The organism is Paenibacillus sp. Soil787 (genome assembly GCF_001429545.1).
Classification (GTDB): Bacteria; Bacillota; Bacilli; order Paenibacillales; family NBRC-103111; genus Paenibacillus_E.
The window spans coordinates 1-56,365 of the sequence record NZ_LMSP01000001.1 but is presented as its reverse complement, the minus strand read 5'-3'; the positions used below and the strand labels follow the sequence as shown (position 1 = coordinate 56,365).

The window sequence follows — 56,365 nt, the reverse complement described above, 5'->3', positions numbered from 1 at the left end:
CATAAAGTTCTGTATTAAAAGGACGCTTTGTTTTGACAACTAAATCAATATCGGTAGCTACTAGTTCCCCTTTAATCACACCGCATGCTTTGGAAGAATCGCCTTCCATGAGCTTACGTACTGCGAAATCACCGAGACGGCTTGCCAAGATTCGGTCATTATGCGTAGGAGCTCCGCCGCGTTGAATATGGCCAAGAACAGTTACACGAGGCTCAATACCAACAGACTCGTTAATCTGCTTAGCAATCCCATCACCTGTTCCCGCTCCTTCAGCAACGAGAATAATACTGTGACGTTTGCCATGGGAGAAGTTATCCTTCATACGGTTAGCCACTTCATTAATGTCGACTTCAACCTCAGGAACGATAATCGTTTCCGCACCACTAGCTAATCCAGCGTAGAGCGCGATCTCACCGCAATGACGTCCCATGACTTCTACGACAGATGAACGTTCATGCGATGTCATCGTATCACGAAGCTTATTGATCGCATCCACAACAATGCTTACTGCCGTATCAAAACCGATCGTAAAATCAGTGAATGGGATGTCATTATCAATTGTACCAGGCAGACCCATCGTTTTGATGCCCAACTTGCTTAGCTTATTGGCACCTTGATAAGATCCATCTCCACCAATAACGACTAATCCATCGATACCGCGTTTACGTAAGTTTTCGGCTGCAATTTGTTGGCCTTCTAGCGTTAAAAACTCTTTGCAGCGAGCCGTTTGTAGAATGGTCCCCCCACGTTGAATGATATCTCCAACACTGCGCAAATCCATTTGGCGAATATCATCGTTAATTAAACCATGGTATCCACGTTGTACGGCATAGACTTCGAGACCATGGAATAACGCGCTTCTTACTACCGCACGGACGGCAGCATTCATTCCCTGAGAGTCTCCGCCGCTTGTTAGAACGGCAATTGATTTTACTGCTGACATTTTTTCATATCCTCCTTCAAATTCTTCTGAATGTCATTCATGATGACGTACGGATGTACATGCTATTTAGCCAGAAAAATAACCGGGTTAATGGACTATTTTTCATAAGACGCTTCGATATTTTCTTCACTTGGTATTGGCCGTTGACCTTGGGATCCGACAAATAGAGCGCAAGCAAACCTTCGATTATCATACGATGAAATCGCGGATGTTCCAAGAACAAAATTTTGCTGCGAGCTTCTTGCACGATAAAGGCAATTCTCTCAACGGTTGCTTCCATAGATTCATAATAACTGCAAAAGTTCAGGTCACCACCCAAAATATCTTCTTCCTGGTCGATTAAATAATCAAGTAAAATATGCAGCGCGCACACATAGGGGAAATAAGCCTCCCGTATCGAATCGACCTGCTTTTCACTCAAATGAGGATCACAAGCTGCAAGGAAAAGCATAAACATGCCTAACGTTGAACCAGTGGCTGCCGCAAATTCATTCCAAGAAATTTGGCTGTACCTATGATGATGTTGATCCCACCACTGATGAAGCTCAGGCTCCCGCATATCCTTGCGAATATGCTTGTACACTTGTAAATCACAGTATAAGGCCACGAAATCTCGCACCTGATCGGTTACTTGTGTATATGACGGAAGCAGACTAATACAAGACTGACACTTTTGGACGAGTTCTGTTAAATAGTTTCCGTCCTCTTTCTCTTGTCTGTATGCATAGTAATCGTTCAAAGGCTTAGAAGGATCAACAGCATCCAACATGGATTGGTGCAATTGACGGAAATCCTGCGGGTCCAAGGATGTGCTGCGATCACAGAGATTATCTAAATAATCGCTAATCGTTTGGAAAGCAACAATAAGCGGGATGAGTACATGACGCATCGACAAATTAGCAGCCGCATAAACAGCGCCACCTTGACAATGAAATTGTTTCGTTGCGATGCTGGCTAGTGCTTGAGTGCGCAGCTCGTTATCTGGTATATTTCCCGCCTTTGATTTCCATATGGAAAGCTGATCGCTTACGTCCGGTAAAATATATCGGTACACCCTGACCATTAATCGTATTGGGCCTTGTGGAACCTTTGTGCTACTTCTGTCCAATTGCTTCAAGCAAACTTCCTCCACAACTTTGTTCATAGCAATACTGCAACAATAACTGCATTTCATATCGTTGAATATGCCGCAACCATTGATCAACAATAGGATTTTGAACCAAGGATACTTGTAACTCTACGATATCGATGAATACACAAGGAATCCATTCCGGAGAAGTAATAAGCACTTCAAGCTTCTGACGAAGGGCTTCATTGTCCAAATCCGCCAAGTCCTTTACTGTCAAATATTCACTTACACATTGTAGTAAGTTAGAGAAAATAGGATGATGACCGACATCGTTGAACCAATACTTCGCATTGCTGTAGTCCCCCTCCATCCGATGCATCAGTGCATGCCAGTAGCTGCCTGTTGCATTCGTGATTTCCTGGGCAATATCATGGGATTTATCTAAACTCTCATTCAGTAAAAAAAGACCCGCTTTAATCGCCATTCCATAAGACTCTTGCCCCGGACTGCCTTGGGTCATCATTGCTGGGACAAGCGCTTCAATGCGTGCATCCATGCTTCCATCCCATTCTTCAATCGGATATAAAGCAGGCAGATGCTCCAAGAGCGGCTTTGCAATAGCTTCCAGCCAGTTATCCCCATCCTTATTGCTATGCATGCAGTCATTCTCCCTTCATTGACAACCATTATTGGTGGGTTTTCGATTCCAATTCCTGATTTGCCCGGAACCAAAGATGAAGATCATTTATGATAGAAGCTAAGTCCGCAATTTCGGAATTCAAACGGCATGATGTGGGAAAATCGTCTTCCTTGTCCAGCAGATTCTGTTTGTAAATAATCGTCGTCTCTAGCTTCATAATACGGTCAGGTATTGCACCGCGAATTTGTTCCCAATGTAATAAAATATCAACTCGCACACTGGACGGATAGGAATCCCACTCTACTTCTAACACGGGAATCTCAATTCCGAGTCTAGCATCATACTGGAAATAGCAGCTCATTCTTTCTGTTAAACCTCCTTGCAGTAAAAACCGGCTGCGACTTATTCAAGAAACATTCTACCTTTAAATGTATCACTTCAAACCTTGGGTTTCCAGTTAAAATTGTATGTCAACCTGATTTCATTTTCTGGTATACTTAAATAACGTTTTTAAAAGGGGATTTTTAGTAAAAGTTAATCTTACGAAGCTTGTTTTGCTAAAGCAAAACTCGAAGGAGTGCGATTTGGATGACCGCTAAGACAGTAAAAGAAAACATCACATGGAAGCAGCTCATCTCCTTTTTCCTCCCCCTAGGCCTTTCTGCAACACTAGTTACCCTCTCGCATGTTATTATTAACAGCACCTTGGCCAGGGCCGATAATCCGGAAGTGGTCATTGCCAGCTATGCGCTGCCTTTAAGCTTACTTGGCCTAACCGAAAAACCTGTTGTTTTGCTGCGGCAAGCTTGCTCCGCTCTTGTAAGAGACCGCATCTCATTTCGAGCCATGGCAGCAGTCAGTACATATGTTTTCGCGTGTATCATCCTAATTGGTCTCATTTTATGTTATACGCCTGTTGGTGAATGGGTATTTCTTTATTTTTTTGGAGTTGAACGTGAGCTATTAGACACAACACTTAGTGTATATCGCATCTTGATGTACGTAAGCATTTTCTCAGGACTGCGGTGCTTATTTCACGGTATCATTATTTTTAATATGCGGACCAAATGGTTGACGATTGGTATGTGTGTGCGAATCATCGCTATGTATTTGTTATCGTTATATTTTATTACGACAAATAATGTTTCTAGCGGCCGTGTTGGGGCCATTATTTTCTTAGTGGGAATGATGATTGAAGCTATGGTTGCTGTATGGGAAGGAACTAGCTTACTTCGAACCGTCATTCCAGAGAAAGCGCCTAATCATCCGATTGAAACCAGACAACAAATTTTCAGCTTCTATAAGCCCCTTCTGTATTCTTCGATCATTGCCGTCGTTATTGGACCCTCTATAAATGCCATACTTGGAAAAACAACGCATATTCATTTAGCGATCTCCTCTTATGCGATTGCCGGTTCTTTGACTCAATTGGTGTTGAGCTTCTTTTCTTACATTCATCAAATTGTTTTGAATTTCTATCGCAAAGATGCCAGAACCGTCGTCCGTTTCGTAATCGTTCTTAGCTTTATTCCAGGAGCACTCATCGCCATTCTTGCCTATACAGCTCTGGGGCCTTGGTTTATGACACATGTCATGGGTGTTAATTCTGAACTGATGCATGCAAGCTTACTTGCCATGCGTGTATTTATGATTATGACGATTGTATTCCCGTGGTTGGATTACACGAACGGTATTATTATGCTAAGAGGCCAAACGAAAATCATGGTTTTCTCTCAAACAGCGAATGCTATCGTAACCGTGTTAACCTTATTCATCGCGATTTCCAATGTACCCGGTTGGAATGGCTTGATCGGTGCTCTCGCGCAATCTGTTGGTATGCTGGCTGAGCTTCTCGTCGTACTCTTTGTACTCAAACGAACATCCGAAAATGGACCAACGAATTTTTCTACAGAAAATTTGTAAAGAAATCGAGTGATAACTACTGATGAAAACGTCTATACCTACAAAGCCACAAGACCATCTACTCAAATTGTTCACGTTCTCCTTTTTTATGACGATGGGGATTGTCGTTACTTTTTTCCCGCTTTACTTTGATTACAAAGGATATTCCAAGCTTCAAATCGGTTTGTTGTATGCCATTGGACCCCTGATTGGGATAGCGACCAACTTGCTGTGGGGATTCCTTAGTGATCGCTTCCAAACGGTTAAGAAAATCATGATCATTCTGATTATTGGGCAGCTGATCACTGCCATCTTGGTATTTACTGCGGGTTGGTTCTCCCTGCTGTACATATGCTTAGCGATGTTTTTCTTTTTCCAGCAGCCCGTAAATTCATTGAATGACAGCCAGTTAATGCTAAGTATTCGAGAAAGCGGTAAGAGCTATGCCTCCTTCCGCGTCTGGGGGTCCATCGGTTTCGCCGTATCTGCCGGAGGTTTTGGGTTAATTCTTAGATATTACGGTACAGGGCTCACACCGATACTATGCCTACTTACGATTAGCTGCACGTTAGTCATTATCTTTTTGCTAAAAGATGCCCGTCAAGGTGGCAAAAAGATGGCATTCGGGGGCATGCTCGATATCATTCGCTCCAAGAAGTTCATTTGGTTTTTAGTGTTAGTTATCATTATGTCCGTTTCTCATCGTTTCAACGATGGATTCCTAGCCCTGTACATGCGCCAGCTTGGGGCATCTGATTCCCTGATTGGCTATGCTTGGATGACCTCAGCGCTTAGTGAAATACCCGTGTTTTTCTTTCTGAGCAAGCATGGACATAGATTCAAAGAATTACCCCTGCTTGCCTTTGCCGGAATCATATATGCCGTACGTTTCTTCATTATGGGTTCAATTCAAGATCCTACTTGGGTAATTGGGGTTCAATTGTTGCACAGTTTAACATTCGGCATCTTCTTATTCACGGCTAATCGCTATATTAGCCAAATTATTCCTGATGAATATCGCTCCTCTGGGCAAGCCATCTTCGCTGTGGCATGGTCAAGTATTGCAGGACTAATTAGCGGCACGCTGGGCGGTTGGATTTTTGATTTAGCTGGTGGAAGCACAGTCTATGTCATTGCAGCTTGCCTATCGATCGTCGCGGCTATTGGTTTTCTGGGCACGCATATTTTTCAAAACGATGAAAGTGAAAGCATGCCAAGTGGTCGATAAGTTTTAAAATGAAAGGGATGATCACGTGTTAGCCATTGAACGGTTATCTCACAGCTTCCGCACAGGCCAAGAAGAAACGCCCGTTCTTCATGAGCTTAATTTCCGAGTAGAGCAAGGAGAAATGGTTGCTCTGCTCGGAAGTTCAGGCTCAGGGAAATCAACACTGCTAAATTTGATGGCAGGCCTAATGAAGCCCACCCGTGGAAGTATTTTAATCGCAGGACAGGCTATTGAGAAAATGAGCGAAAACCGCTTGGCGGAATTTCGGCGGACTCACATCGGATTCATCTTCCAATCTTATGAATTAATACCACATTTAACCGTTCACGAGAATGTAGAACTGCCACTCGTATTCCAAAGTGTCGCAAGTCAAGATCGTAAACAAAGAGCGATGGCTCTCTTAAATCAAGTAGGCATAGGCGACAAGTCAGATATGTTTCCGTCACAGTTATCTGGGGGACAACAACAACGTGTCAGTATTGCCCGCTCCTTGATAACGAATCCCGCTATCGTCTTTGCCGACGAACCAACAGGTAATCTGGATACGAAGACAGAGAAAGAGATCATCGATCTACTCATTGACTTGAACAAGAATGGCATTACGTTCGTTATTGTTACCCATGAGCATGAAGTTGCACGCAGAACGCAGCGCATTTTGCAGCTTCGCGATGGTTATTTGCTGGAAGGAAATGAGCAGGAAGGTGAAGCCGGATGAAACTTAAGGATTACCTTCGTCTTGGCTGGGACCAACTGCAGCGACGCAAGGTTGTGACAGCGCTTTGTACCGTCGGAATTGCCATTGGCTCGGCTTCCATCATGGTTGCTCTTGGCTTTGGCGAATCAATTCAACACTACAGTCAGAAGCAAATGAGCTTCTATCTCAAAACCGATGAAATCACAATCGTTGACCAAAACAGCGATCCTAACAGTCCTTCTAAAGTTACGTCAAGTAAGCTCGATCTCATTCGTACCTTTCCTCATGTTAAATCGGTTGCGAGTTTTCAAGATTTAGGACAGTTCAGCTTCACTGTCGATGATGGCAAACAAAGCTACCTTAATCTCAAGGCAACAGAGTTGAGTACTTTAGAAGACTTCGACTCCAAGTTCCAACAGGGCGGGGCAAGTGATCAGGTCAATAATATCGTTCTCAATTATGGGGCTACACTTGGTGTCTTGGATGTAAAGACGCAGGAAGTACGTAATAAACTTATGCAGCAAAATCCTAGCAAGGAACAGTCCGAAACCTACCGTCAAATGGGTGCTATTCCTTACCCCCTATATCAAAAGCAAATCTTACTAAAAACGAATAATAACCAAGAGCAGCCAGGTAACCAATCAGGGACGAACACCATCCAACCAAATGAGTTGACAGTTCGCGTCATTGGCGTACTGAAGAAGCCTGATGGATTGCCAGAATCCATGCTGCAAGGGAACAAGACCGCTTATGTATCCCCTGAAACAGGTCTCATAATCCTACAAGCCCAAAACAAGTCCTCAACGAATAGACATGTTCAATATTCAGAAGTTAGGGTCAAAGTAGATAGTAGTATGAATGTGAAACAAGTAGATGAAATGATTAAAAAGCTACAACTCACAACGCAGACTAATTTGTATCAAGAAGATCGCATGAAAGGCGAGTTCGCCATTGTTAGATTACTGCTCACCGGTGTTGGCCTTTTTGTTCTCTTCGTAGCTTCCATTTCCATCGTGGTCGCGATGACAATGTCCACTCATCAGCGCAGGCGACAGATCGGAATCATGAAAGTACTTGGCGCAAATTTGAAACAAATCCGCAATATGTTTATCGTTGAATCTTCACTTCTAGGCATGCTGGGTGGCTTTGTAGGTATTTTGCTTTCTTATTGGGTCATTTGGGGAATTAATTTGATCATTATCCGATTTGGTTCCAATAGAGGGGATCCCGTGGAAATCTTATTTATAAGCTTATGGATTCTTCCTGTCGGTATGTTTTTTGCGATTATGACAGGCGTTCTTTCGGGTTTATACCCGGCAGTTAAAGCTTCTAGAACCGATGCACTAACAGCAATTAAACGAGAATAGGAGATTGTTTAGCATGAGGAAAAAGAAAACATGGATGCTCATTCTAACGGCAATCATTGTCTGCGGCATTAGCAGCTTTCTATACATATCAAGCCATCCTAATCAAAAGAACACAAAAAATGCCGATGCAAGTGCTGCGTTCAATGCCCTGCAATTCAAAGTTACCAAAGAAGATTTGGTAAATAGCATTGAAGTAAAAGGGAAGTCTTCCTATGAGAAGGAGACGCGCGTTTACGCACCCTTCAGCAGCGAAATAAAAGCTTGGCACATAACAGACGGGGCTCAAGTAAAAAAGGGACAGCCGTTGTTTGAGCTTGATGCCACACCGCTAAGAAGTGAAATTGCTGCCCTGCAATCTAACTTGAAGAAACAAAAGTTGGAAGCCGACCTTGCCAATTTCAAAGCTTCTGGACCTGGGGGGGATACTGGTAGTGTAGCAGGTGCTATTAGTGAAGATGATGCCCGCCAGCGCTTTGCCGCGTCAGAAGGACGTAAAATTCAAGAGCAGTTGAATGCGGTTAATGATCAATCCATTCAATTGCAATTGGCTAAGAAACAAGAGAAAGTCGAACAAGCTTCCTTCGTTGCGCCTGAGAATGGCATCTTCTTATTCGAAGACTCCTCCAAAATTCCAAAATCTGTCGAGGAAAGCGTACGTATCGGTAAAATCGTAGATTTGACGAAATTACAGTTGGTTTGCACGGTTGGTGAATTTGATGTATTTCGAATTAAGCCAGATATGCTCGTACAAGTAAAAGTAGATGCACTCAAACAGAAAAAGCTTCAAGGCAAGGTTGAAAAAGTATCCAAATTTGCCAAGTCTGGCACGGAGCAAGGCACTAGTTCAGCCCAATTCGAAGTTACCATTTCTTTAGAACCAAATGAGCAGCTAATAGCCGGTCTCAGCCTCTCAGGAACAATAGAAACAGATAAAAAGCAACAAACCATTGTCGTACCTACGCTAGCAGTACTGCATGAGAAAGAAGTCTATTACGTGATGCTGCAGACTCCTCAAGGTGTAGAACGCCGTGAAATTGAGATTGGGTTGGAAACACCAGAGAAAACCGAGGTGCTAAAAGGGTTGAATGAAGGCGACACGGTTGTGCTGCAATAGCAACTCCTTTATAATAAGATAAAGATTTAGTACCAAGTAATAAAATATGCACATTTTAAGCAGCAAAGGCAGGTAGTTGTTTTTTATGAATTATGAAGATTTTAAGACGATTGTACTCGAACGCCGCAGTGTTCGAAACTTTACAGAGCAAGAAGTTGCTACGGAAGATATTCGTGAAATTATCGACTGCGCCAGATATGCACCCAGCGATACGAATTCCCAAACCTGGAAGTTTATTGCGATAAGAAATACAGAGAAAATCAAACATATCGAACAATTGACCTGGGACCAACTCCATCTCCGTGCGGCGGCTGCCGAGGAAAAGGGTCTTTCACGTGAAGCCCGCTTATTGGTGAAGTCATTCGGTCCCTATGCTACAGCATTCTCCGATGCTCCCGTTCTTATCATTTGCTTAGCAACCCCTTATGAATCAAAGTTCCGTGATCGCATTTTTGATCCGATTCAGCTCGTCGAAGACAACGTATGGGCCGAAGAAGGCATTAAAAGCTCCTGCTTAGCCTCTCAGAACCTGATGCTCGCAGCGCACGCTAGAGGCTTGGCAACCTGCCCGATGACGGGCCCGGTGCTGCTTGCCCAAGATGAGATTCGAGCTTATCTGGACATTCCGGAAGAATGTCAGATTAATATGGTTATCGCCCTAGGTTATCCGAAGGATCGCCCAGGCAAACTCGCACGCAAAGAAATTGATGATATTCTTCAAATTATCGACTAATAGGATCAAGGAAAAACGACTCCGTCGTCTCTCACGTCAATGACGCCGGTTTCTGGATGGTCAAAGAATATCTCGGTTAAAAAGCCTGTACATCTCCTCTTGGGAAGTGTACAGGCTTTTTTCACTTGTAAAGCGGTCAAAACGCAAAAAAGACAGCCCCGAGTGGATACGGGCACTGCCTTTTGTTGTTTGTGCTATGACACTCTATTTATAAGTGGGAAGTCCCAGTTTCTTATAATTTGGTGACGTTAGCTGCTTGAGGACCACGGTTGCCTTGAGTAATATCAAACTCAACGGATTGGCCTTCTTCTAATGTTTTGAATCCTTCGCCCTGAATTGCGGAGAAGTGAACGAATACATCGTCGCCTCCATCAACAGAAATGAAACCGTAGCCTTTTTCTGCGTTAAACCATTTAACTGTACCCTTCAAATGAACAACCTCCTAAAAATATCGCCATCTATGACGAATAAGGAAATTATACCATTATCAAGGGGATAAATCAACGAAAAAAACAGTGTGGATAAGCTAATATTTGTTGATGTACCAACGTTTTCCACTATGCAGAAGGGCCTTTAATTATGCTTAAATATTCATGAGAATTTGGCAAAAAAGGCAGCCCCGCTTCCCGCTTTTGGACCAAGTAACCTTCATTTGTGAGCTCATTTATTAATTCTGACAGCTTGCTATATTCGACTTGCCGAAAATTCAATAACGGATATATACGCACTTCGCCACCGAGCTTACAGACACGAAGCAGTTCCTGGGCTGCAGCTTGATGAAAAGCATAGTCGAATTGTTCCTCATACAGAAAGAGAAAATGACTGCATAAAACGAGATCAAAACTGGCTTCTTCAAAAGGAAGTGAAGGAAGACAAGCAGCATGATACCTGGAAGCAGCATCTTTACTCGAGAAATCATTTACAAACTGCTTTAGGCCCTTGACGCGTCCAGCTTTGTGTTTGGCAACAGAACCATAATACGTCCAATCATACACATCAACCAACTTAGCCATCTTGGCTGCAACAAGCTCGATCTCTTGCAATCCATGCTCAGCAATCGCCTCAGCAGATTTCTCATACAAAGGATCAGCCGCTTCTGAGAATATACCTAACTGCCGCGCTTCTGCCGTGAACGAAGATGCACCGCCGGCAACGTCTAAGACACGTTTACCCATTAAATGATCCGTCTGCAAAATAAACATTTTCTCATACTCTGCGTACGATCTTGAGGTCATTGCAACCCCAACCTGTTCATAAATACGCCTTTGTTCCATGCTCATCTCTCCTCTGCTCGACTCTTTGGTCTTACCTAACTGCCTCATAGCCCATTCCCTATGGAAAGGATTAGGAGGATTTTATCATAGGACCCTGATGGCAGGCAACAAGAAATTGACAGCTGCTTGTTTGGAAATCGCCACTTTTTGTGGTACGATTGCTTATATCTTTGAGCTCAGTGCAGAAACGAGGAAAACAAGTGTCAAATCAACCTTTTAAGAAACACGTTATTTACAAAAAAGATAAATGGAATATGCTGAATGTCGAGGTACAAGGAAGCAAAATCGTTCTGACCGAAATAACCGATCAATGGGGCGAAGAGTGCCACACCTTCATCGGCCGGCCAGCTATGTTACACTGGGCTAACGAGCGGTTTGCCAAAGACAAATTTGAAGGTACAGATGAAGAATGGCAAGCCATCATGGATGCTTTCAAACAAGTTTAATTCTTTGGTCCAAATGCCTTGACTTTCACATCCACCCTTCTTATAATTAAGTTATAAGTTCATACGTATCACTCCAAAGGGGAGTAGCTGATACAGTAAAGTCGTCAATTCGGATCCTCATCAGGTCCCGGCTTTATTGGCAACGACAACGTTGTTAGCAAGACCTTTGCCATGTTTATTGGTGAAGGTCTTTTTTGATGAATTAGAGCCTTCACCGGTCACCGGTGCTAGGCTCTATTTTTTTCAAAAAATACGCTAAAGGGAGTGTTCGCTCATGGATTGGTTATCAACAGGTTTCTTCGTCTCACTGCTCAGCATTATTCTTATTGATTTGGTGCTTGCGGGAGATAACGCTATCGTTATCGGTATGGCTGCTCGTAATTTGAAAAAAGAAACACAAAAACAAGTCATCCTCTTGGGTACGATAGGCGCCATCTTCATTCGTGCTCTTGCAACAATGGCTGTCGTTACCCTTCTGAAAATTCCTGGTCTTCTACTGGCCGGCGGTATTCTTCTCCTCTGGATTTCGTATAAACTGCTAAGTGAAAAGAAGAATCACGGAGATATTAAAGCCAAAGACGGCATCTGGGCTGCCATTCGAACGATTATTGTGGCTGATGCCGTGATGGGTCTCGATAATGTCATCGCTGTAGCAGGTGCTGCTCACGGTAACTTCATACTTGTCATTATCGGGCTTCTGGTAAGTGTGCCAATTGTAGTTTGGGGCAGTACACTGTTCATCCGATGGATTGAGAAATATCCGTCAATCCTATATATCGGTGCAGGTGTGCTCGTATTAACCGCTGGAAAGATGATTACTGGCGAGAAGTTCCTTGCCCCTATTTTCAGCTCAAATCCACTTGGCAAATGGTTATTCATTGGCTTACTCACTGTGGTTGTGCTTGCAGCCGGTAAATGGTCGAAAATGATTGGCTACCAGGTCGAAGTTGGAGACAGCGGTCAGCTTACACTTCCTAAAGAATTAAGTGAGGAAGCACAGATTGCTGCTGAAGATCGGTTTACTGTCAAAATGGATTCTCGCGGCAAGTTCATCCTGGTCAAAGCGGAGGATGATGAAAATCCGGATGAAACGATGCAGCATGCCGGCTGAAAAAGGAGTTTTGATTTGCACAGCGAAAGTTACTAACATGCGTTAGTTAGCAAGTGTCATACTCTATAGGGATAAGGATGATTCAAACAATGGCCGATTCCGGATCTATCATCACATTTGTACTCGTATCCTTCTGCCTAGCCATCATTTTGATTATGAAAAAAGACAGCCTTCCGGCACAAATGAAACGATACCTAGCCTTGCTGGCGATTGTCATGGTCTCGTTATCGTTTGTACTAATCTTAATTAGTTTCTTTGGAGCCGGAAAGTAAATTTACTTCCTTCCAGCTTTTTCATATAATCATAAATGAATAGGTTAACGGTCATACTAGGTGAAAACCATGTTATGGGATTTTATCAAGATCATCCCTTGTGGGAATACGCCGGGAGCGTGACCGTAATGCGCTGGATCTATGTGACTGCGGCTATGGGACTACTTCTAAGCTCGATCCCAGCAGCTGAATTACATGCCAAGGATAACCGATTACCCCAATCTCAAAACAAGGACAGGAGGGCTCCGATGACTCAAATATTGGATCGCAAGCAAGTACCGGCCGAGCACCGATGGAATCTGGAGGATTTATTCGCCGATCAGAAGGCTTGGGAACAGGAATTTCAGAATGTGAAAAACTCGCTTGGCAAAATCAGCGCCTTCCAAGGAAAACTCAGCGATTCCGCTACGGTAAAGCAGTGTTTCCAGTTGGAAGATGAAGTCTCTGTGAAAACAGAAAGACTGTATGTGTATGCCAACATGAAACATCATGAAGATACAGCAGAACCAACCTACCAGGCCTTATCGGATAAAGCAAAAAAAATTAGTGTCGAAGTAGGAGAAGCGCTCTCCTTTATTTCACCGGAAATTCTCAGTTTATCGGATGAAAAGCTTCAGCAGCTGGTGAACGATCCTTCATTATCTTTCTATAAGGACACTCTCGAAGAAATGATTCGCCAGAAGCCGCATACGCTATCCAAGGATCAGGAAGCCCTGCTTGCTCAAGCGGGTAACATGGCCGGAGCGCCAAGCACCATTTTCGGTATGCTGAACAATGCCGATTTGAAATTCCCGAAAATTAAGAACGAAAAAGGCGAAGAAGTCGAACTTACTCATGGAAGTTACATTCAATTCCTAGAGAACCGCAATGCCGAAGTTCGAAAAAACGCCTTCCATGCTGTCTACGAAACTTATCGCAACAATAAGAATACAATTGGCGCAACGCTTAGCGCGAATATTAATAAAAATATCTTTTATGCCAAAGCTCGTAAGTACCCTTCCGTTCTTGAATCCACCCTGTTTGGGGACAATATTAAGAAAGAAGTGTATACGAACTTAATTTCCACGATTCACGATTCTTTGCCGCAGCTGCAGCGTTATCTGAAGCTCCGCAAGAAGCTGCTTAAAGTCGATGAATTACATATGTACGACCTTTTTGCCCCGCTGGTTGAAGAGTTCAAGATGGACATCACCTACCAGCAAGCCAAGGAAGAAATTAAGAAAAGCTTAGCGCCACTCGGCGAAAACTACTTAAAAATTCTTCAAGACGGCTTTGATAACCACTGGATCGATGTATATGAAAACAAAAATAAGCGAAACGGCGCTTACAGCTGGGGTGCCTATGGCACACATCCTTACGTGCTTCTGAATCATAAGGAAAACCTGAACAGCATGTTCACATTGACACACGAAATGGGTCACGCCATTCATTCGTATTTGTCTGATGAGAACCAAGAGTACCGCTACGCGCAGTATACGATTTTCCTTGCGGAAGTCGCTTCTACGCTTAATGAGGCACTGCTCATGGACTACTTATTGAAACGTGTAACCGATCCGAAAGAAAAGCTTTACTTGCTTACTTACTACGCGGATCAGTTCAGAACAACGGTATTCCGTCAGACGATGTTTGCTGAATTCGAAATGATTACGCATGAGAGATCAGAAAATGGGGATTCTCTGACACCACAGGAATTTAGCGAAATCTACTATGGCTTGAATAAGCTGTACCATGGGAATGCCATGGTCGTGGATCAGGATATCGAGATGGAATGGGCTCGAATTCCTCACTTCTACAACAGCTTCTATGTGTACAAATACGCAACTGGCTTCTCGGCAGCAACCAGCTTCGCGAAACAGATTCTCGATGAAGGCCAGCCGGCCGTAGACCGTTACTTGGGCTTCTTAAAAAGCGGCGGCAGCGACTACTCACTGAACATCTTGAAAAAAGCCGGTGTAGACATGTCCACACCGGAACCAATCAAGCAAGCGATGAGTGTCTTCAGCTCCCTGCTTGATCAAATGGAAGAGTTAACGAAGTAATTGTTCTGAAAGAGGTTGAGGGCGTGCGCCTTCAACCTTTTCTCAACATATAAGAATTTATAAGTTTCACATGATAAGTCGGCTATATTTCTAAGGACGGCGTAGCCGTTTATTTGGGGTGAAAGGATGAATGATGGATGAAGATGCAGTGGATTCTCATATCTGCTTTAGTATTCGCTCTCATAACGGCTGTTTTTGCCGTCATTAATGTCGAACCGGTTCAAGTCAATTTCATGTTTGCTCAAACATCCACACCCTTGATCCTTGTCATTTTAACATCAACCTTGTTAGGCGGGCTGATTGTTGGCCTCTTCGGAATGGTACGCCAGTACAAGCTGCAGCGCAAAGTTCGCCAGTTGGAAAAGCAGCTTCAGGATGCCTTGTTTCCCTCAACTCCCCCGCAACCGGCGCATGATAAAGATCAAACGGAACCCAGTGGTTCAACGGTTCATTAAGCATACAAAAACAACCCTGCTGCACAGATTGCAGTAGGGTTGCTTTGTAGTTATTTTAAAATATCAAAATACTTATTACTAAACACATAATGCCTCCGACTAACGAGGATACTGCATTGACCCTATCATTTGTCATCCAACTCATACCGCGAATTTGTGCGGCTTTCTGGTTGCAATGAAACTGTTTCTCGATGGTTTTCCCGCAAACGTTACACCGATACATCACTTGAAACGTCGCCCCAAGCCAAGAATCAGCCAAAGAACCAATCAAACCTGATAATGCACCCAGTATGATTAGTGCTGCAAGTATCCCTGTCTCATATCCGGACTCGCCTATTTGACTGAACCATCCACTAACCAAACCAATGAATGCTCCTCCCAGCAATGAAGCCAGCAGTCCCAATCCCGTTATACCGCCCGATGTGCCAGCTGGGACATGCTTGCCGCTAATGATTGAACGCGGTGTAGACTTACTCATTCCGCCTATTTCCGTAGCCCAAGTGTCCGCATTGACTGTTGCCATAACCCCAACAAATACAATCCACCAAGTTGGATCGGGCCAAACTGCATTCCCTAGACATAGCAATAAACCAAGACCGCCATTCGCAGCAACTTGTCCGGCATCGCGTCTTCCACCTTTGGCATAACCGCTTTCTGCTGCGGATTTACGTTGATGCTTGAGTTTTGACAATAAGGTAGAAGATACGAAGAAGGCGATAAGTGTCCCAAACCAAGCTAAGCTTCCCAGTGCATACATCGATGTACCGAGCAGCACAGCAGCTGCCAAGCCCGATAAGGATAAGGATCTCTTCCAATAAGCCGCACCTGCGATAATCAAGCTTCCTGCTAAACCCCAAATCCACTCCACAAGCAGCACTCCCATTCTCTTCCATTCCTTTATAGACCGTTTAAAAATTACTCTAATTGTATCATAGTCGTATTCGAGGCATCATGTTTACGATCCTTTCCATATCTATCGACAAATTCATCTAAAATTTCGGTTAACTCGAGTTGATATAACCAATTTCTATGAAATTTATGATAAACTAAATTCGGTGAATGTTAGGAGGCTGATATGGAGAACGATCAATTCAATACAACACCCCAGTTAAAAAGAGACCTGGATCCTCAGGAAATGCTGCGTGTCATTTTTAACTATGCAGCCAAAATTGCGAACGAACGAATCCTAGACAATGTACTTATGCTGATGGCCGATATGGGACGAGAGATGATTGTCTCTGATCGTTGTACAGTTTGGTTGCTTGATTCGAACAAAAATGAGTTATGCTCCAAAGTAGCTCACGGTCTCGACGAAATTCGAATTCCTAGTACGGCTGGCCTTGTCGGCTATGCTGTAACGAATGATAAAGCCGTTTTTATACATGATGCATATACGAATGAAGAGTATAAGTCCTATCTCCTGAATGGAGCTCTTCGAACAGACCAAATAACAGGTTACCGTACCAAAGCTCTCATGGTTATTCCGTTCCGGAACAGCCAAGGTGAAATTATGGGGGCTTACCAAGCCATTAATAAGCTGACGGCAAGCGAACAATTTTCAGATAAAGACATGGAATATTTAACGTTAGCTTCCTCCTACGCGGGTAAGTCATTAGAATCTGCTTTGCTTACGAACGAGATCGAGGAAACGCAGAAAGAAATTATTTTCCGAATGGGGGCAATTGGTGAGAACAGGTCCAAAGAGACAGGAAATCACGTGAAGCGTGTAGCGGAATATTCTTATCTCCTAGCCTTAGGATTAGGTATGAGTCAAGAAGAAGCTGAATTGTTGAAAATGGCTTCGCCTATGCATGATATCGGTAAGGTGGCTATCCCTGATAGTGTCTTAAACAAACCTGGGAAATTAACGGATGATGAATTCAAATTGATGCAGAACCATACATGTATTGGTTATAACTTGCTCAAGAACTCCAATCGCCATATTCTGAAGACGGCTGCTATTGTTGCTTATGAGCATCATGAGAAATGGAACGGGCGCGGATACCCACGCGGAATCAAAGGCGAAGAGATTCACATCTATGGCCGAATTACAGCGATTGCTGACGTATTCGATGCACTCGGCAGTGAGCGTGTTTACAAAAAAGCTTGGGAGCTCGATCGGATCTTGAATTTGTTTAAAGAGGAGCAAGGCGAACATTTTGACCCCAAAGTGGTTGATGTATTTTTCCAACAATTGCAGGCCATCCTTCGAGTTCGTGATGAATATTCAGACGCTGCTTTAGAGGATTCAACCGAAGTTTGATCAAAGAAAAATAAAGGGCAGTTCTCTCAGGTCATTAATGACCTTAAGAGACTGCCCTTAAATTTGTTACATGTTAATCGTAACTGCTCCAAATACTTCTTCTCCCCATAACAGCTCCATGCGATCACCTTGATGCACAGGACCTACCCCTTCAGGAGTACCCGTATAGATGATATCGCCAGCACCTAAACCATAATGCTTGGCAATGTAATCAATGATGGTTTGAAGATTGAAGATCATATTGCTAATGTTGCCGTTCTGAACAACCTGTCCATTCTGGCGAAGCTGGAAGTTCGTTTCCGACAGCTTCGAAGCTCCTGGGAATGGTCGGAATGTACTGATTGGCGCTGAATTCAGAAATCCTTTGGCAGGCAGCCACGGCTGACCCTTCTTCTTAATGACGTTTTGAACATCCCGAAGTGTAAAGTCAATACCGAGTGCATACTTATCGACAATCTCATCCACTTGGATGCCTTCTGTATAAGGCTTAGCGATATGTAGAACAAGCTCGGCTTCATAGTGAATCTCACCTTGATCACCGGGAAGCGCCAATTCTCCCCCATTCATTGGGGCGAGTGCATGTGTCGGCTTGGTAAAAATCATGGGTTGATCGGGAACATCATTCCCCAGTTCAGCGGCATGTGCCCGGTAGTTGCGACCTACACAGTAAATATTGCGAACAGCTTCTGTCATGTTGATTGCTCCTCATCTTATTTCTTACTAACATTTCCTTGCGCGTCCACTTGAGCGCCTATCGAGATTTTACTCAAACGCTGAAAGAGCTTTGCGCCATCATCCGTACTCATCGGAGTCGGCAGTGCTGCTTTGGTCAAAATTGGCACAAGGTGGATATCGCATTGTTTGTCTTTGGAACATGCGGCCTCTAAAATAACTGTTTCCCAAGTCTTCGGGGTATCATTGGTTGTAAAAATGAAATTACCTAGACTATAAGCAATCCATTTGCCTTTATATTGCTCAAAGCCTTGTAAGACATGCGGATGGCCGCCCACGATAAGATCAGCGCCAGCATCGATGTAACGATGAGCCAGGTCTTTCTGATTCTTATCTGGATTATCGCTTCTTTCCACTCCCCAATGGGTAACGACTACAACAAGATCAGCGCTTTCTTTTGCTTTCTCAATGGCTTCTACCGGGAGCTTGTAATTATAGGTTTCAGCTACGCCGGCATGGCCAGGACCTGCTTTCCATGAAGCCTCTGGAACGACACGGCTGAAGCCGAAGAAGGCAATCTTCACACCATCTTTTTCCACAATGACAGGTCGGTAAGCTTCTTCCAAATCCTTACCTGCTCCAACTCGCTTAACGCCCTCTTGATCAAGGGCATCCATTGTATCCAGTAAACCTTCTGTACCATAATCCATTACATGGTTATTTGCTAGATTAACGAGATCAATTCCGGAAGCTTTTAGGGCAGGCAACGCCATCGGCGAAGAACGATAGACGTAATCCTTATTTTGAACTGTACCTCTTGTCGTTATGGGTGTTTCTAGATTAGCAATCGTAAAATCGGGCTTGCTCAGAAAGTCTTTTACATTCGTATAAGGGTAATCATAGCCTTTTTGTTTTAAAATATCTTCCACTTTGGAGGCCATCAATACATCACCCACAAAAGTTAACTTCACTTGCCCGCCACTGCTCGTGGGCTCACTCGATGCGGCAGGAGCAGGAGTCGGGATAACGGCTTTTGCCGTAGACTCTGGGCTAGACTTTGCGTTTGGCTCCGCACTCGGTGTATTCGCTGTGTTCGTTGGTTTGGTTGGCACAGGTGTAACGCTTGCACCAGGTGATGATGCTGAATCTTGCTGAACTGCGGATTTACTGTTCGATGTCCAATAGGAAGCGCCTATGCCAATAACAAAACAAGCTGCTGCGGCAAGCGTAAGTCCCCCAATTACTTTGAGCGGGGTCTTCTTGTTCGTAGAGCGTTCTTTTTTCGGTTTACGGTGACGATCTTGTCTGGATTCCAATCAAAACATTCCCCTTTCCCCCTACAAATTATAGCAGAAGAATCCCACCTTGGGTAATAGTAAGAGACTCTCATTTTCAGATTCATAAGCCTTGTGGTATAACAGAAGCATAGCTAAGCACATTCGAGTTTATCATAGAAAGGGAACGAATACGTTGGAGAAAATCGCAATCATATCGGATATTCATGGTAATTTACCCGCACTGGAAGCTGTGCTTTTAGATATTGAACGCCGAGGAATTAAACGAATTATTTGTTTGGGCGACCTTGTGGGTAAAGGGCCCGATTCCGCTGCTGTCGTTGACCGTATCAATGAGGTATGTGAATCCGTTGTACAAGGAAACTGGGATCTGGGGATTACCCTTCCGCAGGAGCAGCCTTCCGGTTTGTGGCATCAGCAGCAGCTTGGTGAGGATAGGCTTGCTTATCTGAAACAGCTGCCTTTTTCCGTTGATTTAGATGTAAGCGGCAAATTGTTCCGACTCTTCCACGCTTCTGCGCAAAGTGTTTATCATAGAGTGAAACGTAAAGCCTCCAAGGAAGAACGCCTCGCCATGTTTCAAAATACCGAGATGACAGGTGTGCCGACAGATGGAAAACAGCCCGATATTGTCGGCTATGGAGACATTCATATTCCCTATCTTATAACGATCAAAAACCCATCAGAGAAACGCTCTGTGAAGCACGCGAGCAGCGGTCTGATGCTCTTCAATGTTGGAAGTGTGGGAACGCCGTATGACGGCATTCCGCAAGCTTGCTACTGCGTTTTGGAGGGGGAAACCGAAAGTAATGTGCAAGCTGGGTTTGCGATTCAATTCGTACGTGTTCCTTATGATATTGAACATGCTGTTCGTTTAGCTTACACCGCGCAAATGCCGGAAAGTCATAGGTACGAGCTAGAGATTACTACAGGTCTGGTTCACAAATGAAGGATTAGGAAAAAACAGGCAAATTTAATCATGGGAATTTCTTCCACTATATGGTAATATAGGCGTATCATTGAAAGTGAGGATGCCATCCATGAGCCTGAACTGGCGTAAAATTGTTTTGATCGTCGTATGTGCAGAATTATTATTTATTTATTGGAACGGCATCAGTGCTATTTCTTTCAAGAAGCAAGAAGTCACTCACCCTACTGCCACATCACAACCGGTGCCGCCGTTAACGCAAATCAAACCAATTACTCCTGGCAAATTAAGCGAGTCTGACTTCCATATATCTGATCAAAAAGCATCTTGAGCAATGAAAAAACGCTCTAAGCTATTGATAGCTTAGAGCGTTTTTTCGTGCAAAGAGGAAGTTGTAGTGACTATATGCCGTGCGTCCACTTTATTGAGATACAACCAAGTTGAACTTTTTCAACTGATGTTGCTGGGTGCATGAATCCATATTCGCGGTTGATGATGTTGTAAAAACAATCATGACGTCTACGATGCCACCACAAGAATGAAAATAATGTGCTCACGTTTGTTATTTTCGTATAAAAGTTGAGTGCGAGGGCAGGTAGATAATCAAGGATAGGTTCACTTGTGGGTGAACCTTAATTGTTTGACCCGCCTAAACCATGTGACGTGCTCTGTTATTGGAGCTTATAGTGAAAAGTTTGGTGCGAGGGCAGGTAAAATAGTATTCTGTTTAAATACTGATAAACAGCTGGTCGAATTCAACTCTGCGGAGTGACTTCGGACATTTAAGCTGCTAATCTGCGGATCATAGGGAACGAGGAGCCGCTATTTCGGTGATTATGCCGATTCCAGACCGGTACGCGGAAATTTTGACGTTTTTCCGTTTTTTACACCTCGAAAGCGGGAAATAGAGGCTCCTCGTTCTGCGAAAACGTGAAATACGCGTTTTTGCACAAAATAAGGCTCCTATGTTCCGCTAAAAAACTTGTCACGTGAATTGTTGTAAAAATATTAAAAGATACAATATTGGTAAACCGCGATAGCCCTTCTACCTCACGAAGCTGCTGAAAGAAACGAAAATCGAATTTATGCCTACCATTTTTCTTCTGATGGAGTGGCTAATGAATGAATCGACAGTCTCAGCACTACTTCACTCGTGCTAAAGCCAAGCCATCATAAGCTGGCAGGATGGTGCTTTCCAAACGCGGATCAGTAGCGACCAGCTGGTTGAAAGTACGCATCGCTTGGACCGCGGCTTTGGTTTGGTTCGTGTCGACGACTTTTCCTCGCATCAGCGTGTTGTCCCCCGCAATAATGGCGCCAGGATTCGCCAACTTGATTGCGAGCTCCAAATAATTCGGATAATTCACTTTATCCGCATCGATAAAAAAGAAATCAAATCGTTCTCCCTGCTCAAGAAGCTCATTCAGGTGATTGAGTGCTTCGCCAATCCGGTACTCAACGAGCTTGCCAAGGCCCGCATCGGTCAGATTTTGCTTGGCTACATCAGCAAATTCTTGTTTTAACTCGAGCGAAATAAGCTTGCCGCCCTCTTTCAAGCCTCTCGCCAAACAAATACCGCTATAACCACCCAAAGCTCCTATTTCCAACACCTTCGTCGCGCCAATCATCTTGACCAGCATTGTTAGCAATCTGCCGTATCCAGGTGCAATCGATATTTCGGGCATATTCTGGGTGCGTATGACTTCCTTCACTCGCTCTAGAACTGTATCTTCTTCGTATAAACCCTCCATATAGCTCTCGGCTGTTATGGTTTCCATGTTTTTTCCTCCTTAGAAAAGCATCAAAGCATTCACTTTGCGTGTTCCGTTTGTAAGTGTAACCTATTTGTCCTATACTTGTTAATTGTATGAGTTTTATGAGCGATGCACAACCCGGATGGAAGGAATCTAAACATGCCACAACAAATTGAATTAATCGCAACTTGCCCAATGGGACTTGAGGCCATCGTTGCTCGCGAAATCCGTGATCTTGGCTACAACGAAGCCACCGTCGAGAATGGGCGTGTCCGTTTTCTTGGCGATGAGTTGGCCATCTGCCGCGCCAATCTTTGGCTAAGAACCGCCGATCGCATCTTGGTAAACATGGGCCAATTTAAGGCACTTACTTTCGATGAGCTTTTCGAAGGCACCAAAGCGCTTGCTTGGCCGGACTGGATTCCGAACGATGCCGAATTCCCTGTGGAAGGGCGTTCCCATAAGTCACAATTATCTAGCGTTCCCGCTTGCCAAGGAATCGTGAAGAAAGCCGTCGTAGAGAAGCTAAAGCTCCGTTACGGAACGGAGTGGTTCCCCGAGAACGGGGCTCGCTACGTGATCGAAGTCGCGCTCCTGAACGACATCGCGACGCTGACGATCGACACAACCGGCGCCAGCCTGCACAAGCGCGGCTACCGTAAGCTCGTGACCGAAGCGCCGCTTAAGGAAACCATGGCGGCAGCGATGATCCTCCTCAGCCGCTGGAAGGTCGATAGACCGCTCTACGACCCGTTCTGCGGGTCTGGGACGATCCCGATCGAGGCTGCTATGATCGGATGGAACATCGCGCCAGGACTGCGGCGCAGCTTCCCTAGCGAGGCGTGGGGCAATATCCCGCGCAAGCTGTGGGACAAGGCTCGCGACGAGGCCTTCGATGCAGTTAAAGATGATGTTCCGCTGAACATCATCGGCAGTGACATCGATCCCTCTGCCATCGAAGTGGCAGAGGCTGCTGCGAAGGCTGCCGGCTTGACGAAGCAGTTCAAGCTGCTTGTAGAACCAGTAGCCAAAGCCCGCCCGCGCGGTGACTACGGCTGCTTGATCACCAACCCTCCCTATGGAGAGCGGCTTGGTGAAGCGCAAGATGTCGAGGTGGCGCTGCGCCAGCTCGGAGCACTCACAGCTCCAATGCCGTCATGGAGCATGTTCATCTTAAGCCCGAGCACACAGCTCGAGCACTATATGAACCGCCGTGCGGATAAGAAGCGCAAGCTATTTAATGGACGGATCGAGTGTAATTTGTTCCAGTATCTTGGACCATTACCACCTCGCAGACACACGGATAAGTAAAATAATAAAAATCCCTCAACGGCTCATCCGACCTAACTGCATGCAGGCAGCGGTCAGATCAAGCAAGTGAGGGATTTTATTTTATAAACAAAAACCAAATCAATAATGCCCATAAGGGAATGGACACAAGAATACTCCATAAGCAGCCTTTGGCAAACCGCAGCTTTGGCTCTTCTGTCCTTTCTTGGCGATCATTTCGCATGTTCCACCAACTCCAAGGGCAGCCCATCCGGATCTGCAAAAAATGTATATTGGTCACCGGTAATAGGATCAATCCGCACCGGTTCTACCGCAATTCCCTTGCTCTCAAGTTCTTTAACACTTTGATCCATATTCGGCACGACAAAAGCTAAATGCCTAAGGCCCCTTGCCTCAGGCTGGTTAACTCGCAGCGGAGGGTTCGGAAATGAAAATAACTCGATCTGCTGTTCGGTCTTCCCGATGCGTAAATCCAATTTATAGGAGTCACGTTCTGCACGATACGTTTCGTGTATGATCGTTAATCCAAGTAAATTGACATAGAAGTGTTTCGATCGCTCATAATTTGAGCTAATGATTGCCACATGATGAATTTGTGCTAACTCCACTCCATTCCCTCCTGTCCCCATTTCATGAAAAACCGCATTCCGGGAACTCCCCATCCTGCGGTCCGTTTCATTCATTTTATCCATCTGTTCTCATCGTTTCAACAATTTTCTTCAAAACTTCCTCAGCGTTCACATAGTCAACTTGGCAAGTACTAGCTGCATGATGACCAAACCGTCCTGCATATCTTTGGGATGGACGAATTCATTTCATCCACCATGTTTAACTTTTTGAAAAGCATAGCGCATACTAAACCACCAAAATCCGAACGTGTAATTAATCTCATGCTATGTATCCCTCTAATAATAGTTCCAAAGAACTAATTAAATCTCTGACATTCATATCAGCTAGTTTCAATTTGTGACAATGATTTTGTCTTTACAATTCCCTTACTGCTGAAAATAAAAAAACGGTACGCCTAGATAGGCTGTACCGTTCTTAATTTGGATGATAAACATTGATAAAGCCTTGTCAAAAATGCTTCAATTTGCGACATCGGCGGCATTTTAACAGAAAGCTTAACTTCGCCTTTCCAGTAGAAAATCAAGATGCTGTTGTTTCTCCCGTGAAACATTTCAACATCCCAACAAGCTTCATTTAACGCGTACTCTTCCCGATTAATCATGAGCTTCGGTCCATCCGTGGAAGGCACCAAACGGGCAACATGATTACCACATAACGAAGTCACTTTTTGTTCTTCTTGTAGTATTCCTTCAGATTGCATGCTGCTGGATCCTCCTTTTATTTTTACGCAAATTTGTTATGACAGAGAGAAAAACCCCACCATAATGAACCGATCGGAGGGGTTCTGATGTTGATTCCCAATCGTTCGGCGGCTGGCTGGCTGCGAGTCCGGTTTCAGGACAAGGAAGCCCCTTTAGCTTTGCGTCACTGGCTTTCGCCAACTTTGCCTTTGTCGTGATGTCTTATTAAATGTCTGAGCAGCTAAGATTAATAAATATCTACACTTTCAAGGATACGGGAACTTGTTTTGAAATCGAATAGTTCCTAAGAACTAATTTTGCAATATTTTTCAAAAATTTTCTTTTTTCGACGTATTTTTCACCATTATTTGACGAATTGTGCCTCTCCAGTAGAAAATGGATCCACTAATCGTAAGAACAGCCATAAGAACATATAACGTATTACCACCATAAGAAACGAGCAAGAACCCACCTAACCAAGGTCCAATAAAGTGTCCTATGTTCGTTAAGGTTTGAGCGCCAAAATACGTGCCACGCATATGCCCGGGAGCTAATTTGTCAATCAACATATTAGCAGCAGGGTAATTTAAGATCTCGCCAAAGGTGAAAATACCCATCGAAATAATAAGCCATACCAGCGAGTGGGAAAATGCAAAACCAACATCCCCTAACGCAAACATTAGGTTTCCAACTATTATTGCAGCAAGAGGCGTGTACTTCTCTGCCCAACGAGTAAGCGGAATCTGCATGGCAATAACTACGATTGCATTCACACTCATTAAGATCGCAAACATTTTCACACCGTCTGCAAAGTTATGCTCCAAATATTGCGAAAGTGTCACCATCACCTGTGAGTAACCGATAGCTCCAATAATACCGCCAAGGATATACAAGCGAAAAGTCACATCACTGCGAATCACTCGCAAGGCAGAACTAAAGGTAATTGAAGATTTCTTCTCGCCTTCGATTTTCTTGATGCCAAAAGCGATGAGCAGTGCGTAAAGGGAGACCGCATAAATTAAATAAATCGTTCCTGTAATGAGAAAAGGCAGCGCACCGTTCATCGTAGCGAAAAAGGCACCCAAAAGTGGTCCGACAGCAACACCAACATTGATTGCCATATATCGCATCGAAAACACTTTAAGTCTCTTCGCAGGTTCTGTAAGGTCGGCCATCAACGCCTGCGACACAGGCTCATAAAAGGATCGGCACACGCCGTTCAGCATATTTAGCAGCATAAACAGGATTGGTAATTTAACCATGCCGAAGCCTAAGAACACGAATGCCCAGCCAAAAAGAGCAGCCAGCATAATAATTCGCCTTCCGAATCGGTCCGATAAGGTGCCCCCTATAAAACCGCCTACAGTCCCTGCCAAGGAACCCATTCCGATGATAATTCCAATCATCACCGCACTCATCGACGTATGTCTGGATAAATAAATCGCGAGAAAAGGCAAACTCATGGAGGACGCAGCCCTAGCCATAACGGTTCCAAGAATTAACGTATGTACAATGGGATGATAAGAACTTAGAAAACCACGTAACCGATTCATTTGAAAGGACTCCTATCGCTGCTTAATTTACCGTAGGTCAAAGAAATCGACACCGAATTCCAATTATACACGAAAAATGACGATATGTGTCTCCAATTTGTTCTAATTTCGAATCTGTGCGCATGGGGTTACGGATTCTTGGCAGGATGGCTGGGGTTGGGGTTGGTTCTCGCTCAGAAGCAAAGATGTAAAAAGTACATCAAAATTTGTTAAAAGTGACACATTAGGCAAGTAATCATGCATTTTGTACATCAAATTCAGACCGAATCTGGCTTTTGAGCCTGAAACTGTAGATTTTGATGTAGTTTTTGCAGCTTCTGCCTAGCGAAGGCTAGTTTGAGCAGAAATTACCTGCACTTTTTGCATCAAGTAACAGGCTGTGTAAGGCGAGATTGCTGCTTTGGTAAGATGGGGGCTTGAAACCCATAATTATCATTGTGGGTTGGATAATGTGGATATATATAGCAGGATTGTGCATTATATGGGGATAGGTCCAGATTGCCTGTATAGACCATGGGACGCGCTCTGTTATTGCAGGTGTAGTAAATGTAGTTTCAAAATTTCGGTACTAAGCTGCTGATCTGAGGCTCGTGGGGAACGAGGAGCCTCTATTTCGGTTATTTTGTCAATATTGGGCCCATATGCGGAACGTGGGGACACTATTTTGGCGTTTTGATGTTTTTATACCTCTGAGGCGAGAATAGCGGCTCCTCATTCCGCGAAACCACGAAATACGCGGTTTTGAGTAAAATAAGGTAGCTCCGTTCCGTCAAACTGGGAGGAGCAATGCTGCACTTTTCATATGTGAAGCTAATTTTAAGAGTAGGCTCCGCCACCTCCCATACTCAAACAAAAACACTCTCCGACGGAGAGTGCAAAAGAGCGTGTCTATTGTGTGCTCAATGTTCAATGTAGCTATTGTTCTCTCAGTGTTCTCAGTGTGCTCAATGTTCATTGTGGCTGTTGTGCTCTCAGTGCTCTCAGTGTGCTCAATGTTCATTGTGGCTATGTGCTCTCAGTGTTCTCAGTGTKCTCAATGTTYATTGTGGCTGTTGTGCTCTCAGTGCTCTTTCGCGGCTTCCCCCGCATGAGGCCTCTTCGGGGACTGCGATTCCACGGATGAAATACTGCTTCCAAGGCCTTACCTTAACTGCTGCCGCAACTAGACCCGCAGCTCGATCCTGACGAGCAAGAAGAGCCCGAGCCGGAGCTGCAGCTGCTCCCGCTGCTGCAGCTACTGCCGCCGCCTGAATTTCCAGAGCTATCACCACTGCCACCAGAACCTCCACAACCCGATGAAGAACAGTTGCTATGCTTGTTATTATAGTTATTCGGTTCATTCACAGGCCACTGAGAGTTCATCCCGCTTGTAAAGTTATCACTATCCTGAATGGAGAAGAACATCATGGCTCCTGCCATGTACACCATGTTGTTCGGATTTGTTAGTGAATCCTTCCAACCTGTATCCTCAAACCTGCGGCTACTCACTGATTGTCTAGCTTCATGAATCGCCTGCTTAATGAGGATTCGAATCGTCTCTGCAACTTCGGGATATCGCTTCGCCTGCTCCATATCGAACCATTGCTCGGCGATTTCATCTTCATTCGCTTTGCGAAGCAAATCAGTTCGCTCCTCATCCAACGGATTGCGGAAAAATCCGTTCCAACACCGCGAACTCGTTGGAGTGAACTCGAACAGGTGCGCATATACCCAATCGAACCAAGCACGTTCACCTGGCATTTCCTTCGGTTCACGTTCAGGTGAATGATGAATAGCGTCACCAGCGAATTGATCCCCAAACCGTTGATATTCTCTCGTAAACATCAGCATCTCATGCCAAATCTCATCGATTTCGCTGCTAAACATCGGTGTTCTTTTTAATATGAGATTCATCAGGAAAAATCGTTTTAATTCAAACCATTTACAAGCAAACTCGTCATCGGACATGGAAGGATTCCCAGTTTTTACGCGATATTGGAGTCTTTCTACATAATCAAGTGGAAGTGCGCTATTCAGCTTAGCAGCGATACGTTCTAATGGAATACCTTCTAGCAAACCAAGCCCTTGGGGTAGATCTGAAGCTCGAAAGCTCGGTTTGGATTTCCCTACACGGCTTCTTGGTTTGGGTGATTTCCGGAATAAAAAACGAAACATTTGGCATCCCTCCCTATTTCCAATATAACACAGTAATGTTAAGAGAAGAATAACGTCAGTTGGAAAACATTGCATAATGGGCCTATAATAAAAGAAAGGAGGTGCTTCAGGATGAAAATAGCAGTAACCGGTGGCAGCGGGTTTATTGGCACACGATTGATATCTCATTTGCAGCAGCAAGGTCATGAAGTCATCAATATTTCACGTTCACCCAGAGCTGTTGTAGATCATGTACGTACTGTCACTTGGGATCAACTAAACACGGATTCGAGCGTATTCGCAGGACTGGATGCCATTGTCAATTTGGCTGGCGAGTCGATTAATCAGCGTTGGACACCTGCGGCCAAAGAACGAATCGTTGGGTCTAGACTAAAGGCGGCTAAGCAAGTGGCTCAGCTTGTTGAACACATGGAAGTGAAACCCAAGGTCGTCGTCAATGCTTCAGGAATGTCCATTTACGGTACCTCAGAAACCGAATCCTTTGACGAACGAAGTCCGCACCGCCCTGTTGATTTCTTATCAAGGGTAGTCGAGCAGTGGGAAGGCGCGGCTGATCAGATACAGGGAACACGAATTGTAAAAGTCCGTGTTGGCCTTGTCCTAGACGGCAAGGAAGGCGCATTCCCAAAAATGGCCTTGCCTTATAAACTGGGTATTGGCGGTCCGATTGGCAGCGGCAAGCAATGGCTCTCTTGGATTCACATCGTTGATATGGTGAGACTTATCGAATTCTGCATTCAGAACGAAGCAATTCAAGGTCCTGTTAATGCGACAGCGCCGAATCCGGTTACGAATAAAGAGTTTGGACGGGCATTAGCGAAAGCGATGCGAAGACCTAATCTATTCCCGCTTCCCGCTTTTATTTTAAAAGTGATGTTCGGTGAGTTATCTACTCTACTTCTCGAAGGTCAGAAGGTTCTCCCTCGCGTTTTGTTAGAGCATGGCTTTACGTTTAAATATTCTTTCGTAGACAAAGCCCTCGCTGATATTGTTTAAATAATAAAACCCAGACTACCGAGTGCGCCTCGATGAGCTGGGTTTTCGTTTTCGTTTACTTTTATTTCGTAGATAAATCGTCTGAAACTTGAATAAGCTGTAATTGAGTTGGTGCGTTTGTTAGTGTCAATACGCCTTTATCATCATAGCTAATACCGAAGTCATTGTCGTTTACAATCGCAATTGTATTTTTGTCAACAACCGTCAAGCCTTCAATCTTCTCATATGGGTATCCTAGTTTGGCAATATCCACAATTAATTCTTTGCTCACTGGTTGAATACCTTGGTCTTTGAGCTGCTGAATGGATAGGCTTTCCAGGTTTTTGCTTGTATCTGTTCCTAAAATATTCGTAGCCTTAGAGAAATCAGATCTGTAAATTCGTTTCAGCTGTGCATCAGCACCCGCATTCTTATCACGCTCATCAACTAGCAGCACATCACTGGATAGTGCGGAGAGATCACTGATCACGATATCTTTTTGGTTCACTTTGACGAACATCCCAGCTTGTTCAGCCACATAAACGTACTCGCCCACGATTTGTTTCGTGGCTAGGTCCATTTTGAGGATACGCAGATTTCTGGAAGACTCCCCTGTTTTCTTATCTGGATTTGCCATTGGACTTTGAATGGACGTGTACAAAAATTTGCCGTCTGGGGAAATCGTCACCCCTTCGAATCCACGGTTGGAAATACGCGTATTGTATACTTCAGGCAGTGTATCCATAATTGGCGTTTGAGCACCGGCTTGAACGAGCTTGTCCTTAGCGCCTTTAGGGACGTAACGCCCTAGAATCGTGCCATCACGTTTCACTTGTAGAATAGATGGGCGGTACTCATCTGAAATCCAAAATGTATCATCAGCAGGGCTGTACGCGATACCTTCCAGATCAAGACCGTCCGGATCATACGCCAGCTTCGTAACACCTTTCTCATCGTACGGCAATTCATCGATTCCAGCCAAGTTCGGCAGTCCTGTTATGTATTTGCTATTGCTTACTTTATCTAATTTGGCATCCGGAAGCGATAGTTTGATCGTTTCCAAGATTTCAATGTTTCCGTTCGTAATTTTGAATTTATAAATACGTGGAATATAGTTATCAATCGGGAATGTGCGAAGTTTATCTTTACCTACTTCACCGTTCGGTCCACGATCCGCCAACGTATAGAACGTATCAGCAGCATCTTTAGGTAAGTGAATAAGACCTGAAAAACCGCCTTCTTGAATACCTTTATCAAGTATAGGAGCATTTTTCCACTCAAATTTACCCGTCACTTTAGGAATATCTTTGAGTGAGATGGATTGATTCCATTCATTCCATTCGATTTGTTTGCCAAGCGCTTCACCAATGGTACGAAGAGGAATATATGTGCTTCCGTTAATGACAACGGGATCTTTATCAAGCGTAAGCGTTTTCCCACCAGAGGTTAGCTGAAACTTCACAGCAATAGCCTCCAACGTAGCTTGTCCTGCGGATACGACAGTTGTTGTAGAAACGGCACAAATGGCCGCAAGTACAATAAGCAGTCGTCTTCTTCTGAGTAATCTCCTCATAGTAACCCTCCATCATCTAATAAACTTTCACTGTGATAAGCATAATGCTTATATATTCGTGGAGTGTCAGAGGGATATAAAAAAAATGTAAATGATGAGAAAACCTTTATCTACTAAAAAAAAGCTTTTCAAACCCTTTAAAGTTGTGTACGATTAAATCTTGTAAAATAAAATGAAGAAGGTGATCCTTTTGAACGTTCATCAATTTACAGTTCGCACGATCCGCGGTGAAGAAAAGTCTCTAGCCGATTATCAAGGTCAAGTGCTGCTTATTGTGAATACCGCTACGCAGTGCGGATTTGCTCCTCAATTCAAAGGACTTCAAGAGCTCCATGACACATATAAGCAAAAAGGTTTTAGCGTGTTAGGATTTCCATGCAATCAGTTTAAGGACCAGGAACCCGGCGACGACGCTCAAGTCGAGCAAGCTTGCCAAATCAATTTCGGTGTTAACTTTCCGTTGTTCTCCAAAATCAATGTGAACGGCGCAGACGCCCATCCCCTTTATCAATACCTGAAAAAGCAGGCCTCAGGTCTACTCGGCTCAAGCATTAAGTGGAATTTCACAAAGTTTCTAGTTGATCAGCAAGGCAACGTGATTAAACGCTTCTCCCCTACTACTTCACCAAGCAAAATAGACAGCCAAATTCGCAAGCTGTTAGAGAAATCAGCTGTTCATGCTTAATCCTATTGAAAAGAAGAAAAGCATCCAATCCCAAAGTGGGCGGATGCTTTTTCTTATTTTACATACTTTTTGGCCTTTTCAATCACTTCGTCTTCAGTTGTTGCTGTCACATAGCGTCCATTAATAAAAATAAATGCAAATCGGGAACAAGGACCGCAATATGATTTGCAGGCAACTTTGACTTCAGCATCAGGTGCAATGACTCTTATTTTAGAAAGGGCAGTCTTCACCTTCATATGTTTGCATTTATCACAAATGCGAATATCATTGCGCATTAGTGATCTCCGTGATTCCCCTTGCTTGGGTTCGTAATCATGAAGCCTTCTTCTGGTGTGTAGAAGTAATCAATACGGATGCCATCCAGCAAAGGTTCATTTTTTTCAAGAATAACATCAATACCTTTATCCGTACTTACAAGGACGTCATTTTCTGATTTATCGTCAAGACCCAAACCATAGTGAGCATGGTCACCGTGTGAATGAGTCACTTGTACGCGAACCAATAATCCTTTGTTTTCTTCTTTATCAAGCTCCAACTGAAGTACTTTAGCTGCATTGCGTGAAATTTTGACGTTCATATGTACACATCTCCTGAAACTTTAATTTTTATTTCTTATTGTAAAGAATCTAAGGCACGAAATCAACCTTTGTCCCAAGTCACCCTTACTTCTTGCTAATTCACTAAACGAACTTTAAAATACATAGTAGTGAGCACAAAGAGCACTAATTACATTGAAGAAACTAACTTACATAAAAGTTAGTTCCATACATTCAATTTGAAAGGAAGCGGTCTTATGTCAACCCTAGAGAATGAAAAAGTCGCTCCACTCAGCAACTATGTTCCTAAAGTACCCAAAGAAATCGAATGTTCGGTTGAAAGAACACTTGAAGTTATTGGCGGAAAATGGGCTTTTCTCGTACTTCGCGAATTATTTTGCGGAACGAAGCGTTTCGGCGAGCTGCAGCGCCAGATAACTGGAGTCAGCCCTAAATCATTAACGGATATCCTTCGTCACCTCGAGGAACATGGGGTTTTGGAACGAATGGCTTACCCTACTGTTCCTGTTACGGTCGAGTATACCTTGACACCGAAAGGCCAGGATTTGCATCAAATAATAAAAGAAATGAAGTTATGGTCAGCAAAATGGACATAATGACTAATTAGGGACTATCACCAGAGGAGTGGAGCTTGATGATTACAATCAAAACCAAAGAACAAATTGAAAAAATGGGCAGAGCAGGTCGTATCCTGGCTGATTGCCATAAAGAAATTGCCAAAATGATCCGACCTGGTATTACTTCCTGGGAAATCGACCAATTCGTTGAAGGCTTTCTAACTAAGCACGGAGCCACTCCTGAGCAAAAAGGGTATCACGGTTATCCATATGCTACTTGTGCATCGGTCAATGATGTGATCTGTCACGGTTTTCCCAAGAAGGAACCCCTGAATGACGGCGATATTGTAACCATTGACATGGTTGTACGTATAGATGGTTGGTTGGCTGATTCCGCGTGGTCTTACGCTGTAGGTAACGTTTCTCCGGTTGCCGAGAAATTGCTGCAAGTAACGAAAGAATCTCTATACAAAGGAATTGAGCAAGCCGTTCCCGGCAACCGTATCGGCGATGTAGCTCATGCCATTCAGGTCTACGCGGAATCGCATGGTTTTTCCGTAGTAAGAGATTTTGTCGGACACGGCATTGGCTCCGAGATGCATGAAGAGCCGCAAGTGCCTCATTATGGGCCTGCAGGCAAAGGGCCGCGGATCAAAGAAGGCATGGTCTTCACGATTGAACCGATGCTAAATATCGGTAAATATCATTCCAAAGTAGATCAAGATGGATGGACAGCAAGGACTTATGATGGCAGCTTGTCCGCTCAATATGAACATACAATTGCCATTACAAGTCAAGGACCGATCATTTTAACCGAACAATAAAGATTCCGGAGGAACATGCATGATTTCTTTTTACAAGAAATATTGGAGAACAGCCTTTGACATTGCTCTCATTGTTCTAACCGTCTATTTATTCATGCTGTTATTTAGTTACCTGTATCGCATCGCTACCCCTATCTTTCTGGCTCTGATCATTTTCATGATGATCGAGCCTTTTGCTAGGTTTTTGCATCGCAAAGGGATACGCAAGTCAATCGCTTCGGCGATTTCGACCTTAGTATTCGTCCTTATTATCCTTGGCGCACTGACCGGTGCCGCTGTCATTTTCACCAGCCAGATCATGAGCCTTGTCGATAAGGTGGATGAATATCAAGCGATTTTTAACGATCAAATTGTACATAAAATTAGCGAATTGAATGACCGATTCCAAACTCTGCCACCTGACGTTATTGCGAAAGCCAAAGATTATGCTGGGCAATTCGCCGGCAATGCTTCTAAGTTTATCATTGCTTTCTTATCTGGATTGGCAGCCTCGTTGACATCCTTCTCAACCTTCATGTTCAACTTCATCGTCGGGATTATCTTAGCCTACTTCCTCAGCATTGAAATTGATTCTTGGAAACGCCTTGCAGGTGAAAAAACACCAAAAACCTTCAAATCCGTCTTCTTTTTTCTCAAAGAAAATGTCGTGAAGGGGATCGTCTCCTACATAAAAGCGCAATCCAAACTGATCTCTTTGACGTTCGTTGTTATATTTTTCGCCTTGCTCCTGCTCGGAGTTAACAACGCTTTCTCCATCGCGCTATTGTCAGGCATCTTCGATGTACTGCCGCTGCTCGGCGTATCCACCTTGTTCATTCCATGGATCATCTACCTGTTTATTGTTGGGCAAACGACCCTAGCGATCTGGCTAAGTAGCTTACTCTTGGTCGTCATCCTCGTCAGACAAATTATGGAGCCAAAGATTACTGGGGAATCACTCGGAGTATCGGCCTTTACGACCTTAGCCTTCATGATTATATCCCTTTCCCTCTTTGGATTTGCAGGGGTCATCCTTTCGCCTGTACTGATCATTCTAATCAAAGCTCTGTATACGCAAGGCTACCTGCAACGCTGGATTCGTAAGCCAGAGGATGAGTATGTTCAAGGTAAATTACCTTATAGCGGACCTTAATTATTGAAAATACGGCTTGCGCAGACTTTAGGCGAGAGTGCTTGTAAAGGTTGATACAAAGCATATGACGCCCTGAGCGCATGTGGCGCTTCTCGTGCCGGCATATCCGTTCTTTGACGGCATTGAGCTGCTGCTGATGCTTCGGAAGCTACGGAGCTGACAGTCGAGCTCTGGAGCGCTGGGAAGCCGCAGAACTATGTCCCCCATACACAGATGACGTCAACAAAAGTGGCTGTGGCTAAGGGTTCTCAGCAGTGGGTAAAGGCTGCTCTTTCTTGGCATCCTGAAACCGCTCAGAATGCTTTTATCATTCTCAGAAGCAACCCAAAACTTCAAGCCTTCATCGGCGGTGACTGGACCACATATAGTTGATCGAGGGCTATCAACAAAATCAATTTAAGAGTTGCTTATTCCATAACCTGCCATTATGATTAGATCAATTAAAAGTTGATGTGTGACTGGCGAAGCATGGATACCCATGAGGAAGCACATTGATGTTACAGCCGTACGCCTGGGCAGAGGTAAGGGGGATTCATCCCTCTTACCTCTTTGTGTTTTTACAAACAAATGAAGGGTTGAGGGTAAAATGAATGCTGATAAATTAATTTTGGACGGTACATGTGTCGCGAAAACAATCAAAGAAACATTGGTCGAAAGAATCAACCACCTAACTGCAAGAGGTATCCTACCATGTTTAGCTACGATACTTGTTGGCGATGACCCTTCTTCGGAAACCTATGTACGTATGAAAAGCAGCGCTTGCAAGCGGCTAGGCATTGATTCCAGACGAATTCACCTAAATAAAGCAACTACAACAGAGGAGCTTATTGCTGTTATTCTACAATTAAACGCGGATCCTCAGGTCCATGGAATTTTATTGCAGCATCCGGTCCCGCATCATATTGATGAAAGAGCCGTGTTCGAAGCCATTCAGATAGAAAAAGATGTGGATGGTGTTACCATGCAGGGCTTTGCTCAAAATGCTTTTGGAATGGCCAGTTTTCCATCCTGTACCCCAGCCGCCATTCTAGCCATTCTCGATTATTATCAGATTCCAATTGAAGGCAAACACGCGGTAATCGTTGGTCGGAGTCCTATTCTAGGAAAACCCGTATCACTTATGCTGCTGAATCGAAACGCAACCGTCACCATTTGCCATTCTAAAACAAAGAATCTCCCCCTTCTCATCGGATTAGCTGATATTGTCGTTGCAGCCGTTGGTAAACCTGCATTTATTCAAGGAGCATGGATTAAGGAAGGCGCAATCATAATGGATGCCGGATACAATGCTGGGAATGTTGGCGATGTTGATTATAAGGCTTGCCATATGAAGGCTAGCGCAATTACTCCTGTGCCCGCTGGAATAGGCCCGGTGACCATCGCGATGCTGCTCAAACATACGGTCATTGCTGCCGAAAAAAGCAAAATGTTAACCTGAGGTTCCGACATTCTTTTTTCTAAAATAGGTCTTAATAACCCTTGTTTAACCTAACATGGTGTGTTATATTAAAAGTGCGTCAAATCAAGGTTTCCACTTCAAAAAGTTGACATAGGAGTGATACAAATGCCCAACAATTCCGTGCAAATCCCGCAAGGTGATGAATTGATTCGTGTAGAAATGACTGTTAAGGAAGCGCTTGCATTGACAGGTACTAAATTTAACCAAAACCACAAATTAGAGACAGATGCTATCAAGAAGGTCAAACAATCCTTAGAAGATAAATTGCTGCCACCTAACCATTAATCCATACTCACGAACATAGCCCTGACGAACGATTTTAAATCGCTCGCGGGGCTTTTTTCTATTTTCAGAAAGAATTGTTTCGGAATATCTCATTTTTATCGTATCAAATTCAGCCGAATGCTTATAATAATCTCGCACCGCCCAAAATCCTACATCTGAAGGAGTGAACAACCAAATGTCAGAAAGTCATAAGCAGCAAGGGCATTCCAGACAAAATACAACGACACGAACAAATGATCAAAAAAGCAACAAGCACGGTAATAAGAAATAACGATATTCCATATCAGGAGGCCGATATATGCTCGATCAGCTAGAAAGCAACTATGACTGTGCGAATGCGGGCTCTGACCTGCATAGTTTAAAACAAGAACTTGAACAATTCCAAGGGCAAGCAGACTCGTCAGACAAAGAACAAGAAGAGCATCGGAATCGACTTGAGAATCAAATTCGTTTTATAGAAAATAAGTGTTCCATCCCAAGCGAACATATCCCGCAATGAAGAAAGTCCACGCCTTAGATAACGAGGCGTGGACTTTTGCATTAGTTGACTTTTCTTCTTGTCAAAATACACGGAACGCCTTTCCCAACGGCTCCTGGCTCAGACATCATGGCCAAATACCGAAGTCCTCTTGTGCACGGAGTCTTACAAACTGCACATGTGGACGATTCCACAAGCCTCATCGTGTATTGCACTCTGGATGAAAGTTCTTTCTTCTTGGATGCCTTGCCTTTCCCTTTAGGTGGTGCCATATCCACGCCTCCCAACAGTTTCCTTCCTTCAGTATATGAAGTCTGGGCGGAACGGTTCTTGGGAAGCATGCTTAAGTTCGATATACTTGTCTATGGCAAATTTTAAAATTCCATGGCTGTCAATAGGATCGGAACCAATTCCTCATAGAGTGCTGCGAAGGATTCTACAGGCAGGGGGTTTACCCCAAATCCTACTTCAACAGTAAAACCGGGTCTACGAAATTGTTGGATGAACCAGTCTTTGTAACCCGCGTCACTGTCCGTCAGTTTAACCGCTTCATAGTTGCTCGCTAGGGCTAACCGCTCGGCAAATGCCTCAGATTCCGGCGGCTCATAGTCGCGATAATTCCAATAAATCTCCCTACCTTGAGTATGGAGCGCCACGACAAGCTCAAAGTCATGACACTCTGTAAATTGAGCTAATGCTGCTGCCTCCGGCTCCGTTAACGGTGCCTCACCACCGTAGTCACGCTCACCAGGTCCTGTCTTCTCTCTACGTATTGCCTCTTCTTCCCAGTGTGCAGGGAACTGGTCATTGAGATCAACACCACGAATATTGGCCTTCCAATTTCTGAAATCAAGCGATCCTCCATTCCAATCCAACAGCTGCTCTCGGAAGGGATGTTCCTCGGTAACACCAGACAGAACAAGTTCCACACCATCTGGGTTCACCATCGGTACCACCCAAAGTGAATACTCTGATAAGAGACGTCTAATGTTGCTGCCATGCCAGGCCGTCCCTCTTGCATAGGAGCATGCAAGATCCTCCACAAATTGCATTAATAGCGGTGTCGTTATCCATTCATTCGCATGCAGCGCTGCGTTGAAATGAATCTCTTTCGCACCTTGACCAATTCGCAGAGCTGGTATGCTTTTCCCCATCACACTTGCGCCTATCTCTTCTACATGAAGAAAAGGATATATCTTGCAGAGCCGATTCAGTTCTTCACAAAGTGTCCAATACCCGTATCCTAACACACGACCACCTCACAGCCCATTTACTTAGTTCGTATGGCTATGATTATGCCCGCAGACTTCGAATCATGCGGAACATAATCATATATGCTCACTAGTTGAGGTTGCGGAAGAATGAATCCCTATTCCACGAAAGCTCATCTCCCCTCACAGAGCCGCTGAACGACTCTAAAATCGAATTTTAGAGTTATGCCACAACCACTTACCCTGCTTTGATTCTTCTAGAAATAAGAATAGACCCCATTAGGGTCTATTCGCTTCACTTATAAAATATTATGCACCTGCCAAACGACAGGCGTTATAGAAATTTGCTCTTTCAGCCAAATCTGAGCAATATGTTTAAATAATTCTGGCTCGCCGCTGCAAAAAAATTGATGGATAGGCAACTGACCCGATGAGGCCAGTATGTCGCGGTGGTATAGGATCGTGCTGATCTCTCTTGCCGTTTCGTCTGCCGAAGAAATCAAGGTCACATCCGGTCCCATGACGCGAGAGATGGTCTCCATTAGGAAGGGGTAATGGGTGCAGCCTAAGATTAAGCAATCTATCGGCTTGCCGATTAGTTGTCTGAGTGATTGCTCAACAATTGCGTTTGCACTATCCGCACCGAAAAGCCCTCTTTCTACGAACGGCGCTAACAGCGGGCAAGCTTCGCTATATACTTGAATGTTCGGCGAAATCAACCTTAACGCATATTCATAGGCATTGCTGCGAATCGTTCCTTCCGTACCAATAACTCCGATAACACCGCTTCGCGTAGTTTTGATTGCGGCTCTCGCTCCAGGCAAAATGACGCCAATCACGGGAATGGATACCCGCTCACGAATGTCTTCAATAGCCACTGCTGTTGCTGTATTACAAGCGATAACGATCATTTTTGGATTAAATTGAATTAAGTACTCGACGATTTGCCGAGTGAAGGTTCTTACTTCTCCAGCAGATCGGGGACCATACGGACTTCGAGCCGTATCTCCGAAATAAATCACTTTTTCCTGCGGAAGCTGTCTCATAAGTTCTTTTACTACAGTTAATCCTCCGACTCCGGAGTCCAGTACGGCTATCGCTTGCTGCACACCTATCCGCATCCTTTGCCGGTTAATGAAATACGTAACCACATGGATAGGATATGAGCGTCCAAGCTGAAAGGTACCTAGGTGAACGCATCAGATTTCTCGTCAGACAGGTACTATTTAGGAATGCAGTTCACTCACAATTCCGAATTCATAGCCTTTCTTCTTGATCTCTTTACAGATACGAGACAGCGCCTGCATATTTTCTAAAGATCCCTGATGCATCAATATCACATTGCCATCATGCAAATTATTCATAATATCATTGTATGGATCTTCCGCACCGTTGGCTCTCGGTTCCCAATCCCGCATAGCTGTAGACCAGAACACAGAGGTATAGCCCATACTGGATACTAAATTCAAATTATGTAGATTGTAATGCCCATAAGGAAAGCGGAAATATTTCTCGACTTCTTTACCCGTAATTTTTTTATATAAAGCTTCAAAATCCGTAATTTCTTTTCTAATTTGATCATCAGACATGTCATTAAAGTCGTTATGTGTCATCGTGTGATTGGCAATGAAATGACCATCAGCTACGAGCTTTTTCAAATAATCCGGATTTTTTTTAATGTTATTACCTGATATAAAAAAGTTTGCTTTCACGCCGTTTTCTTTCAGCGATTTAAGCATGAGATCGACTTCAATCAAGGGACCTCCCGCATCGATCGTTAAATAGACCTTTTTACCGGTCCCAACCCAAACCGCTTTCTGGTCCGCTGTGAAGGATTTTGTTTCTTTTGGAAAATCAGGAACTTGCCCCGTTTTCTTTTTCATGTAGTACCAGGAATAAGGCACGTGATCGGCAGTCACTGACTTGGTTTTGGAAAAGTTGCCTACCACTGCTGACTTTGGTGTTGCAGTTGGCTCAGAAGCCGTTGTTGGCTTCGGTGTCTCACTGGGGACAGGTGTAGATTGAGATGTAGGTATGGGTTTAACGGTTGATTTAGGAGTTGGAGTCGCCGCTGGACTTGTTGTTGCTTGTGGCGCAGCATTTTGGGCTTGACTCAAGTCTGGGGATAGCAGGCTTTTGTCTGCACAACCGATCAATGATGCGCTTAGAACGATCAGTAGTGCAGCACTTTTGGAAATTGACGTCATTGTAGCACCTCGTTTTGGAATGAATACTTACGTATACATTTCGACAGCGCTAGACAAATCCCCTGCCTATTTCAGGTAAAAGTTGTTTATTTCGTAGCTCGATACGTCATAAATTGAAGAATCGTGATGAGGATAAAAGCCGTTCCGGCAAGCATTGGAATCGTGATGAAGCCCAGCCAATTCAAATAATCGACATCGCATGGTATCGGGCCGCAGCCTGTTGCTGATTCGTGAAATACACCCGATTGCAGCAGAACATGGTAGGTGGAAATACAAGCTCCCCAGATCGTCAGCGGCAGCACATAGATGGTTAATTTGTAGTCTCTGCGCACGGCTGCAATCCCTAATAGGACAACTAATGGGTACATAAGAATGCGTTGGTACCAACATAATTTACAAGGAATAAAGTTCATAATCTCTGAGAAATACAAGCTTCCCAATGTGGCAATTAATGCTAGAAGCCATGATAGGTGCATGCCATTATCTCGTAACCATTTGTTTGACATCAATGCTCGTCCTCCCCTTCCTCCTTATTATAAAAAAATTGCCAAAGGAAGTCTAACAAGAACGATAAATGGCCAAGCAGGCATCAATAAGTCTGCTTGGCCACTCCCATTAAACGGAGAAGCTATATACCACTTCATTCGTTTGTTTCACGAGATCATCCCACTGTTCCGCGGGAACAATATCTACAACGGCTTTGATCGGTATGGTCTTAAAATCCAGCTTTGGCACGTCTTCCAAAGTCATCCTATTCGTAACCAGGCGGTCGAGCCAGCCTGGAAACTGCTTCTCCATTTGCTGTAAGCGGTAAATGGCGGTCTCGAAATCTTTGCGCGAAGCATTGACCGAGCCGATCACGCACTTATTCTCCAGCACCATGCTCTGGTTGAGCATGTCGGACGAAATCTCCAGCTTACGGTCCGCTGGCGTGACACCCAGCAGCGCCAAAACTCCGTTTGGCGCTAGAACAGACATGGCCTCGAAGGCTAGCGGACTGTAGCCCGTGCATTCGAGGATCAGATCTATCGGCTTGCCGAGGCCCTCAGCATAAGCCGTCATAGTCGCCGCGCTGCCATTGTCAGCGCCGGCCTCCTTAAACACACCTCCGCTGTCCTTCACAAGCTGCGCTTGTAGACTGTCCTGCGGAGATTTGGACCAGACATACGCTTCCAGCCCCAGCAGGCGGCAGGTCATTGCAGCGAGCAAACCAAGCGGTCCAGACCCGAGTATGAGCGCAGTTCTCGGCTCCCAGATCAGCCGCTGCTGGACCCGCAGCACTTGGTCCCAAACTTTCTCAACGATGCTCTGCGGCTCGACTAACATCCCTTGCCTCAGCAATTCCTTCGGCACCTGAACCAAATATCGACCTTCCTCTTTGTAATACTCAGAGAGGAAGCCGTGAGCCCCTTTAATGCCCCGTTCGACAAACTCACCGGTCTGACAAAAATCCGAATGACCATTGCGGCAATTGACGCAGCTTTGATTTCTACAAGGCCGTCTTACAATGGCGGTTACAAGATCCCCAAGTTGGAATCCACTATCCGCCCCGGCTTCCGTCACAACCCCTAGAGACTCATGCCCCGTGGTCAAATCATCTTCACCTTCCGGAGGAACGCCGTATTTCTCCTGTAGAATTTCCTTGTCCGTGCCGTCGAGGCCAACCGCCAGCACCTTTACAATGACTTCTTGAGGCCCTGCAATCACGGGATCCTGCACATTTTCAAGCTGAATAGTCGGATTCCCCTGTCGAAGCTGCTTGACACGAACTGCCTTCATGACTTCCTCTCCTCCCAACTAATGAACGACGGGTTCCAGTATTTTATCCTCACTCGCATCAACCGCCTGCTTCGTTCCCTTCGAGGTTAATAGCTTTAATTTCGACAAATATTCTTGCGTCACTTTAATAAAGGAAGCATGGGACCAAGTCAGTGGTGAAACGGACATAGGTTCTCCTGTGAAAGGATGCACTTGCTCAGCCATAGCGCCTGAAGGCGCAGCATGTAGAATAGCCCAACGCATCAATTTCTCCGCTTCCAACAAGTCCTGAACGGTTTTGGCAGACGCCACCAGCCATTCTGCGTACCAAAGGGTACATATAAACCAAGGATTGCCCGGTACTTTAGCTACATCATTGGTGACTTGATGATAATAGTCATTCTCATAGCGGGCAATACCGCCGATTTCAGTTTGTACCCACAATTTCTCTTTCAGAATCTTCATTGTTGCCACAATCCGCGGATCTTCAAGCTCAAACAAGCCGAAATCAAATAGTGCGTACATACTCATATCCAGCGTATAGTCCGGGACGTACGTATTTTGTTCATAATTCCAATATAAAGCCCGCAAAAAGCGATTCTGATCTGGAGCATACAGATACTGTTCGGCTGCTTTCTTCACTTGACCTGCGATATCTGCATAGTAGATGGAGCGTACTTTATCCTGATGATATTCGGCAAAACGCGCTGCTGCTATAAGACCGGCATATACCGATGACACCGTGAAGGCTAGTACACCATAACGCTCTTCCCAGAGATCATACGAAGGCAAAGGGAGTCCGGATGCATCCCGGTAACGAACGAGAAAGTCCGCTGCGGGCTTCACAAATTTCTCATAATCCTCACGTGAGTTCGCTATCGTTCCAGCCAGCTTATGGTGATGCCATAACGTATACAGCACGAGAGCTGTCTCATCCTCTTGAATCGCAAGCTGCTTATTCCCCCGACTATCCACCCAGGGATGCCAGCTCGAGCCTACAGAACTGTCAGGGTTATATTTGTGCATCAGATAGCCTTCAGGAGTTAGCACCTTTATACAGAAATCAAAAAATTTCCTAGATAATTCGTAATACCCTGCCCGGTCTAGCGCATGTGACACCAAAGCGCCATCACGCGGCCACATATACGAGTATGTATCCTTGGCAAATTTCAAAATATCCGAATCATTCGCCGCAATGATAGCCCCACGATTGTCGACGTTTGTTCGGGTAATCAACAAGCATCGCTTATAAAATGACTCCAAATCAGGCTTCAGCAGTGAGAGCTGGTGGGCATCTTGATTCACCCATTTCACCCAATGATCGTGAGTTCGTTGTAATAACTTTTGCGGGGTTGCTGTCCGAAGCAATCGCTCTAAACGTTCTACCTCCTGCTTCGTACGTCCGAAACAGACCCAGAACCAAGCATCTTTAGCGCTTTTTGGCGGTAGTTTCATCGTCAATTCAATCACACCATCAACAGATCCTTGCGCGATGGCATTTCCCCCTAGATGACCGTCTTCAGCATCACGCCATGTTCCTTCCAAGCCGTGAATCCCTTTTTGCCCCGTTGCATATCCGCTAGGCATTGATTTCTCTGCGTCTGGGGACAAGCAAGAGAGTGACATATAACGATGTCCCTTATAAAATAAAAGGGAATTCAACTCAGGATCATAATAAGTCGTATCTCCGACGCCATTTCCATAGATTTGAAGATCCAGATGAAAATACAGTTTAATTTCTCTTTCCGTATCAAAGCGGTTTTCTATCTTCACTTTGCGTAAAAACACATTCTGCTGAACATCGACCCCATCACGAATAACGAAGCTGAGACCTAACCTTTCATGGGCGCAAACAGCGTTAGTAACAAGCGAATCGTCCAAATAATTGAGCTTTTTTGAAACCTCTGGATCGTCAATCCAGAAGAATCCTTCCGGACACCAAATGCCAAAATGTGAAAGATGATCGCTAGATTGATTCTCTTGACCTACTAAAGGGTAATACATGTCACGAATATTATAAGCAGCGTCGAAATTAATGAGTATATTTCCGTTTCCTATGGGTAAGTCTCTTGCCATGCCATCAGCCTCTTTCCAAGATATTGCTACTAATTTACCAATTTGAGCGCTTAAATATGCACGTGGCGGTTTTTGGCTGGGTTTTGAGGAAAATGGCACCAATTCGCGCCTTAAAGATGTTCATTTCATTCGAATTCATTTACAATTAAAAGCATATGGAGGGATACGTTATTATGAAACAATTTGAAGGATTCGGTAAATTTTTGGAAAGCTTGCGGGGTAAGATGTCTTTGCGTGAAGCGGCTCATAAAAGCGGACTGTCACATGCCTACATCAGAGACCTTGAACTAGAGCGGAATCGTTCGACCAATGAGAAAATCAAACCCTCTCCTGTCACGCTGAAAAAGCTGTCGGATGCCTACAACTTTTCATATACGGAACTTATGGAGAAAGCCGGGTATCTCGAAAAAGAGGACGTACAGACAACCAATGAGCAGGAGCTAGTCCCTATGTCGGATACACTGTTTATCGAAGTTAGTACGAAGGAAATTACGTACCACACACGAATTGGCAAAGTTAGCCGAAGTGTGAATTCATTATTGGATTTCAGTCATTTTCTAGATAAACTCGAAGAGCAAGGATTTAAGAAGATGGATACTGACTTATTCGTCAACCTAAATCATGTTCAGAAATACATCGAAAAAGAAGGAAAACTCTACTTCGATCCTTTAGGTGTCAGCAAATTTGTCGTTATCGCAGCGATTCGGCAGAAGAAATACCATGAGTTAATCATCCGCAGCGTAGCGAATAACACGGGAATGGGATTGGAGTTTCAATACGACCGTAACGCCGTAACGGATTCACGTTTCCAGACTTTAAAGCGGCCTATTTAGGAATAAAGGGTAACCTCTCGGTCACCCAAAGCATATAAATTCTTAACTTACCAGAAAAAGGAGAAAAGTTCAGTCATTTATGAAACTTTTCCTCCTTTTCTTTCGTTTATTTATAAGGATGGTTAGATTGATTATTTGGCAGAGAGGATAGGTAAAGAAAACATGGCTGTACAACAAACCACTTCCCAGCAGTCTACTCGTCTAACGAAAGTTAAACGCAAGAGATCTGCGGGAATGAGCTTTATCGTGTATGGGGTACTTGGGTTTACCTTGCTTTCTGTGATGTCCTTATGTTGGTTTTTCCTTACTTCCTCGGGTTCGAATGTAAGATTAATGATGGCTGACACCTTAATTACTACCCAACACCGGGAGTGGGCCAAATATTTGATAGGATCTACAGAGCTACAGAAGCGCGTCGAAGCATATTGGGAGGAGTTCGACAAAATGGGCGATGAGAAAGATAAAGGATTCGTCGAAATTGATCATAACTCCCCCCTTACCCCAGTCGTTGCCAAGAAAGATTTGGTCACCATAGAACCAATTTCGGGGACAAATTTCAAAGGACAGCTCGTCACGATTTCGGATCCGAAAAAGCTTCGAATTGCCGTACCTGAGAAAGCAGGTAAAGGGGAAAAAGTTTCCTCTATGGTCAAAAGAACCGGAGCGATTCTTGGTGTTAATGGCGGAGGATTCATCGATCCCAATTGGGAAGGGAACGGCTTCCAGCCTGAAGGCATCGTCATCTCCGGAGGCAAAATCTTTTATAATGACAAAGGTATGAACGGCACTGTGCAAGTGGTTGGTATCGATAAAGAAGGCCGCATGATTGCAGGTAAATATAAGGTTTCCGAGCTTGTGGACATGGGTGTACAGGAAGCTGTTTCGTTCAGCCCTCGGTTCATCGTGAATGGGGTTGGGCAGATTAAGAGCCAAGCCGATGGCTGGGGGATTGCTCCGCGGACCAGTATGGCGCAGACCAAAGACGGCTCCATTCTATTCGCTATCATCGATGGCAGACAGAAGCATAGCATAGGAGCGACGCTGTATGATGTACAGCAGATATTCCTAGAGCATGGCGCTGTAACGGCAGCGAATTTAGATGGCGGCGCCTCAACGGTACTCGTTCATAAGAATGAGATCATCAACAAGCCATCAAGTGAATACGGGGAACGTTACCTCCCTACAGCGTGGCTTCTCTTCGATCATCCAGAAACGGCGAACATTAAGAACGTCTGGGAAGGTCTAGATATTCGTAAAATTGATCCTTCCAAGTGGTAAAGGAAAAAGCAGAAAGCTCTATTCTCGGAGCTTCCTGCTTTTTTGGTTTTAACGATTTCCTAGAATAACCAAATCTTCCGCAGCCTCGCTTACTTCTTCCTCTTGGGAGTCCAGCTCTTCGTCACTTTTGGACTCTTTCCAGGAACGAACACTATCCACGACGTTTACGGCTGTGTCTTTTGCTTTTCCATATAGTTCCGATGTTGTTGTGCTCACGGTTTTCGCAACTTCTTGCGTTTTTTGACTTACGTTGGTTGCGATTTGCACCGTTTTGTCGCTAACCACTTGGGCTTGATCTGCAATATCACTTCTCAATTCACGGCCGGATTTCGGTGCAAACAAAAGCGCAGTTGCCGCTCCTAGTATGCCTCCAACAATCGCGCCGATGAGAAGATCTTTACCTTTTTTTTCATTGGACATGAGAAATCCACTCCTTAATTGTCTGATTTGGCATTCCGATACGCTTGCCATCTTTGCCACAGCTCAAATCCCGTCGTTGCCCACTCCATGGCGTCTTGGATTCGCTTCTGGTGGGTATGTACAACCTTTTCCGCACCTTGAATCGATTCGTTCATCACACGTGAGGCTTTGCGAAGTGCAGAAGCGACATCCCCTATAGCAGCTCCTGCCTTCTCCACAGATTGGATACTCGTCTCTAAGGTAAGTATCTGCATATGCACCTCTTCGGTGAGCAGCCCTACCTTCGTCATCAATTGCTCCGCTTGCTCTGCAGTCTCAGCTAAGTTTTCCCTAACTTGAGCAGCCGTATCACCCACCTTGCCTAATATCTGCACAATGGTCCTCAACACGCGAATGGCAAAGCCGACGAGTACGATAAAAGCAACTGCTGAACTGACGATACTTATCTCTATCCATGTCATGACGGGCACCTCCTGGACCTAAAAGCTATGCGTGTGGATGGCGGCTTCTAGACGAATGCCTATGATTTACTACAGTATAGGCAGGCGCAGCTTGTTTTGACACAAAAAAGCTGGAAAAATTTCTGAGACCTGTCATAATGAAAACAAATCAAACTAGAAAACTTGGAGGATTAAGATGAACAGAGAGCAAGGACTTAAAGAAATCGAACGCACCCGTATCATTGCTATCGTTCGAGGTGTGCAAGAAGCCCATATTCTTTCTTTAGCTGACGCACTTCTTAAAGGCGGGATTACTGTCATGGAGGTCACCCTCAATACACCAGGGGCTCTTCGTATGATTAGTGAGCTGCAGGATAAATCGGGTCAGCACATGTTTATTGGCGCTGGTACTGTACTTGATCTAGAGGATGCTAAGAAAGCAGTCCAAGCTGGTGCTTCGTTCTTGGTAACTCCGAATATGGATGAAGAAGTGATCCGCCACGCTAGTACGGAGGGGATTCCGATTTTCCCAGGCGCAATGACACCAACCGAGATCGTTAAAGCATGGAAGGCAGGCGCTACGGCTGTTAAAGTATTTCCGAGTGCAAGCTTAGGTCTCACTTATATCAAAGAATTGATGGGTCCTCTTGACCAAATTCCATTGATAGCGGTTGGCGGGGTTACGGAGGAGAATATCAAACAATTCCTAAACATTGGCTGCTATGGATTAGGCATCGGCGGCTCCTTAATTAATCTCAAAGAAATCGAAGCAGGCCGCTTCGATTGGGTGACAGATAAAGCTGCAAGCCTCCTTGCTGCTTCGCGCTAAGAAAAAGAACATATAAACGCCGGAAAACGCGCTTATTCAGGAGCACCCGAACATATAAGAGCGAAAAACGCGCTTTCAGCGAGAGCTCTGCGAGCCGAGGCTCTTCGGTAGAGCCTGAGAAGCCGAAAATCGACTTCTCAGCAAGACCATCCTGCGCGTCCGTTCCGAATAAGCGCGGATCGTACAGGAACTATTATTCAAAGGCCACAATTACTGCAAAAGTGCAGATATTTTTGCTGAAATCGTTTAAAAAGAAGAAAAGCCTGCTAAAATGCAGGAATTTTTTTGTTTTCCATCCTGTTATTAAAAAAGCCCGCAAAAGCCTGCACAATTGCAGGTATTTATCAATAGGAGCTATTCAAAAGAAAAAAGCCTGCACAATTGCAGGTTTACCACAATTACCGTTACTCCTTCTTGTTAAAGTTCGCGCCAACCCAAAACACATATTTTTTATATGTTAATAAGGGTTCAGCTTTCGCTTAACTCGCCCACAGAGTCTGAGAAGCTGGAAGTCGACTTCTCGGCAGATTGTCCCGCGCGTCCATACAGATTAAGCTTCTATACAACAAAAAAACCACCTTCCTCCATATCCGAGGTTGATGGTTATTTATTTTGACTAATAATATAGACACACTTGCTAGCACCCTTCGCTAAACACTCCGTTCGCTCCACTTTCGCGTTAAGCAAATTCCGAAACAAGGCTAACTCGCACTGACAAGCTTGTGCAAATGTATTCGCCACCTGCGTAATCGGACAGTTATGTTCACTAAACATATACGTGTCCTCTCCAAGCTCTGACCAATCCACCATGTATCCATTCTCGTTCTGAATAAGCGCTAGCTCAGCCACCCGCTCTTCCAAGTTTTTCTCGCTCATGCGCACTTGATACCGGGATTCAAGCTTAGCTTGCCTGCCTTCAAAAAGACGTTCGATCTTCTCTTGACCTTCGCCTTCTAATAACTCATCAAGCAAATCAAGCGTCAATTGCATGTATTTCTTGGGAAACAATTCATCCGCTAGCGGAGCTAATGTATAAACGTTAGTCGGTCTTCCCATGGCTTGCCGAACAAGCTTCGTTTCGAGCAGATCATCCTTCTCCAAAGACTGGATATGACGTCTGACGGCCATTTCCGTAATTCCGAGCTGTTTGGAAATATCATGGACACTTAGCGGTCCCTGAGTTTTGAGCATAGAAAGAATCACTTTACGCGTGGATGTCTCAAGTGTATGATTCACGCTCTCACCTACCTCGGAACTGTCATTTAAGTCTCATTTTACAGCATTGTTAACAATAAGTAAATTAAGAAACAACTATGTATGTTATTCCAATTCACTCTTTATAAACGCTCGAACACTCCCTGCAAATTCTTCAAAAGCAGCTGGAAGCTTCGGAATTAACGGATTCAATTCCTGGCGGTTCCAGTCCACATAGTCCTGAACAAGAGGCTTTCTGAGCTTCACGAGTTGAAGCAGCGTCTCTTTCAACGTTTCTGAATAGGCGCCTTCTCCATGTACAATTTCCACGATATCCTCATAGCTGCTGGCATCTCTTAGTATAAAAGCATCGATCAGCAAGCTCCCAACATCTGTCACTGTCTCGATCGCTAAATGCAGAACACGCTCCTGCGCAAGCTGCCATACAAGATCATTGGTGCCTTTCGCCCACTGCTCTTCTAATTGCTTGCTAGCATCAGCTAAAGCGGCCAGAAACTGAATTCTTTGATTGATTTGTTCATGATTAATAAAATACATGGGGCTATCTCCGTCCTCTTTTTCGCCATTTCGTCCAAATCATCATTGCAAAAAAAGTAATAATAACCAGAAATACTAACAATACAGCCTGCATGACATATTCATAACTCACGTTCATTCACCCTCTTGACTCTCACTTGGTTCCTTCTACTCTCAGTTTATCGTGGGTGCGGAGGAGCGTCAAGCCAAGCCAGATTCTCTTGGAAACCGTATTGTTCTCTCATTTCTTTCATGATAGAGTGAAAAAAGTGAAAAAAGGAGAGTCAAAGACATGTTATCAAGGCCCAAGCTTACCGAAATCGATATCGTGCGCGCTATTGCAATCATTGCAGTCCTCGTCATTCATGGTACTTCAGACGCGACTCAGCTACCGATAGGAACTGCGTCCCACGCTGTATTTTTCATCCTCAACAAGGCCAGTTTGTTCACCGTACCACTCTTTATTTGGATCAGCGGTGTGGTCTTATTTTATACGTACTACGACCGGTGGGAGCCTGGAATGTCGCGGGTTTTCTGGACGAAACGGCTGCGAAAAATTCTGATTCCCTATGTCCTATGGTCACTTTTTTATTACCTATTCAATCAATTTGTATTTCATGGCAACATTGATTTTGATGTTGTGCACGTGATCAAACTGCTTATGTCGGGAAATGCCAGCTATCATCTCTATTATATGGTCATTATCGTTCAGTTCTATCTCTTATTCCCCCTGATGATGACGGCTGCTAGACGGTCTCATCGGTTTCGTAAAGGACTTATTCCGATAGGTATTGGGATTCAAGCAGCTGCCTACTGCTTTCATCATTGGGTGTATCCTCTTCCAGAATTCGCTTCACTGTTTCTAAGCTATGCAGCCCTATTTGCATTCGGGGCCTTCATGGGCATTCATTATGCAGCGATTGTTTCTTGGTCTAACCGCTATAAAGGCTGGATTTGGAGCTTCATGCTCTTGGCAGGCGTCGCTTTTGTGGGGATGCTATTGCTCCACGAATACGGATTCGCTTCTATCGAAAATACATGGTTCGAGCTAGCACTTCTCCTGTATTGTATGGCAATCCCGCTCTGCTTCATCCAGTGGGGTCGTAAGCTGCTGGGGAGCGGCTCACCGATCGGCGCCGCGTTATCTGCCTTAGGCGGAGCTTCTTTCGGCATTTACCTCGTGCATCCCGCGCTATTAACGCTCTGGGATCGCATCGTTCCAGTGCAGGAGCAGCTCTGGCTTTACGATCTACACACAGTCGCGTCGGTTCTCATCGGACTGTTTGGCTCTTGGCTGCTCGTACGGCTGTATACGAGTGCACAAAGAAAAGGTTCCGCCAATTGAGCGGAACCTTTTTTTCATTTAAAGCGGGCTAATAGCGCCCATCGCCGCTGCTGTCTGCGGCTGTAACGCGGCAAGCCGCGGTGAATATCCAGCGCTTCGCGGTAAGAGCGCTTGGCGTCTTCTGCGCGGCCGAGCTGCTGGTACAGCTGGCCAAGACGGTAGTAAGCTTCAACCGACGAAGAATGCAGGTCGCGGAATTGCTCGATGAATTGCACCGCTCTCTCTGGAGATGAAGGAGCCAAAGCTTCGCCAAGTCGTAAATACGCTTCACCAAATTTGACGCGCGGATTTAATTCTACCGCTTTGAGCATATAGCTTTCACCTTTGATGAGATTCCCAAGTTTAAGGTGGCAAAGGCCAATCTCATAGTGGACGTCTGCGGATTCTTCCATAATTGGCAGAGTTTGTTCCAAATAGGGAAGCGCTTCGCTGAACTTTTTGCGCTCGATTAGGATCCTGGCCAACTCCAATTTAGCTGACGTATTATGCGGATTAGCGTGCAAGTCACTTCGCAATCTAGTTGCTCTGCGGCTTAATTGAAATGGCTTAAAAATGTTTGGTGTTAACCCGATAAATCTTCTGTCCAGCACGTACAGAATGACTACTAAAATAAGAAGAGCAAGAAACGGATTGCCAACAAGACGCCATAATAAACCAAAAGCAAGTAATTTGGTAAGCACGATAAACCCTCCTTTCAACTTCCTTATCCTACCATAATCTTCCTAGTTTGGTCATCCCTATTCAAAGAAAAAGCACCCAGCCTTCAGCTAAGTGCTTCCACTATTTCCTATTTATTTGAAAGATGGACCACTTATTCGAGATTTTTCGGAAGCGGTGCTATAATGAAAAGAAAAAGGGAGTTTATCCATGAGCGATCCACGTAAAGAAATTTGGAACAAAAGAAAACAATTGGGAAGATCCAAGTATTTAATTCTATTCGGCCTGCTCCCTTGGGGCATCGGACTCACGTTATTGTTTAGTGTCATCGAATTTCTTAGTTTTCAAGAGCTTAAATGGGTTTGGCTGCCGATTCGTTTTCTCGTCTTCCTCTTCATTGGTTTCTTCGTGGCTAACGCACGCTGGCACGCCATGGAAAGCCGCTACGAACCATATACTAGACGACCTTAGCGGTCGTTTATTTTTTATTAATGTAAAAAGGTCTGATCTTCCACATCGTCTGTATGAAAAAGCGAAGCTGCGTGCGTACGTCGAAAATGCTCTTCCAGCTCTTTACGAATCGAACCAAACGACAGGATCTCTTCTATGAACGTCTCTCGTTCGCCCCACTCCTTATCAAGCCCGTTGTTGTTGAACAATTCCTCAGAAACATCTTTAAACGCCTCATGCAAATTGTTATCATACCAGTCGATTTCATTTGATGCGTCTTTGCGATACACATGTCTCATGTCAAAATCGTTATCTTTCATGGCCGTGAATTCAGCTAGTAAAACCCCTTGTATGCCAACGGCTTTAACTTCGACATCGGCGCACCGAACATCATTACGTTCCGTGAAACGAACAATGTTCGCCTGTTTAATTTTCCTCATGTCCTACCCTCCTAATGTTACCAATCATTAAGTAGAGTATTTCCAGTTTTATAGGATTTATCAAACGCTTGGAGTGAACCATATTTTTCGAAAATCAACCCAACCCAAATCGTTAATGCTCACTCCCTTGATCGAATCATGATACGTGGTTTGCTGAGAACGATGGAGCACAAAGAGGAACGATTTCTCCTCCTGAAGCACTTCAATTAACTCGTTTAGCTTGCATATGCGCGCTTCTTGACTTGCATTTTGGAGAATTTGATCGATTTCTGCATCAACCCATGCCATTTGATCGCTATTTAAATGGGCGCGGACGTAGCTGTTATTTTGCTTAAGCGTCTGAATAATATGAAGGTCATAATCGCTTTCCATACAAATGTGATAGAATATGAGATCCGCTTCTTGGATCGTGTCCAGCCCCATCATATCTGACTTACTCCGGGTTGTCAGTTCAATCCTAATTCCAATTTTGAAACATTGCTCACAGATCCATAACGCATCTTCGTTGTTGTTACTATAAATGTACATGTGAAGGGGCTCACCGTCATACCCCATTTCATCAAGAAGACGCTTAGCCTCAACGAAATCAGTACGATAACCGGGGGCAGCTCCTTTGCGATCCAACGTCGGTAAAAAACTGCTGGCAGGTGCTTCTCTGAAGCCTCCAAGCTCCTCAATCATTCGATCACGATCCATAATCAGGTCAATCGCTTTGCGGAATCGAGTATCCTGCTGTGGCCCTTTTTTATTCTGATTAAAAGTGAGCAGGCTGCAGCCGAGAATCGACTGCTCAATCTGGTGCCATTCCGTATCTTTACCGACGGCACCAACAGGTTTACGGGAATTCGTATGGTCACAAAGCACCTGCACCATATCCCAAGTAGGGCCAACCTCGGACATATCCTGCGGCAAAAGCCAGATTTCCACCTGATCCAAATGCGGTCTTACCCCAAAATAACTGTCAAAAGCGCGAAGTTTGCAAATATAATCATCATTTCGTTCAAGCCTGAACGGCCCTGTCCCAATCGGCATACGCCCGAAAATCCCCTCATTTTCCTGGCAAATATCCTCTGGGAGGATGGCCATAGAAGGATGCGCTAGCTGCTGCAAAAAGAGCACATTCGGCTGCTTCAGCTCAATGGCAATCGCACTTCGATTCAGCACCGTCATATTTTCAATACTCTCGACCATCCAACCTTGAGTCGCCGATAGGCCAAGCTCCATCAATCTCGAAAATGTGTACAAAACATCATACGCCGTCATCTCTCTGCCATGATGAAACAGCACGCCTTTTCGCAAATAGAACGTATAATGTAACCCATCCTCGCTAACTTCCCAATAATGCGCCAAATGGGGCTCAAAGATCGTTGTTTGCGGATTATACACAATCAGCGTGTCAAATATTTGATTAATGAGATGACAGTCGAATGCATAAAAAGAGTGCGCCGGATCCAAAGTCACCAACCACTTATAGACTGGAAACCGTAGTGTGTCCTTATAACGCTCCTCAAGTTCGACTGCACGATAACCAAAAAAACTGAACAACCAATCGATGAAAGAGTCCTGCAGCCCCTCTCCCTTGCCCAATTGGTGTATCAGTTCAATCGTCCCTTTATAATCGCCTCGGCCCGCCAGCTCCATCGCCTGCTTTGAAATCATATCTTCAGAGGAAACAAGAAACGTAAGTTCGGAGACATTACCTCTTCCTCTTCCAGGCTTCCAGGATACCCAGCCTTGCTCCATCATTTTTTTAAGCAAAATCTTTACATTACGTGTTGTACAATACAATCTATCTGCCAGTTCATCTAACGTTATTGGTTGTGGTTCATGTTCTACCCCATGTTCAAAACTAGCCCGAAGCTCTAAGAAATGGGTCAAAAGCTGCATACTCAACATCCTTTCCATAAAAGGGGAAATCGTTAAAGAGAATTATACTCTTTTTGTTCCCCTTATTCTAGATGTAAACTAGACCTAACAGGAAAAGAAAGGAAGGTGAACCGTATGCAACCTACAGATCTATACGTATCCGAGAAGCTGATGCAATGGCAGCAGCAAGATTTGGAAAGCGAAGCTCGCGAGCATTGGAAATGGAAATCGATTAAAAAAAGAAAAGTCTACATGTTTCTAACTAACTTATTCTTCTTCGTTTAATCCTAGTTATTATCCAGAGAACCACTAGGACAAGGAGAACGGCCAGAAGTATACCGATGGCATCAACCGCAACATCAATCCCATGCCCCGTTCGACCCTTTACAAAAGTTTGATGCCATTCATCGGAAGCCGCATAAACTAACGAAATGATGGAGGAGGTGAGCAGTGCCATGACCACTTTTACAGGCTTCGCCAGCAGTGCTATGGACCAGAGCAGGGCAAGGATAGTGTACTCGCTAACATGCCCTGCTTTTCTTATGAAAAACTCGATGGCACCGATAGGATCTTGCCACGAGATCTTTTGGTGGTCATAGGAGAACTCCCAATGTGGGAATAAGTTCATCAGTTGAACACCCGAAAGCTTGGATTCCAACAACGGCCGCAAGCTCTGCTGCTGGTACGATTCTGCCGACTTTAAAAAAATAAACGCCATCCAAAGGACGGCAGCAATCAAGAAAAAATAGAAATAAAATTTTGAATATGATTTCGACATAGTGAATCATTCCCCTTAAGGATTCAATTTCTTACGAATGCTGAATAAAGCAAAAAACTCAATAACCATCAGATTTACTGCAGATACCCCATAAAAGGCCATCCCAAACATCATGCGGAACGGATCATCTGTCACAGACTTCCACCAAAACGCAGCAGCCAACGTCATAGCTATATTCAAAGCTGTTGTTATCCAGAAAGAGAATCCTAATCGATTCGTTTTCCGCATTAACCACACACCGATGACAAACGGAATTACAAAAGCTGCACCTAAGAAAACCCAATACAACACCGCATTCGACACTCTCCGTCACTCCTACACGATCAACTAGTTTATTCTAATAGGTTAGCATGAATAACCAGCTGAAAACAACGTTTACCGCCCTTTGCAACAGAAACGTCAAATGGCTATGCATGGAAGAAATGCTAAAGTAAAATTCTCCGATGCAGGGCTTGCTTGAGCTGAATAATTCATGTATAATACGAAAAGTCGACATTGATTGAGCGACATTGAGGGGCCTTAGCTCAGCTGGGAGAGCGCATCGCTGGCAGCGATGAGGTCAGGGGTTCGATCCCCCTAGGCTCCATACGGAACGAAAAAAGGAACATTGTCATTAGACATGTTCCTTTTTTTGTTCTTGGAGCCTTGGGGAGAGAACCCCGAGAKGGTTCGCCCGCGCGSACGGAGCGAATGAATCAACTTCCAAAGAAATAGCTTCAAGTGCGGAGCACGGCGTCTGAATCTACCGCWAAGRTTGTCTGCGTCGAATTTGCTTCGTCAGCCGTTTAAATCAGGATTCGGACACCTGTCAGTATAATTCTCCCGCGCGGACGGGGCTTCAGAAATTGGGGCTTTACCATTTTTAGTTGAATTAGAAGCTTTTGGGGGCTCTTATTTGTGGAATGCCCATATGCACTGTGTTCGGCACCAAATAAGAGTCTCTGGAGACTCCCTCTGGGGCCAACGTTTTTCTCTCATATACTCGCTCATTCGTAAGATTTCAACCTCTTGATCA

63 protein-coding genes, 1 tRNA gene and 2 riboswitches (1 of these 66 cut by a window edge) are annotated in these 56,365 nt (G+C 44.5%); of the genes, 31 read left to right on the top strand and 33 right to left on the bottom strand.

The window, feature by feature from the left end:
- The 4 genes in view from pfkA to ASG93_RS00295 are tightly spaced (at most 37 nt apart) and all read right to left on the bottom strand, a layout consistent with a single transcriptional unit that may run on beyond the window.
- Window positions 1-943: the 5' portion of a 6-phosphofructokinase gene (gene pfkA / locus ASG93_RS00310; protein WP_056827684.1), read on the bottom strand. Its footprint begins 26 nt before the window's first position; only the first 943 of its 969 coding nucleotides appear in the window; it begins with the start codon at window positions 941-943; the stop codon falls past the left edge of the window.
- A gap of 37 nt (window positions 944-980) precedes the next feature.
- Entirely contained in the window at window positions 981-2,006 is a 1,026-nt protein-coding gene (locus ASG93_RS00305; RefSeq protein WP_082614689.1) for a tetraprenyl-beta-curcumene synthase family protein, read from the bottom strand.
- 31 nt (window positions 2,007-2,037) lie between these two features.
- Window positions 2,038-2,670: a hypothetical protein gene (locus ASG93_RS00300; RefSeq protein ID WP_056827680.1), complete on the bottom strand. Its 633-nt coding sequence runs from the start codon at window positions 2,668-2,670 to the stop codon at window positions 2,038-2,040.
- A 28-nt stretch (window positions 2,671-2,698) separates the two neighbouring features.
- Entirely contained in the window at window positions 2,699-3,013 is a 315-nt protein-coding gene (locus tag ASG93_RS00295) for a hypothetical protein (protein WP_056827678.1), read from the bottom strand.
- A 227-nt stretch (window positions 3,014-3,240) separates the two neighbouring features.
- On the opposite strand from ASG93_RS00295, the gene ASG93_RS00290 reads away from it, so the two are divergent.
- The 7 genes from ASG93_RS00290 to ASG93_RS36990 all read left to right on the top strand — a co-directional run bounded on the left by ASG93_RS00290 (window position 3,241) and on the right by ASG93_RS36990 (window position 9,770).
- A complete protein-coding gene (locus ASG93_RS00290) occupies window positions 3,241-4,575 on the top strand; it encodes a hypothetical protein (protein WP_056827676.1) in 1,335 nt (444 codons plus the stop codon).
- Between the two features lie 22 nt (window positions 4,576-4,597).
- Entirely contained in the window at window positions 4,598-5,782 is a 1,185-nt protein-coding gene (locus ASG93_RS00285) for an MFS transporter (RefSeq protein WP_056827674.1), read from the top strand.
- A 25-nt stretch (window positions 5,783-5,807) separates the two neighbouring features.
- Entirely contained in the window at window positions 5,808-6,497 is a 690-nt protein-coding gene (locus ASG93_RS00280) for an ABC transporter ATP-binding protein (protein WP_056827672.1), read from the top strand.
- Entirely contained in the window at window positions 6,494-7,843 is a 1,350-nt protein-coding gene (locus tag ASG93_RS00275) for an ABC transporter permease (RefSeq protein ID WP_056827670.1), read from the top strand. The genes ASG93_RS00280 and ASG93_RS00275 overlap by 4 nt, the downstream gene beginning before the upstream one ends.
- Before the next feature lie 13 nt (window positions 7,844-7,856).
- Window positions 7,857-8,957 (top strand): efflux RND transporter periplasmic adaptor subunit, encoded by a 1,101-nt coding sequence (locus tag ASG93_RS00270; RefSeq protein ID WP_056827668.1) that lies wholly within the window; start codon window positions 7,857-7,859, stop codon window positions 8,955-8,957.
- Window positions 8,958-9,042: 85 nt separating this feature from the next.
- A complete protein-coding gene (locus tag ASG93_RS00265) occupies window positions 9,043-9,690 on the top strand; it encodes a nitroreductase family protein (RefSeq protein ID WP_056827666.1) in 648 nt (215 codons plus the stop codon).
- On the top strand, window positions 9,690-9,770 hold the full coding sequence (locus ASG93_RS36990) for a hypothetical protein (protein ID WP_156410784.1): 81 nt from the start codon (window positions 9,690-9,692) through the stop codon (window positions 9,768-9,770). Before ASG93_RS00265 ends, ASG93_RS36990 begins: the two co-directional genes overlap by 1 nt.
- Window positions 9,771-9,922: 152 nt before the next feature.
- Here ASG93_RS36990 and ASG93_RS00260 read toward each other — a convergent pair whose 3' ends face one another.
- On the bottom strand, window positions 9,923-10,120 hold the full coding sequence (locus tag ASG93_RS00260) for a cold shock domain-containing protein (protein ID WP_028556542.1): 198 nt from the start codon (window positions 10,118-10,120) through the stop codon (window positions 9,923-9,925).
- A gap of 127 nt (window positions 10,121-10,247) precedes the next feature.
- On the bottom strand, window positions 10,248-10,964 hold the full coding sequence (locus ASG93_RS00255; RefSeq protein WP_056827664.1) for a class I SAM-dependent methyltransferase: 717 nt from the start codon (window positions 10,962-10,964) through the stop codon (window positions 10,248-10,250).
- A 254-nt stretch (window positions 10,965-11,218) separates the two neighbouring features.
- Here ASG93_RS00255 and ASG93_RS00250 point away from each other — a divergent pair, with 254 nt between their 5' ends.
- From ASG93_RS00250 to ASG93_RS00230, 5 genes are all read left to right on the top strand, one after another.
- Entirely contained in the window at window positions 11,219-11,410 is a 192-nt protein-coding gene (locus tag ASG93_RS00250) for a hypothetical protein (RefSeq protein ID WP_056829234.1), read from the top strand.
- Window positions 11,411-11,684: 274 nt separating this feature from the next.
- Complete coding sequence (locus tag ASG93_RS00245) at window positions 11,685-12,521, top strand: TerC family protein (protein WP_056827663.1); 837 nt, start codon at window positions 11,685-11,687, stop codon at window positions 12,519-12,521.
- Window positions 12,522-12,610: 89 nt separating this feature from the next.
- The gene (locus ASG93_RS00240) at window positions 12,611-12,793 is read left to right on the top strand and encodes a hypothetical protein (protein WP_056827661.1); all 183 of its coding nucleotides are present in this window, start codon (window positions 12,611-12,613) and stop codon (window positions 12,791-12,793) included.
- A 248-nt stretch (window positions 12,794-13,041) separates the two neighbouring features.
- Window positions 13,042-14,832 carry an oligoendopeptidase F gene (pepF, locus tag ASG93_RS00235; RefSeq protein ID WP_056827659.1) on the top strand — a complete coding sequence of 597 codons (1,791 nt, stop codon included), beginning with the start codon at window positions 13,042-13,044 and terminating at the stop codon, window positions 14,830-14,832.
- A 137-nt stretch (window positions 14,833-14,969) separates the two neighbouring features.
- Window positions 14,970-15,287 (top strand): lipopolysaccharide assembly LapA domain-containing protein, encoded by a 318-nt coding sequence (locus ASG93_RS00230; RefSeq protein WP_082614624.1) that lies wholly within the window; start codon window positions 14,970-14,972, stop codon window positions 15,285-15,287.
- A gap of 55 nt (window positions 15,288-15,342) precedes the next feature.
- Here the strand turns inward: ASG93_RS00230 and ASG93_RS00225 are convergent, their stop codons facing one another.
- A complete protein-coding gene (locus tag ASG93_RS00225) occupies window positions 15,343-16,170 on the bottom strand; it encodes a DUF92 domain-containing protein (protein WP_056827657.1) in 828 nt (275 codons plus the stop codon).
- A gap of 192 nt (window positions 16,171-16,362) precedes the next feature.
- Here ASG93_RS00225 and ASG93_RS00220 point away from each other — a divergent pair, with 192 nt between their 5' ends.
- Window positions 16,363-17,550: an HD domain-containing phosphohydrolase gene (locus ASG93_RS00220; protein ID WP_056827655.1), complete on the top strand. Its 1,188-nt coding sequence runs from the start codon at window positions 16,363-16,365 to the stop codon at window positions 17,548-17,550.
- Between the two features lie 66 nt (window positions 17,551-17,616).
- Here ASG93_RS00220 and ASG93_RS00215 read toward each other — a convergent pair whose 3' ends face one another.
- Together ASG93_RS00215 and ASG93_RS00210 are read right to left on the bottom strand one after the other, a co-directional pair.
- Window positions 17,617-18,243: a fumarylacetoacetate hydrolase family protein gene (locus tag ASG93_RS00215; protein WP_056827653.1), complete on the bottom strand. Its 627-nt coding sequence runs from the start codon at window positions 18,241-18,243 to the stop codon at window positions 17,617-17,619.
- A 17-nt stretch (window positions 18,244-18,260) separates the two neighbouring features.
- The gene (locus ASG93_RS00210) at window positions 18,261-19,538 is read right to left on the bottom strand and encodes a CapA family protein (protein WP_056827651.1); all 1,278 of its coding nucleotides are present in this window, start codon (window positions 19,536-19,538) and stop codon (window positions 18,261-18,263) included.
- 154 nt (window positions 19,539-19,692) lie between these two features.
- Between ASG93_RS00210 and ASG93_RS00205 the strand changes: the two genes are divergently transcribed.
- Window positions 19,693-20,466 (top strand): metallophosphoesterase family protein, encoded by a 774-nt coding sequence (locus ASG93_RS00205; RefSeq protein WP_056827649.1) that lies wholly within the window; start codon window positions 19,693-19,695, stop codon window positions 20,464-20,466.
- A 91-nt stretch (window positions 20,467-20,557) separates the two neighbouring features.
- Complete coding sequence (locus tag ASG93_RS00200; RefSeq protein WP_056827647.1) at window positions 20,558-20,776, top strand: hypothetical protein; 219 nt, start codon at window positions 20,558-20,560, stop codon at window positions 20,774-20,776.
- 811 nt (window positions 20,777-21,587) lie between these two features.
- On the opposite strand, the gene ASG93_RS00195 is transcribed toward ASG93_RS00200, so the two are convergent.
- On the bottom strand, window positions 21,588-22,223 hold the full coding sequence (locus ASG93_RS00195; protein ID WP_056827645.1) for an O-methyltransferase: 636 nt from the start codon (window positions 22,221-22,223) through the stop codon (window positions 21,588-21,590).
- Between the two features lie 135 nt (window positions 22,224-22,358).
- Here ASG93_RS00195 and ASG93_RS00190 point away from each other — a divergent pair, with 135 nt between their 5' ends.
- Window positions 22,359-23,510, top strand: a complete 1,152-nt coding sequence (locus ASG93_RS00190) for a THUMP domain-containing class I SAM-dependent RNA methyltransferase (RefSeq protein WP_056827643.1) — start codon at window positions 22,359-22,361, stop codon at window positions 23,508-23,510.
- Between the two features lie 191 nt (window positions 23,511-23,701).
- Here ASG93_RS00190 and ASG93_RS00185 read toward each other — a convergent pair whose 3' ends face one another.
- From ASG93_RS00185 to ASG93_RS00170, 4 genes are all read right to left on the bottom strand, one after another.
- A complete protein-coding gene (locus ASG93_RS00185; protein ID WP_056829232.1) occupies window positions 23,702-24,097 on the bottom strand; it encodes a VOC family protein in 396 nt (131 codons plus the stop codon).
- A 416-nt stretch (window positions 24,098-24,513) separates the two neighbouring features.
- On the bottom strand, window positions 24,514-24,819 hold the full coding sequence (locus ASG93_RS00180; RefSeq protein ID WP_056827641.1) for a hypothetical protein: 306 nt from the start codon (window positions 24,817-24,819) through the stop codon (window positions 24,514-24,516).
- 104 nt (window positions 24,820-24,923) lie between these two features.
- A riboswitch (cyclic di-GMP riboswitch) is annotated at window positions 24,924-25,017 on the bottom strand.
- Between the two features lie 111 nt (window positions 25,018-25,128).
- Window positions 25,129-26,352, bottom strand: a complete 1,224-nt coding sequence (locus ASG93_RS00175) for an MDR family MFS transporter (RefSeq protein WP_056827639.1) — start codon at window positions 26,350-26,352, stop codon at window positions 25,129-25,131.
- 1,146 nt (window positions 26,353-27,498) lie between these two features.
- A complete protein-coding gene (locus ASG93_RS00170; protein WP_056827637.1) occupies window positions 27,499-28,506 on the bottom strand; it encodes a hypothetical protein in 1,008 nt (335 codons plus the stop codon).
- A 111-nt stretch (window positions 28,507-28,617) separates the two neighbouring features.
- Between ASG93_RS00170 and ASG93_RS00165 the strand changes: the two genes are divergently transcribed.
- A complete protein-coding gene (locus ASG93_RS00165) occupies window positions 28,618-29,502 on the top strand; it encodes a TIGR01777 family oxidoreductase (RefSeq protein ID WP_056827636.1) in 885 nt (294 codons plus the stop codon).
- Window positions 29,503-29,563: 61 nt separating this feature from the next.
- On the opposite strand, the gene ASG93_RS00160 is transcribed toward ASG93_RS00165, so the two are convergent.
- Window positions 29,564-31,054, bottom strand: coding sequence for an esterase-like activity of phytase family protein (locus ASG93_RS00160; RefSeq protein ID WP_056827634.1), 1,491 nt, complete (start codon window positions 31,052-31,054; stop codon window positions 29,564-29,566).
- Window positions 31,055-31,244: 190 nt separating this feature from the next.
- Here ASG93_RS00160 and ASG93_RS00155 point away from each other — a divergent pair, with 190 nt between their 5' ends.
- Entirely contained in the window at window positions 31,245-31,739 is a 495-nt protein-coding gene (locus ASG93_RS00155) for a glutathione peroxidase (RefSeq protein WP_200984423.1), read from the top strand.
- A gap of 53 nt (window positions 31,740-31,792) precedes the next feature.
- Here the strand turns inward: ASG93_RS00155 and ASG93_RS00150 are convergent, their stop codons facing one another.
- Entirely contained in the window at window positions 31,793-32,014 is a 222-nt protein-coding gene (locus ASG93_RS00150) for a DUF1450 domain-containing protein (protein ID WP_056827630.1), read from the bottom strand.
- Window positions 32,014-32,316 (bottom strand): hypothetical protein, encoded by a 303-nt coding sequence (locus ASG93_RS00145; protein ID WP_056827628.1) that lies wholly within the window; start codon window positions 32,314-32,316, stop codon window positions 32,014-32,016. Before ASG93_RS00145 ends, ASG93_RS00150 begins: the two co-directional genes overlap by 1 nt.
- A gap of 216 nt (window positions 32,317-32,532) precedes the next feature.
- On the opposite strand from ASG93_RS00145, the gene ASG93_RS00140 reads away from it, so the two are divergent.
- The 6 genes from ASG93_RS00140 (at window position 32,533) to ASG93_RS00115 (ending at window position 37,052) form a co-directional block, all read left to right on the top strand.
- Entirely contained in the window at window positions 32,533-32,892 is a 360-nt protein-coding gene (locus ASG93_RS00140) for a winged helix-turn-helix transcriptional regulator (protein WP_029199371.1), read from the top strand.
- Window positions 32,893-32,930: 38 nt separating this feature from the next.
- A complete protein-coding gene (gene map / locus ASG93_RS00135; RefSeq protein WP_056827626.1) occupies window positions 32,931-33,677 on the top strand; it encodes a type I methionyl aminopeptidase in 747 nt (248 codons plus the stop codon).
- 19 nt (window positions 33,678-33,696) lie between these two features.
- The gene (gene ytvI, locus ASG93_RS00130) at window positions 33,697-34,809 is read left to right on the top strand and encodes a sporulation integral membrane protein YtvI (protein WP_056827625.1); all 1,113 of its coding nucleotides are present in this window, start codon (window positions 33,697-33,699) and stop codon (window positions 34,807-34,809) included.
- Window positions 34,810-35,253: 444 nt separating this feature from the next.
- Window positions 35,254-35,333: riboswitch (ZMP/ZTP riboswitch) on the top strand.
- 62 nt (window positions 35,334-35,395) lie between these two features.
- Window positions 35,396-36,247, top strand: a complete 852-nt coding sequence (locus tag ASG93_RS00125) for a bifunctional 5,10-methylenetetrahydrofolate dehydrogenase/5,10-methenyltetrahydrofolate cyclohydrolase (RefSeq protein WP_056827623.1) — start codon at window positions 35,396-35,398, stop codon at window positions 36,245-36,247.
- A gap of 126 nt (window positions 36,248-36,373) precedes the next feature.
- On the top strand, window positions 36,374-36,553 hold the full coding sequence (locus tag ASG93_RS00120) for a hypothetical protein (RefSeq protein ID WP_056827621.1): 180 nt from the start codon (window positions 36,374-36,376) through the stop codon (window positions 36,551-36,553).
- Between the two features lie 298 nt (window positions 36,554-36,851).
- Window positions 36,852-37,052 (top strand): hypothetical protein, encoded by a 201-nt coding sequence (locus ASG93_RS00115; RefSeq protein ID WP_056827619.1) that lies wholly within the window; start codon window positions 36,852-36,854, stop codon window positions 37,050-37,052.
- A gap of 41 nt (window positions 37,053-37,093) precedes the next feature.
- On the opposite strand, the gene ASG93_RS00110 is transcribed toward ASG93_RS00115, so the two are convergent.
- The 7 genes from ASG93_RS00110 to ASG93_RS00080 form a co-directional block, all read right to left on the bottom strand.
- Entirely contained in the window at window positions 37,094-37,303 is a 210-nt protein-coding gene (locus tag ASG93_RS00110; protein ID WP_029199363.1) for a hypothetical protein, read from the bottom strand.
- Between the two features lie 102 nt (window positions 37,304-37,405).
- On the bottom strand, window positions 37,406-38,281 hold the full coding sequence (locus tag ASG93_RS00105; protein WP_056827617.1) for a M14 family metallocarboxypeptidase: 876 nt from the start codon (window positions 38,279-38,281) through the stop codon (window positions 37,406-37,408).
- Between the two features lie 260 nt (window positions 38,282-38,541).
- On the bottom strand, window positions 38,542-39,351 hold the full coding sequence (gene racE, locus ASG93_RS00100) for a glutamate racemase (protein WP_056827615.1): 810 nt from the start codon (window positions 39,349-39,351) through the stop codon (window positions 38,542-38,544).
- A 117-nt stretch (window positions 39,352-39,468) separates the two neighbouring features.
- Window positions 39,469-40,449 carry a polysaccharide deacetylase family protein gene (locus tag ASG93_RS00095; RefSeq protein WP_056827612.1) on the bottom strand — a complete coding sequence of 327 codons (981 nt, stop codon included), beginning with the start codon at window positions 40,447-40,449 and terminating at the stop codon, window positions 39,469-39,471.
- Between the two features lie 86 nt (window positions 40,450-40,535).
- Window positions 40,536-40,955, bottom strand: coding sequence for a disulfide oxidoreductase (locus ASG93_RS00090; protein ID WP_056827610.1), 420 nt, complete (start codon window positions 40,953-40,955; stop codon window positions 40,536-40,538).
- A 109-nt stretch (window positions 40,956-41,064) separates the two neighbouring features.
- Entirely contained in the window at window positions 41,065-42,228 is a 1,164-nt protein-coding gene (locus ASG93_RS00085; RefSeq protein ID WP_056827608.1) for a glucose 1-dehydrogenase, read from the bottom strand.
- Between the two features lie 18 nt (window positions 42,229-42,246).
- On the bottom strand, window positions 42,247-44,283 hold the full coding sequence (locus ASG93_RS00080) for a glycoside hydrolase family 15 protein (RefSeq protein WP_056827606.1): 2,037 nt from the start codon (window positions 44,281-44,283) through the stop codon (window positions 42,247-42,249).
- Between the two features lie 173 nt (window positions 44,284-44,456).
- Between ASG93_RS00080 and ASG93_RS00075 the strand changes: the two genes are divergently transcribed.
- Window positions 44,457-45,116: a helix-turn-helix domain-containing protein gene (locus tag ASG93_RS00075; protein WP_056827604.1), complete on the top strand. Its 660-nt coding sequence runs from the start codon at window positions 44,457-44,459 to the stop codon at window positions 45,114-45,116.
- Between the two features lie 162 nt (window positions 45,117-45,278).
- Complete coding sequence (locus ASG93_RS00070) at window positions 45,279-46,394, top strand: phosphodiester glycosidase family protein (RefSeq protein WP_056827602.1); 1,116 nt, start codon at window positions 45,279-45,281, stop codon at window positions 46,392-46,394.
- A 48-nt stretch (window positions 46,395-46,442) separates the two neighbouring features.
- On the opposite strand, the gene ASG93_RS00065 is transcribed toward ASG93_RS00070, so the two are convergent.
- Window positions 46,443-46,814, bottom strand: a complete 372-nt coding sequence (locus ASG93_RS00065; protein ID WP_056827600.1) for a YtxH domain-containing protein — start codon at window positions 46,812-46,814, stop codon at window positions 46,443-46,445.
- 14 nt (window positions 46,815-46,828) lie between these two features.
- The gene (locus ASG93_RS00060) at window positions 46,829-47,275 is read right to left on the bottom strand and encodes a DUF948 domain-containing protein (RefSeq protein ID WP_056827598.1); all 447 of its coding nucleotides are present in this window, start codon (window positions 47,273-47,275) and stop codon (window positions 46,829-46,831) included.
- 175 nt (window positions 47,276-47,450) lie between these two features.
- Between ASG93_RS00060 and ASG93_RS00055 the strand changes: the two genes are divergently transcribed.
- The gene (locus ASG93_RS00055) at window positions 47,451-48,083 is read left to right on the top strand and encodes a bifunctional 4-hydroxy-2-oxoglutarate aldolase/2-dehydro-3-deoxy-phosphogluconate aldolase (protein ID WP_056827596.1); all 633 of its coding nucleotides are present in this window, start codon (window positions 47,451-47,453) and stop codon (window positions 48,081-48,083) included.
- Window positions 48,084-48,686: 603 nt separating this feature from the next.
- Here the strand turns inward: ASG93_RS00055 and ASG93_RS00050 are convergent.
- The gene (locus ASG93_RS00050; RefSeq protein WP_082614623.1) at window positions 48,687-49,319 is read right to left on the bottom strand and encodes a helix-turn-helix transcriptional regulator; all 633 of its coding nucleotides are present in this window, start codon (window positions 49,317-49,319) and stop codon (window positions 48,687-48,689) included.
- 84 nt (window positions 49,320-49,403) lie between these two features.
- Window positions 49,404-49,835, bottom strand: coding sequence for a DUF86 domain-containing protein (locus tag ASG93_RS00045; RefSeq protein WP_056827594.1), 432 nt, complete (start codon window positions 49,833-49,835; stop codon window positions 49,404-49,406).
- Window positions 49,836-50,106: 271 nt separating this feature from the next.
- Between ASG93_RS00045 and ASG93_RS00040 the strand changes: the two genes are divergently transcribed.
- Complete coding sequence (locus ASG93_RS00040; protein WP_056827592.1) at window positions 50,107-51,159, top strand: acyltransferase; 1,053 nt, start codon at window positions 50,107-50,109, stop codon at window positions 51,157-51,159.
- Between the two features lie 14 nt (window positions 51,160-51,173).
- On the opposite strand, the gene ASG93_RS00035 is transcribed toward ASG93_RS00040, so the two are convergent.
- A complete protein-coding gene (locus tag ASG93_RS00035; protein ID WP_056827590.1) occupies window positions 51,174-51,839 on the bottom strand; it encodes a tetratricopeptide repeat protein in 666 nt (221 codons plus the stop codon).
- 187 nt (window positions 51,840-52,026) lie between these two features.
- On the opposite strand from ASG93_RS00035, the gene ASG93_RS00030 reads away from it, so the two are divergent.
- Complete coding sequence (locus ASG93_RS00030) at window positions 52,027-52,287, top strand: hypothetical protein (RefSeq protein WP_056827588.1); 261 nt, start codon at window positions 52,027-52,029, stop codon at window positions 52,285-52,287.
- A 17-nt stretch (window positions 52,288-52,304) separates the two neighbouring features.
- Here the strand turns inward: ASG93_RS00030 and ASG93_RS00025 are convergent, their stop codons facing one another.
- Both ASG93_RS00025 and ASG93_RS00020 read right to left on the bottom strand, forming a co-directional pair.
- Entirely contained in the window at window positions 52,305-52,706 is a 402-nt protein-coding gene (locus ASG93_RS00025; protein ID WP_056827586.1) for a hypothetical protein, read from the bottom strand.
- 60 nt (window positions 52,707-52,766) lie between these two features.
- Entirely contained in the window at window positions 52,767-54,593 is a 1,827-nt protein-coding gene (locus ASG93_RS00020; RefSeq protein ID WP_056827584.1) for an SgrR family transcriptional regulator, read from the bottom strand.
- A 114-nt stretch (window positions 54,594-54,707) separates the two neighbouring features.
- Here ASG93_RS00020 and ASG93_RS34710 point away from each other — a divergent pair, with 114 nt between their 5' ends.
- Window positions 54,708-54,857: a hypothetical protein gene (locus ASG93_RS34710; RefSeq protein WP_156410745.1), complete on the top strand. Its 150-nt coding sequence runs from the start codon at window positions 54,708-54,710 to the stop codon at window positions 54,855-54,857.
- On the opposite strand, the gene ASG93_RS00015 is transcribed toward ASG93_RS34710, so the two are convergent.
- Together ASG93_RS00015 and ASG93_RS00010 are read right to left on the bottom strand one after the other, a co-directional pair.
- On the bottom strand, window positions 54,835-55,350 hold the full coding sequence (locus ASG93_RS00015) for a VanZ family protein (protein ID WP_056827582.1): 516 nt from the start codon (window positions 55,348-55,350) through the stop codon (window positions 54,835-54,837). The genes ASG93_RS34710 and ASG93_RS00015 overlap by 23 nt on opposite strands.
- Before the next feature lie 15 nt (window positions 55,351-55,365).
- Complete coding sequence (locus ASG93_RS00010) at window positions 55,366-55,653, bottom strand: hypothetical protein (RefSeq protein WP_056827580.1); 288 nt, start codon at window positions 55,651-55,653, stop codon at window positions 55,366-55,368.
- Between the two features lie 210 nt (window positions 55,654-55,863).
- Here ASG93_RS00010 and ASG93_RS00005 point away from each other — a divergent pair.
- A tRNA-Ala gene (locus ASG93_RS00005) sits at window positions 55,864-55,936 on the top strand.
- The last annotated feature ends 429 nt before the right edge of the window (window positions 55,937-56,365 follow it).

Excerpts from the sequence above, each read along its gene's own strand:
- ASG93_RS00140 (WP_029199371.1), top strand. The coding sequence starts at position 32,533 with ATGTCAACCCTAGAGAATGAAAAAGTCGCTCCACTCAGCAACTATGTT.
- ASG93_RS00250 (WP_056829234.1), top strand. The coding sequence starts at position 11,219 with ATGCTGAATGTCGAGGTACAAGGAAGCAAAATCGTTCTGACCGAAATA.
- ASG93_RS00095 (WP_056827612.1), bottom strand. The coding sequence starts at position 40,449 with ATGACGTCAATTTCCAAAAGTGCTGCACTACTGATCGTTCTAAGCGCA.
- ASG93_RS00165 (WP_056827636.1), top strand. The coding sequence starts at position 28,618 with ATGAAAATAGCAGTAACCGGTGGCAGCGGGTTTATTGGCACACGATTG.
- ASG93_RS00080 (WP_056827606.1), bottom strand. The coding sequence starts at position 44,283 with ATGGCAAGAGACTTACCCATAGGAAACGGAAATATACTCATTAATTTC.
- ASG93_RS00255 (WP_056827664.1), bottom strand. The coding sequence starts at position 10,964 with ATGGAACAAAGGCGTATTTATGAACAGGTTGGGGTTGCAATGACCTCA.
- ASG93_RS00115 (WP_056827619.1), top strand. The coding sequence starts at position 36,852 with ATGCTCGATCAGCTAGAAAGCAACTATGACTGTGCGAATGCGGGCTCT.
- ASG93_RS00110 (WP_029199363.1), bottom strand. The coding sequence starts at position 37,303 with ATGGCACCACCTAAAGGGAAAGGCAAGGCATCCAAGAAGAAAGAACTT.
- ytvI (WP_056827625.1), top strand. The coding sequence starts at position 33,697 with ATGATTTCTTTTTACAAGAAATATTGGAGAACAGCCTTTGACATTGCT.
- ASG93_RS00160 (WP_056827634.1), bottom strand. The coding sequence starts at position 31,054 with ATGAGGAGATTACTCAGAAGAAGACGACTGCTTATTGTACTTGCGGCC.
- ASG93_RS00240 (WP_056827661.1), top strand. The coding sequence starts at position 12,611 with ATGGCCGATTCCGGATCTATCATCACATTTGTACTCGTATCCTTCTGC.
- ASG93_RS00190 (WP_056827643.1), top strand. The coding sequence starts at position 22,359 with ATGCCACAACAAATTGAATTAATCGCAACTTGCCCAATGGGACTTGAG.
- ASG93_RS00180 (WP_056827641.1), bottom strand. The coding sequence starts at position 24,819 with ATGCAATCTGAAGGAATACTACAAGAAGAACAAAAAGTGACTTCGTTA.
- ASG93_RS00020 (WP_056827584.1), bottom strand. The coding sequence starts at position 54,593 with ATGCAGCTTTTGACCCATTTCTTAGAGCTTCGGGCTAGTTTTGAACAT.
- ASG93_RS00215 (WP_056827653.1), bottom strand. The coding sequence starts at position 18,243 with ATGACAGAAGCTGTTCGCAATATTTACTGTGTAGGTCGCAACTACCGG.
- pepF (WP_056827659.1), top strand. The coding sequence starts at position 13,042 with ATGACTCAAATATTGGATCGCAAGCAAGTACCGGCCGAGCACCGATGG.
- ASG93_RS00055 (WP_056827596.1), top strand. The coding sequence starts at position 47,451 with ATGAACAGAGAGCAAGGACTTAAAGAAATCGAACGCACCCGTATCATT.
- map (WP_056827626.1), top strand. The coding sequence starts at position 32,931 with ATGATTACAATCAAAACCAAAGAACAAATTGAAAAAATGGGCAGAGCA.
- ASG93_RS00120 (WP_056827621.1), top strand. The coding sequence starts at position 36,374 with ATGCCCAACAATTCCGTGCAAATCCCGCAAGGTGATGAATTGATTCGT.
- ASG93_RS00040 (WP_056827592.1), top strand. The coding sequence starts at position 50,107 with ATGTTATCAAGGCCCAAGCTTACCGAAATCGATATCGTGCGCGCTATT.
- ASG93_RS00265 (WP_056827666.1), top strand. The coding sequence starts at position 9,043 with ATGAATTATGAAGATTTTAAGACGATTGTACTCGAACGCCGCAGTGTT.
- ASG93_RS00300 (WP_056827680.1), bottom strand. The coding sequence starts at position 2,670 with ATGCATAGCAATAAGGATGGGGATAACTGGCTGGAAGCTATTGCAAAG.
- ASG93_RS00070 (WP_056827602.1), top strand. The coding sequence starts at position 45,279 with ATGGCTGTACAACAAACCACTTCCCAGCAGTCTACTCGTCTAACGAAA.
- ASG93_RS00145 (WP_056827628.1), bottom strand. The coding sequence starts at position 32,316 with ATGAACGTCAAAATTTCACGCAATGCAGCTAAAGTACTTCAGTTGGAG.
- ASG93_RS00060 (WP_056827598.1), bottom strand. The coding sequence starts at position 47,275 with ATGACATGGATAGAGATAAGTATCGTCAGTTCAGCAGTTGCTTTTATC.
- ASG93_RS00270 (WP_056827668.1), top strand. The coding sequence starts at position 7,857 with ATGAGGAAAAAGAAAACATGGATGCTCATTCTAACGGCAATCATTGTC.
- ASG93_RS00150 (WP_056827630.1), bottom strand. The coding sequence starts at position 32,014 with ATGCGCAATGATATTCGCATTTGTGATAAATGCAAACATATGAAGGTG.
- ASG93_RS00305 (WP_082614689.1), bottom strand. The coding sequence starts at position 2,006 with ATGGTCAGGGTGTACCGATATATTTTACCGGACGTAAGCGATCAGCTT.
- ASG93_RS00090 (WP_056827610.1), bottom strand. The coding sequence starts at position 40,955 with ATGTCAAACAAATGGTTACGAGATAATGGCATGCACCTATCATGGCTT.
- ASG93_RS00125 (WP_056827623.1), top strand. The coding sequence starts at position 35,396 with ATGAATGCTGATAAATTAATTTTGGACGGTACATGTGTCGCGAAAACA.
- ASG93_RS00085 (WP_056827608.1), bottom strand. The coding sequence starts at position 42,228 with ATGAAGGCAGTTCGTGTCAAGCAGCTTCGACAGGGGAATCCGACTATT.
- ASG93_RS00015 (WP_056827582.1), bottom strand. The coding sequence starts at position 55,350 with ATGTCGAAATCATATTCAAAATTTTATTTCTATTTTTTCTTGATTGCT.
- ASG93_RS00275 (WP_056827670.1), top strand. The coding sequence starts at position 6,494 with ATGAAACTTAAGGATTACCTTCGTCTTGGCTGGGACCAACTGCAGCGA.
- ASG93_RS00045 (WP_056827594.1), bottom strand. The coding sequence starts at position 49,835 with ATGTATTTTATTAATCATGAACAAATCAATCAAAGAATTCAGTTTCTG.
- ASG93_RS00065 (WP_056827600.1), bottom strand. The coding sequence starts at position 46,814 with ATGTCCAATGAAAAAAAAGGTAAAGATCTTCTCATCGGCGCGATTGTT.
- ASG93_RS00230 (WP_082614624.1), top strand. The coding sequence starts at position 14,970 with ATGAAGATGCAGTGGATTCTCATATCTGCTTTAGTATTCGCTCTCATA.
- ASG93_RS34710 (WP_156410745.1), top strand. The coding sequence starts at position 54,708 with ATGCAACCTACAGATCTATACGTATCCGAGAAGCTGATGCAATGGCAG.
- ASG93_RS00285 (WP_056827674.1), top strand. The coding sequence starts at position 4,598 with ATGAAAACGTCTATACCTACAAAGCCACAAGACCATCTACTCAAATTG.
- ASG93_RS00200 (WP_056827647.1), top strand. The coding sequence starts at position 20,558 with ATGAGCCTGAACTGGCGTAAAATTGTTTTGATCGTCGTATGTGCAGAA.
- ASG93_RS00025 (WP_056827586.1), bottom strand. The coding sequence starts at position 52,706 with ATGAGGAAAATTAAACAGGCGAACATTGTTCGTTTCACGGAACGTAAT.
- ASG93_RS00170 (WP_056827637.1), bottom strand. The coding sequence starts at position 28,506 with ATGTTTCGTTTTTTATTCCGGAAATCACCCAAACCAAGAAGCCGTGTA.
- ASG93_RS00175 (WP_056827639.1), bottom strand. The coding sequence starts at position 26,352 with ATGAATCGGTTACGTGGTTTTCTAAGTTCTTATCATCCCATTGTACAT.
- ASG93_RS00295 (WP_056827678.1), bottom strand. The coding sequence starts at position 3,013 with ATGAGCTGCTATTTCCAGTATGATGCTAGACTCGGAATTGAGATTCCC.
- ASG93_RS00245 (WP_056827663.1), top strand. The coding sequence starts at position 11,685 with ATGGATTGGTTATCAACAGGTTTCTTCGTCTCACTGCTCAGCATTATT.
- ASG93_RS00225 (WP_056827657.1), bottom strand. The coding sequence starts at position 16,170 with ATGGGAGTGCTGCTTGTGGAGTGGATTTGGGGTTTAGCAGGAAGCTTG.
- ASG93_RS00195 (WP_056827645.1), bottom strand. The coding sequence starts at position 22,223 with ATGGAAACCATAACAGCCGAGAGCTATATGGAGGGTTTATACGAAGAA.
- ASG93_RS00075 (WP_056827604.1), top strand. The coding sequence starts at position 44,457 with ATGAAACAATTTGAAGGATTCGGTAAATTTTTGGAAAGCTTGCGGGGT.
- ASG93_RS00030 (WP_056827588.1), top strand. The coding sequence starts at position 52,027 with ATGAGCGATCCACGTAAAGAAATTTGGAACAAAAGAAAACAATTGGGA.
- ASG93_RS00290 (WP_056827676.1), top strand. The coding sequence starts at position 3,241 with ATGACCGCTAAGACAGTAAAAGAAAACATCACATGGAAGCAGCTCATC.
- ASG93_RS00220 (WP_056827655.1), top strand. The coding sequence starts at position 16,363 with ATGGAGAACGATCAATTCAATACAACACCCCAGTTAAAAAGAGACCTG.